Origin of the sequence: Hanstruepera flava (assembly GCF_023634025.1) — a bacterium.
GTDB classification, from domain to species: Bacteria; Bacteroidota; Bacteroidia; order Flavobacteriales; family Flavobacteriaceae; genus Hanstruepera; species Hanstruepera flava.
Genome location: NZ_JALJCW010000001.1, coordinates 829,046 through 886,716, shown reverse-complemented (window position 1 = coordinate 886,716; position 57,671 = coordinate 829,046). Strand labels below are relative to the sequence as shown.

Annotated in this window: 54 protein-coding genes and 2 tRNA genes (2 of these 56 running past the window's edge); 40 read left to right on the top strand and 16 right to left on the bottom strand. The window is 34.1% G+C overall.

Going from position 1 to position 57,671, the window contains the following annotated elements; genetic code table 11:
- Together MTX13_RS04235 and MTX13_RS04230 are read left to right on the top strand one after the other, a co-directional pair.
- Positions 1-264: the 3' portion of a DUF6691 family protein gene (locus MTX13_RS04235; protein WP_250433135.1), read on the top strand. The gene continues 150 nt to the left of window position 1, outside the view; only the last 264 of its 414 coding nucleotides appear in the window; the start codon falls outside the window, past its left edge; its stop codon occupies positions 262-264.
- A 53-nt stretch (positions 265-317) separates the two neighbouring features.
- A complete protein-coding gene (locus MTX13_RS04230; RefSeq protein ID WP_250433134.1) occupies positions 318-917 on the top strand; it encodes a peroxiredoxin-like family protein in 600 nt (199 codons plus the stop codon).
- A gap of 8 nt (positions 918-925) precedes the next feature.
- On the opposite strand, the gene MTX13_RS04225 is transcribed toward MTX13_RS04230, so the two are convergent.
- A complete protein-coding gene (locus MTX13_RS04225; RefSeq protein ID WP_250433133.1) occupies positions 926-1,660 on the bottom strand; it encodes a porin family protein in 735 nt (244 codons plus the stop codon).
- 32 nt (positions 1,661-1,692) lie between these two features.
- The gene (locus MTX13_RS04220) at positions 1,693-2,790 is read right to left on the bottom strand and encodes a hypothetical protein (RefSeq protein ID WP_250433132.1); all 1,098 of its coding nucleotides are present in this window, start codon (positions 2,788-2,790) and stop codon (positions 1,693-1,695) included.
- Between the two features lie 146 nt (positions 2,791-2,936).
- Between MTX13_RS04220 and MTX13_RS04215 the strand changes: the two genes are divergently transcribed.
- On the top strand, positions 2,937-3,119 hold the full coding sequence (locus MTX13_RS04215; protein ID WP_250433131.1) for a hypothetical protein: 183 nt from the start codon (positions 2,937-2,939) through the stop codon (positions 3,117-3,119).
- 8 nt (positions 3,120-3,127) lie between these two features.
- On the opposite strand, the gene MTX13_RS04210 is transcribed toward MTX13_RS04215, so the two are convergent.
- Genes MTX13_RS04210 through MTX13_RS04200 form a run of 3 tightly spaced genes read right to left on the bottom strand, consistent with a single transcriptional unit; the run spans position 3,128 to position 7,104 of the window.
- Positions 3,128-5,635 carry a carboxypeptidase-like regulatory domain-containing protein gene (locus tag MTX13_RS04210; protein ID WP_250433130.1) on the bottom strand — a complete coding sequence of 836 codons (2,508 nt, stop codon included), beginning with the start codon at positions 5,633-5,635 and terminating at the stop codon, positions 3,128-3,130.
- Positions 5,619-6,530: a FecR family protein gene (locus MTX13_RS04205; RefSeq protein WP_250433129.1), complete on the bottom strand. Its 912-nt coding sequence runs from the start codon at positions 6,528-6,530 to the stop codon at positions 5,619-5,621. Before MTX13_RS04205 ends, MTX13_RS04210 begins: the two co-directional genes overlap by 17 nt.
- Positions 6,531-6,579: 49 nt before the next feature.
- Positions 6,580-7,104 (bottom strand): RNA polymerase sigma factor, encoded by a 525-nt coding sequence (locus tag MTX13_RS04200; RefSeq protein ID WP_250433128.1) that lies wholly within the window; start codon positions 7,102-7,104, stop codon positions 6,580-6,582.
- Positions 7,105-7,254: 150 nt separating this feature from the next.
- Between MTX13_RS04200 and MTX13_RS04195 the strand changes: the two genes are divergently transcribed.
- The 7 genes from MTX13_RS04195 to MTX13_RS04165 all read left to right on the top strand — a co-directional run bounded on the left by MTX13_RS04195 (position 7,255) and on the right by MTX13_RS04165 (position 11,764).
- Positions 7,255-8,325: a hypothetical protein gene (locus MTX13_RS04195; protein WP_250433127.1), complete on the top strand. Its 1,071-nt coding sequence runs from the start codon at positions 7,255-7,257 to the stop codon at positions 8,323-8,325.
- A gap of 29 nt (positions 8,326-8,354) precedes the next feature.
- Positions 8,355-8,834 (top strand): hypothetical protein, encoded by a 480-nt coding sequence (locus MTX13_RS04190; RefSeq protein ID WP_250433126.1) that lies wholly within the window; start codon positions 8,355-8,357, stop codon positions 8,832-8,834.
- Between the two features lie 109 nt (positions 8,835-8,943).
- Entirely contained in the window at positions 8,944-9,327 is a 384-nt protein-coding gene (locus MTX13_RS04185) for an OB-fold protein (RefSeq protein WP_250433125.1), read from the top strand.
- Between the two features lie 15 nt (positions 9,328-9,342).
- A complete protein-coding gene (locus MTX13_RS04180; RefSeq protein WP_250433124.1) occupies positions 9,343-9,936 on the top strand; it encodes a T9SS type A sorting domain-containing protein in 594 nt (197 codons plus the stop codon).
- A gap of 28 nt (positions 9,937-9,964) precedes the next feature.
- On the top strand, positions 9,965-10,819 hold the full coding sequence (locus tag MTX13_RS04175) for a DUF5777 family beta-barrel protein (protein WP_317238871.1): 855 nt from the start codon (positions 9,965-9,967) through the stop codon (positions 10,817-10,819).
- An 8-nt stretch (positions 10,820-10,827) separates the two neighbouring features.
- The gene (locus tag MTX13_RS04170; protein WP_250433123.1) at positions 10,828-11,193 is read left to right on the top strand and encodes a hypothetical protein; all 366 of its coding nucleotides are present in this window, start codon (positions 10,828-10,830) and stop codon (positions 11,191-11,193) included.
- A gap of 19 nt (positions 11,194-11,212) precedes the next feature.
- Positions 11,213-11,764 carry a YceI family protein gene (locus MTX13_RS04165; protein WP_250433122.1) on the top strand — a complete coding sequence of 184 codons (552 nt, stop codon included), beginning with the start codon at positions 11,213-11,215 and terminating at the stop codon, positions 11,762-11,764.
- Positions 11,765-11,836: 72 nt separating this feature from the next.
- On the opposite strand, the gene MTX13_RS04160 is transcribed toward MTX13_RS04165, so the two are convergent.
- A tRNA-Phe gene (locus tag MTX13_RS04160) sits at positions 11,837-11,912 on the bottom strand.
- A 101-nt stretch (positions 11,913-12,013) separates the two neighbouring features.
- On the opposite strand from MTX13_RS04160, the gene MTX13_RS04155 reads away from it, so the two are divergent.
- The 7 genes from MTX13_RS04155 to MTX13_RS04125 all read left to right on the top strand — a co-directional run bounded on the left by MTX13_RS04155 (position 12,014) and on the right by MTX13_RS04125 (position 19,785).
- Complete coding sequence (locus MTX13_RS04155) at positions 12,014-12,745, top strand: type III pantothenate kinase (RefSeq protein ID WP_250433121.1); 732 nt, start codon at positions 12,014-12,016, stop codon at positions 12,743-12,745.
- The gene (locus MTX13_RS04150; protein ID WP_250433120.1) at positions 12,742-14,055 is read left to right on the top strand and encodes a hypothetical protein; all 1,314 of its coding nucleotides are present in this window, start codon (positions 12,742-12,744) and stop codon (positions 14,053-14,055) included. The genes MTX13_RS04155 and MTX13_RS04150 overlap by 4 nt, the downstream gene beginning before the upstream one ends.
- Before the next feature lie 21 nt (positions 14,056-14,076).
- On the top strand, positions 14,077-15,459 hold the full coding sequence (locus tag MTX13_RS04145; RefSeq protein ID WP_250433119.1) for a tetratricopeptide repeat protein: 1,383 nt from the start codon (positions 14,077-14,079) through the stop codon (positions 15,457-15,459).
- Positions 15,459-16,013 carry an LPS export ABC transporter periplasmic protein LptC gene (gene lptC / locus MTX13_RS04140; RefSeq protein WP_262920443.1) on the top strand — a complete coding sequence of 185 codons (555 nt, stop codon included), beginning with the start codon at positions 15,459-15,461 and terminating at the stop codon, positions 16,011-16,013. The genes MTX13_RS04145 and lptC overlap by 1 nt, the downstream gene beginning before the upstream one ends.
- Positions 16,014-16,077: 64 nt before the next feature.
- On the top strand, positions 16,078-16,263 hold the full coding sequence (locus tag MTX13_RS04135; protein ID WP_250433117.1) for a hypothetical protein: 186 nt from the start codon (positions 16,078-16,080) through the stop codon (positions 16,261-16,263).
- Between the two features lie 9 nt (positions 16,264-16,272).
- Positions 16,273-17,562, top strand: a complete 1,290-nt coding sequence (locus MTX13_RS04130; RefSeq protein WP_250433116.1) for a hemolysin family protein — start codon at positions 16,273-16,275, stop codon at positions 17,560-17,562.
- 99 nt (positions 17,563-17,661) lie between these two features.
- Positions 17,662-19,785: a peptidylprolyl isomerase gene (locus MTX13_RS04125; RefSeq protein WP_250433115.1), complete on the top strand. Its 2,124-nt coding sequence runs from the start codon at positions 17,662-17,664 to the stop codon at positions 19,783-19,785.
- 51 nt (positions 19,786-19,836) lie between these two features.
- Here the strand turns inward: MTX13_RS04125 and MTX13_RS04120 are convergent, their stop codons facing one another.
- Together MTX13_RS04120 and MTX13_RS04115 are read right to left on the bottom strand one after the other, a co-directional pair.
- Complete coding sequence (locus MTX13_RS04120) at positions 19,837-20,745, bottom strand: GYDIA family GHMP kinase (RefSeq protein ID WP_250433114.1); 909 nt, start codon at positions 20,743-20,745, stop codon at positions 19,837-19,839.
- The gene (locus MTX13_RS04115; RefSeq protein ID WP_250433113.1) at positions 20,738-22,057 is read right to left on the bottom strand and encodes a hydroxymethylglutaryl-CoA reductase, degradative; all 1,320 of its coding nucleotides are present in this window, start codon (positions 22,055-22,057) and stop codon (positions 20,738-20,740) included. Before MTX13_RS04115 ends, MTX13_RS04120 begins: the two co-directional genes overlap by 8 nt.
- 138 nt (positions 22,058-22,195) lie before the next feature.
- Between MTX13_RS04115 and MTX13_RS04110 the strand changes: the two genes are divergently transcribed.
- From MTX13_RS04110 to MTX13_RS04095, 4 genes are all read left to right on the top strand, one after another.
- On the top strand, positions 22,196-24,427 hold the full coding sequence (locus tag MTX13_RS04110) for a S9 family peptidase (RefSeq protein ID WP_250433112.1): 2,232 nt from the start codon (positions 22,196-22,198) through the stop codon (positions 24,425-24,427).
- Between the two features lie 18 nt (positions 24,428-24,445).
- Positions 24,446-25,981 (top strand): peptide MFS transporter, encoded by a 1,536-nt coding sequence (locus tag MTX13_RS04105; RefSeq protein WP_250433111.1) that lies wholly within the window; start codon positions 24,446-24,448, stop codon positions 25,979-25,981.
- A 25-nt stretch (positions 25,982-26,006) separates the two neighbouring features.
- Positions 26,007-27,788 carry a peptide MFS transporter gene (locus MTX13_RS04100; protein WP_250433110.1) on the top strand — a complete coding sequence of 594 codons (1,782 nt, stop codon included), beginning with the start codon at positions 26,007-26,009 and terminating at the stop codon, positions 27,786-27,788.
- 118 nt (positions 27,789-27,906) lie between these two features.
- Positions 27,907-28,452, top strand: a complete 546-nt coding sequence (locus MTX13_RS04095; RefSeq protein WP_250433109.1) for a thioredoxin family protein — start codon at positions 27,907-27,909, stop codon at positions 28,450-28,452.
- Positions 28,453-28,460: 8 nt separating this feature from the next.
- Here the strand turns inward: MTX13_RS04095 and MTX13_RS04090 are convergent, their stop codons facing one another.
- Complete coding sequence (locus MTX13_RS04090) at positions 28,461-30,500, bottom strand: ComEC/Rec2 family competence protein (protein ID WP_250433108.1); 2,040 nt, start codon at positions 30,498-30,500, stop codon at positions 28,461-28,463.
- A gap of 21 nt (positions 30,501-30,521) precedes the next feature.
- Positions 30,522-31,028: a C40 family peptidase gene (locus tag MTX13_RS04085; protein ID WP_250433107.1), complete on the bottom strand. Its 507-nt coding sequence runs from the start codon at positions 31,026-31,028 to the stop codon at positions 30,522-30,524.
- 108 nt (positions 31,029-31,136) lie between these two features.
- Here MTX13_RS04085 and MTX13_RS04080 point away from each other — a divergent pair, with 108 nt between their 5' ends.
- Positions 31,137-32,297: a DNA cytosine methyltransferase gene (locus MTX13_RS04080; protein WP_250433106.1), complete on the top strand. Its 1,161-nt coding sequence runs from the start codon at positions 31,137-31,139 to the stop codon at positions 32,295-32,297.
- A gap of 47 nt (positions 32,298-32,344) precedes the next feature.
- Complete coding sequence (locus MTX13_RS04075) at positions 32,345-32,701, top strand: hypothetical protein (protein WP_250433105.1); 357 nt, start codon at positions 32,345-32,347, stop codon at positions 32,699-32,701.
- Here the strand turns inward: MTX13_RS04075 and lpxB are convergent.
- Genes lpxB through surE form a run of 3 tightly spaced genes read right to left on the bottom strand, consistent with a single transcriptional unit; the run spans position 32,698 to position 34,890 of the window.
- Positions 32,698-33,813 (bottom strand): lipid-A-disaccharide synthase, encoded by a 1,116-nt coding sequence (gene lpxB / locus MTX13_RS04070; RefSeq protein WP_250433104.1) that lies wholly within the window; start codon positions 33,811-33,813, stop codon positions 32,698-32,700. The genes MTX13_RS04075 and lpxB overlap by 4 nt on opposite strands.
- A 2-nt stretch (positions 33,814-33,815) precedes the next feature.
- The gene (locus MTX13_RS04065) at positions 33,816-34,097 is read right to left on the bottom strand and encodes a hypothetical protein (RefSeq protein ID WP_250433103.1); all 282 of its coding nucleotides are present in this window, start codon (positions 34,095-34,097) and stop codon (positions 33,816-33,818) included.
- Between the two features lie 7 nt (positions 34,098-34,104).
- On the bottom strand, positions 34,105-34,890 hold the full coding sequence (gene surE, locus MTX13_RS04060; protein ID WP_250433102.1) for a 5'/3'-nucleotidase SurE: 786 nt from the start codon (positions 34,888-34,890) through the stop codon (positions 34,105-34,107).
- A 153-nt stretch (positions 34,891-35,043) separates the two neighbouring features.
- Here surE and MTX13_RS04055 point away from each other — a divergent pair, with 153 nt between their 5' ends.
- Both MTX13_RS04055 and MTX13_RS04050 read left to right on the top strand, forming a co-directional pair.
- Entirely contained in the window at positions 35,044-37,221 is a 2,178-nt protein-coding gene (locus MTX13_RS04055) for a carboxy terminal-processing peptidase (protein WP_250433101.1), read from the top strand.
- Positions 37,222-37,227: 6 nt separating this feature from the next.
- Complete coding sequence (locus MTX13_RS04050) at positions 37,228-38,313, top strand: ABC transporter permease (protein ID WP_250433100.1); 1,086 nt, start codon at positions 37,228-37,230, stop codon at positions 38,311-38,313.
- 16 nt (positions 38,314-38,329) lie between these two features.
- Here MTX13_RS04050 and yihA read toward each other — a convergent pair whose 3' ends face one another.
- The gene (gene yihA, locus MTX13_RS04045; RefSeq protein WP_250433099.1) at positions 38,330-38,932 is read right to left on the bottom strand and encodes a ribosome biogenesis GTP-binding protein YihA/YsxC; all 603 of its coding nucleotides are present in this window, start codon (positions 38,930-38,932) and stop codon (positions 38,330-38,332) included.
- A 13-nt stretch (positions 38,933-38,945) separates the two neighbouring features.
- Positions 38,946-39,710: an alpha/beta fold hydrolase gene (locus MTX13_RS04040; RefSeq protein ID WP_250433098.1), complete on the bottom strand. Its 765-nt coding sequence runs from the start codon at positions 39,708-39,710 to the stop codon at positions 38,946-38,948.
- Between the two features lie 295 nt (positions 39,711-40,005).
- On the opposite strand from MTX13_RS04040, the gene mraZ reads away from it, so the two are divergent.
- From mraZ to MTX13_RS03965, 15 genes are all read left to right on the top strand, one after another.
- The gene (mraZ, locus tag MTX13_RS04035) at positions 40,006-40,476 is read left to right on the top strand and encodes a division/cell wall cluster transcriptional repressor MraZ (protein ID WP_250433097.1); all 471 of its coding nucleotides are present in this window, start codon (positions 40,006-40,008) and stop codon (positions 40,474-40,476) included.
- Positions 40,463-41,359, top strand: coding sequence for a 16S rRNA (cytosine(1402)-N(4))-methyltransferase RsmH (gene rsmH, locus MTX13_RS04030; RefSeq protein ID WP_250433096.1), 897 nt, complete (start codon positions 40,463-40,465; stop codon positions 41,357-41,359). Before mraZ ends, rsmH begins: the two co-directional genes overlap by 14 nt.
- On the top strand, positions 41,360-41,677 hold the full coding sequence (locus MTX13_RS04025; RefSeq protein ID WP_250433095.1) for an FtsL-like putative cell division protein: 318 nt from the start codon (positions 41,360-41,362) through the stop codon (positions 41,675-41,677).
- Between the two features lie 60 nt (positions 41,678-41,737).
- Positions 41,738-43,690, top strand: coding sequence for a penicillin-binding protein (locus MTX13_RS04020; protein WP_250433861.1), 1,953 nt, complete (start codon positions 41,738-41,740; stop codon positions 43,688-43,690).
- Positions 43,687-45,150: a UDP-N-acetylmuramoyl-L-alanyl-D-glutamate--2,6-diaminopimelate ligase gene (locus MTX13_RS04015; RefSeq protein WP_250433094.1), complete on the top strand. Its 1,464-nt coding sequence runs from the start codon at positions 43,687-43,689 to the stop codon at positions 45,148-45,150. The genes MTX13_RS04020 and MTX13_RS04015 overlap by 4 nt, the downstream gene beginning before the upstream one ends.
- Position 45,151: 1 nt before the next feature.
- Positions 45,152-46,393, top strand: coding sequence for a phospho-N-acetylmuramoyl-pentapeptide-transferase (gene mraY, locus MTX13_RS04010; protein ID WP_250433093.1), 1,242 nt, complete (start codon positions 45,152-45,154; stop codon positions 46,391-46,393).
- A gap of 1 nt (position 46,394) precedes the next feature.
- Complete coding sequence (gene murD, locus MTX13_RS04005; protein ID WP_250433092.1) at positions 46,395-47,726, top strand: UDP-N-acetylmuramoyl-L-alanine--D-glutamate ligase; 1,332 nt, start codon at positions 46,395-46,397, stop codon at positions 47,724-47,726.
- 13 nt (positions 47,727-47,739) lie between these two features.
- Positions 47,740-48,933, top strand: coding sequence for an FtsW/RodA/SpoVE family cell cycle protein (locus MTX13_RS04000; protein ID WP_250433091.1), 1,194 nt, complete (start codon positions 47,740-47,742; stop codon positions 48,931-48,933).
- A complete protein-coding gene (gene murG / locus MTX13_RS03995; RefSeq protein ID WP_250433090.1) occupies positions 48,933-50,030 on the top strand; it encodes an undecaprenyldiphospho-muramoylpentapeptide beta-N-acetylglucosaminyltransferase in 1,098 nt (365 codons plus the stop codon). The genes MTX13_RS04000 and murG overlap by 1 nt, the downstream gene beginning before the upstream one ends.
- 1 nt (position 50,031) lies before the next feature.
- Positions 50,032-51,384 carry a UDP-N-acetylmuramate--L-alanine ligase gene (gene murC / locus MTX13_RS03990; RefSeq protein WP_250433089.1) on the top strand — a complete coding sequence of 451 codons (1,353 nt, stop codon included), beginning with the start codon at positions 50,032-50,034 and terminating at the stop codon, positions 51,382-51,384.
- A 46-nt stretch (positions 51,385-51,430) separates the two neighbouring features.
- A complete protein-coding gene (locus tag MTX13_RS03985; RefSeq protein ID WP_317238870.1) occupies positions 51,431-52,093 on the top strand; it encodes a cell division protein FtsQ/DivIB in 663 nt (220 codons plus the stop codon).
- Between the two features lie 3 nt (positions 52,094-52,096).
- Complete coding sequence (gene ftsA, locus MTX13_RS03980; RefSeq protein WP_250433087.1) at positions 52,097-53,413, top strand: cell division protein FtsA; 1,317 nt, start codon at positions 52,097-52,099, stop codon at positions 53,411-53,413.
- A 33-nt stretch (positions 53,414-53,446) separates the two neighbouring features.
- Positions 53,447-55,390 (top strand): cell division protein FtsZ, encoded by a 1,944-nt coding sequence (gene ftsZ / locus MTX13_RS03975; RefSeq protein WP_250433086.1) that lies wholly within the window; start codon positions 53,447-53,449, stop codon positions 55,388-55,390.
- 155 nt (positions 55,391-55,545) lie between these two features.
- On the top strand, positions 55,546-55,998 hold the full coding sequence (locus tag MTX13_RS03970; protein ID WP_250433085.1) for a GatB/YqeY domain-containing protein: 453 nt from the start codon (positions 55,546-55,548) through the stop codon (positions 55,996-55,998).
- A gap of 13 nt (positions 55,999-56,011) precedes the next feature.
- A tRNA-Arg gene (locus tag MTX13_RS03965) sits at positions 56,012-56,085 on the top strand.
- 85 nt (positions 56,086-56,170) lie between these two features.
- Here MTX13_RS03965 and MTX13_RS03960 read toward each other — a convergent pair.
- Positions 56,171-57,671: the 3' portion of a glycosyltransferase family 9 protein gene (locus MTX13_RS03960; protein WP_250433084.1), read on the bottom strand. 563 nt of this gene lie beyond the right edge of the window; the window shows 1,501 of its 2,064 coding nt (coding positions 564-2,064); its start codon lies beyond the right edge, outside the window; its stop codon occupies positions 56,171-56,173.

The following is a 57,671-nucleotide window of genomic DNA, read 5'->3' as shown; positions in this document are numbered from 1 at the left end:
GTTTTAATGACGTACTCCATAAAGCGTTTTAAAATTAAATCGTTTTATAAAAACGAAATTCATATTGAAGCCAAAGAAAAAAGTTTCTATAGGTATTTAATTGGAGGTGTACTTTTTGGGTTAGGTTGGGCTTTGGCAGGCGCGTGTCCTGGGCCTATGTATACACTTGTTGGTGCCGGATACGGCTCAATGGTTATAGTGGTTCTGGCCGCAATTTTAGGCACCTATGTTTATGGGGTATTAAAAGATAAACTACCACATTAAATAATTTTGTAAGGAGTTAAACAAACTAAAGACTTAACCTAAAAATTATACTTATGAAGTCTTTACCCCTATTGTTTGCTCTATTTTTATCATTTACTTTATTTGCTCAAGTTCCAGAAAAAGCGGAAGATATTAGCCCACTTCTTATAGGTGAGCAATTGCCGGATGCTACACTGTTAAATGTAGATGGTGGCGAGGTTAGCTTACAGCATGTTTTGAAACAAAAACCATCAGTAGTTGTGTTTTATCGTGGTGGCTGGTGTCCATATTGTAATCAGCAATTAGGTGCGTTAGCTGAAGTTGAATCCCAAATTATTGAGTTGGGCTATCAAATAATTGCCATTAGTCCAGACCATTTTGAAATGTTAAATCCAACAGCTGAAAAAGAAGGTATAAACTATCAGATTTATGCAGACCCTCAAGCCAAATTTATTCAGCAAGTAGGAATTGGATTCAAAACTCCGGGTATGGCAAAAATGTATATTGCCAAGAAGACTAAAATGGAGGCTACAGAGATATTGCCTGTTCCAACTGTTTTTGTTGTAAATACTTCAGGAGATATTCTGTATGAATATATTAATCCTAACTATAAAGTAAGGTTAAGTCCAGAATTATTGATAGCTAATTTAAAGGCATTAAAAAAAGAACTATAGAAAAGGAGTTATAAGTTTTCATTTAAGTTTTTTTGGGCTAACTCGTCCGTTATAAAGGGGAGTGTTAGATGTAAGGCTAAATAACTAGAGTTGTTATTTTTTGTACTAATACGATCGGTAATAATATCTGTGAAGCCATGATAGTAGCGTAAATGAATAATTATTCCCTTTCCTTTGTGTGCCTTTCCAAGCACATAAGCAAAATCGGCTAGCATACCAAAATCTACTTCTTCAGTATAACCATCAAAATTTTGAGTGAAATCACCTTCTGGTCTTTTAAAAACTGCCCTAGATTTTTGAAGTAGAGATATTTGTGGTGCAATACCAAAACGATATTTTTTATTAGAAGTCTGGTAGGTTATGAATACTGGAATATCAATATAATTGAGAGAGACTTCCGTGGGGACATTAGCAAACTGAGAGTCTAAATTTGAGTTGCCACTCATTAATGAAAACGTATTGAATTGTATATTACGTCGAGCTAAAAAATAAACGTTTGGACTTAAGAACCAATTTTCTGATAATTTTAGATTTCCTCCAATACCAAAATTAACACCAAGTTTAGAACGTTTGGTGTTTTCGATATTAGCGTAAAACGGTTGATTTACACCGAATTCTAAACTAATATTAAATTTTTCGGAAGCTACTTTGTCCCCAAATAATAAAGCGAACAATGCAGCTTGAGCCTGCAATGTTGATAGAGATAAAAAAAAGACTATACAGAAAACGAATGATTTTTTCATGAACCAGATTTTAAAAGTTATGAGTGTATTATTTATAAGCCAAATCGATATTGCAATCCGCCAAAAAATTGTTCTCTACCTGAAGAATACCCATATTCAGCTCGAATCATCCAATGCTTGTTAAGTTGAAATTGTGTTCCAACAATAAAGTTCCACATCGTTTCTTGTTCTTTATCTAATGTGTATTGTAGGGTTGAACTATCTGCGGTATTCAAAGCATTTTCGGCACCATTTAAAACAGCAGATGCTGCATTGAGCTTTAATTGATTTCCTTCACGCTTAGCAATATTGACAGGATTTGCTTGTTGAACAGGAGATAAACTATTCCACCAATCATCCAACTCCATTTGAGCTTCTCCAACTTTTATTTGCCCATTCATTACTTTTTGCTCCCATTGATCAATAGGTAATACTTCATCCAGAGCTAAATGTCCTTTTGTGTCCCTGTTAACTTTAACTCTGAATCCTCCAACCCAAATAGATATGTTTCGTTGAGGTTTTTTAAAGTTGAATGTTTTACCAATGCGAGGGTCAAAAACAAAAGCATATACGGGTTTTTCTTGAGCATCAACATCAGTCCAAGTAAAGTTCATGTCCAGGGCAATCCATCCTCCAAAAAAACCAACCGTGGGTGTTAGGCCAAATCCCACAGTAGTGGTGTTAAAATTAGGGCTTGTCTGTATTCTAAATAATTCTTCAGAACTATTTATTCTTGGTATCACTACACTAACATCAACATTGGTGGATGTATTAGCCGTGGCAAATATACCATAGACATTAAGGAATGGGAATACCCATATATCAGGCCTAATATTCACACCATTAGAAGTAGCAGTCGTTTTGTTAAATCGTATTAGGTCGTCAACGTTATATAATTCACTGTTATTGAATCCAACACTAACATTTGAAATAATAATATTTGATTTCTGTGTAAGGTAATTAACACTTAAGCCAGCCGAGTAAGGTAAGTCAAATCCTAAAGCATGCGTTTTTTTTCCAAAAATGGGCAGTAAATAGTTATATTCAGTGGTGTCGTTTTTCTTATTATTGAGTTCGGAATACACTTGAGCGGTTATTTCTCCTATAAAAACAAAAAGTAGTAATAGAAAGCACCATTTTTTCTTAATCATTATTTCTTAAATTATAAATATTAGTATATCTAAAATGACTATGTTTCATAAAACGTAAAGATATATAATTTTAAGTAGTAGCCTGAATAGATACTGAATAGGTTTGTTATTGCTTTATGTGTACCTCATTAATCTTTGCATTTGATATGACAAAAGGATTTTTTTTCAAAAAAAGTAAGGGCATTAGCGATATTCTGCCAGTACCAACCGTTTTAATTGTAGATGAAAAGGGAACGATTTATTTTGAATACATTAATCCCGATTATTCAACAAGAATTAGTGAGGAGATACTTTTGGCCAATTTAAAGGTGCTAAAAGATAAGATTTAGATTCTTAATTAGTTAAAAATAAATCGAGCTGATAAGTTTGGTGTAAAGTTTAATGATAATTCGTTGATTTCAACAATAGCATCATTTCTTATCGTGTAGTAAGTGTTCAATACATTTTCGTTTCCAAGAATATTCCAAAGTGATGCCCCAAACACTCCTTTAACTTTGTTGCTAATGTTAACATTGTATACGGCTGATGCATCAACTCTAAAATAAGATTCCAAGCGTGAGGAGTTTATGGGCTCGTAATTTATAGTGTTGTTTACTATTTCATTACCTTCTATAGGTTTGGTATAAGGTTTTCCGGAATGCCAATTAACACCTAATGAGAATTTGAAGTTCTTTTTTGTATAGGAAGAACCAAAAGTAATAGCGTTTGTAATATCGTAGTTGCTAGGAAATTGATAGGAACTAATAGAATCAAACGAATACTTATTGTTCATATAAGAATAACTTACCCAAAGATTATAATTGGGGAAAGACTTTCTAAACAGTAAATCAATTCCATAGACATTATTTTCACCGCTAGATTTAAGTTCTTGATATTGATTAATAAATCCTTGGCTTTGTGTGGTTATGCCTCTAATTGCTTTGTAGTAGAATTCGGAACTAATTAAAAAATTGTTTTTGGAATAGTTAATGCCAAAAGCAGCCTGTTTACTTTTAATAATTGGGATAGTAGAATTGTTAGACAATTGCCAGCGTCTTTTTTCAACACCTAAAAAATCATTTTGCAGGTTTATTATTTGGGATGTATTTTGGTTTTTAAATTCCCCTAAGATTTCTATTGAAAAGTTTTGCCAGAATTTATGGGTGAAACTCAATCGAGGTTCAAAAAGACTTGTGTTAAATTCCCCTATGTAATTATAGCGGATACCTAAATTTAGACGTGTTTTTTTACTGTTGCTATTGTAGGTCAATTCGGAAAAAACACCATTTGTTCTTAAAACTTCTGAAACTAATAGCCTATATCGAGGCATATCGACATCATCTAGATTGGTTATTTCGGTTTCAACAAAATGATAGCCCAATTGGAGTTTTAAGTTGTTGTTAATAGTATAATCCCCAAAAAATTTAATACTGGATTCAGAAATTTGGTTCTCTTGTAAAAACCTTTGGTCTTCTAGTATATTTGAGTTTGTGGCTTGTAATTTATAATCCGATTCATAAAACTCAAAAGTTGTATTAAATCGCTCATTCCATGCGCGGTTATAAAATATTGATCCAGCTATACTATTTTGTGTTAGTTTACTTTCTCGAGAACGTTGAATGTTGTTTACAACTGTACTTTCATCAAATACAAGCTTGTTGGACGCATTAATGAAATTAACTCTTAATTTGTCTTTTTCGCTGATTTCGTATAACCATCTCAAAGAAAAATCATAAAAGTCAAAGTCTTCATTTGAGTTTGTTATTTCAGACGTGTTATTTTCAAATCCGGGATTTTGAGTAATTCTTTCAAAATACCTATTAAATGTAGGGGTTGTTGTTACATCGTTCAGTGATTTTCTGGCTGCTATTTCAAGAGAAGATTTGTCACTTATTTTTAAGTCAAGATACCCGTTAAAGTCAATTAAATTAAACCCTAAACTCCAATTTGTTTTTTTGTTGAGTTGGTTGCTGGTATTCATTATTATAGTGCCAGATACACCATCTGTATATCGTGCATTGGTTCCATTTTTTATAAGTACAACATCATTTGTAATTTGAGGATTGTATAAAGATATTAACCCGAAAAAATGACCTGACTGATACATTTTTATACCATCCCATAATATTAAGTTTTGGTCATTAGATCCACCTCTTATGTTAATGTTTGAAACTGTTTCGTCTACACTCAAAACACCAGGGAAGGCTTGTACGGATTGTAAAACATCAGTATCAATTAAACCCGGTAGAATGTCAAACTTTGAAAAATCTATCTCATAAGAAGCCGATTTGGTTTTTGTTATACCATTTGTAATGTAATTGGTTAAATACACTTCAGATAAGGATTGAATCTCCGGCTTTAGAAAAATATCTTTACAATCGGCATTTAAAAACTCATTAGCCTTTAACTCTAAAGTCGTAAAGCCTAATGAGCGAATGGTTAGTGTGCTTTCAGAATTATTAACATCAAGTTCAAAAAAACCATTTTTATCAGTTACAGTACCATAATTATCAACTTGAATAGAAACATGTTCTATGGGTTTGCTGTCTTGATAATTTTTAATGTTTCCACATATGGTTTTATATGTGTATTTGGTAAGAATTATTATACCATTTTCAGATAGACTGGCTTTTAAGTTGGTTTCTTTTTCTAAATAATTTAAGGTTTCATCAATAGTGAATTCTATGCTGGGAGATACAATAAAAACATTATTAATGTTGTCTGGAGCATAATTGAATTGCACATCATATCTGTTTTCAATGTCCTTTAAAATAGTTGCTAATGAGGTTTTGTCTTGAGCAAATAAGTGTAATGCATTGCAAAAGAATAGGCAGATTAACCAATTGATTTTAGTTGTTTGCCTCATATATAAGAACACTATTGTTAGTACTAAACGTATACAATAAATTCAGGGGTTTTGTGATAGACAAAAGGGCGTTATCTAAATCATTGTGAATAAACATACCTGTAAACAGTCGGGTTAAATCTATGTTATCGGTTTTGATTGTAATGTTGTATTGGCGTTCTAATTCAGCAATTACATCTTGAAATGCTATGTTTTCAAAACTACTTTTGTTATGAAGCCAGTTAGGACTTTCTTGGTTTATATTGCTTTGGCTGAATTGATTGTTATATATTTTAAAAGTGTTTCCAGCAAGAAGTCTTTTGTTCAACGTATCTGATTTTACTTGTACAATACCTTCAAAACATTGTACTTCGAAATAATGTGCTCTATTTTTTACATTAAATTCTGTACCAACTACGGTAACAGTGCCTGAACTTGTTACCACATCAAACTTTTTTCCCTTTGCAACTTTAAAAAATGCTTCGCCTTCAAGATTCAATGTTCTATTCTCTTCCCAGTTTTTTTCTTTGTAGGTTAAAGACGATAAGGCATTAAGTGTGACTTTTGAATTGTCTGGAAGCATGACAGTAGCGCTTTCGCCTATTTGAGTATCTACGTTGGTTGTTTGTTTAAAAATAAAAGAAAAGTATACGCCCAAACCAACCACTAGAATAGCAGCAATACGTAAAAAGGGCTTGTGCCAAGATATTTTTGATTTGTTAGGGACTTGTTTCTGGAATTGGTGTTTGAAATCTTCAAAATCAGCTATGGTAATATGGTCTGAAGCTTTAAATTTTTTAGCGCTATCAATAATTTGTTTATTAAATGCAAAGTCCTCCTGATTCTGAAAAATTTCTTTTTCTTCTTCAGTTAATTCGTTATTTAACCACTTTTTTAATAAGTATTCTTCTTCCATCTAATACATTATCTTTATTATATAACAACTCACTTTTAAAAAATCCTGATTATTTAATAGAAAAGTTTTTTAATTCAGATTTTAAAATTTTAAAAGCACTGTAAATTCTATACTCCACAACTTTTTTCGTTACGCCTAACATTTCAGCTATTTCAATATGTTTTTTGCCATCAACTTTATTAAGTAGAAATGCAACGCGCTGTTCTTCAGTCAATTTTTCAAGAACCTTTTTGTAGCATTCATAATATTCATCCTGTTCTAAAATAAATTCGGGTGTCTCATAATCTTCTTTAACCTGATGTGTTTTTTGGTACTTTAAAACCACTTTTTGGTGCTTAATTTCATTAAGCATTAAATTGTTGGCCACTTTAAAAAGAAACGATTTGGTTTTATCTAGTGTTACTTTCTTACAATTATTCCACAATTGTATAAAGGCATCTTGAGCTTTATCGCTAGGGCTGTGTTGACCTCCATATTTATAGTACAAAAAAGCGGTAAGGTCTTTAGCATATTTATTGTAAATATGTTTAAAGACTGATTCATCGCAAATGTTTTCTTGTAAATCTTTCTTCAAGGTTACTTTTTGATTACTAAATATATAAATTAAAGTGTAAAAAGAACATTTAAAAAGAGGAGTTAGAAAATCTTGCAAAAAAAAATCATCTTTTTTTCAGGACTTTTTTAAAGTTAGTTGTTTTAGTATTAGAAAGCGAAACCTAAAACAATGAAACTATTAAAATTACTATATCTATTTGTATTGACAGCCTTATTCTTATTTGGTTGTAGAACTGAAGAAAGAGAATATATTGAAGCGCCAACAGATGAAACCATTCAACCAAATTCTGTAATAGCCAATCTAATGAAATGGACGGCTTCTAATGATGGTTCCATAGATAATATTATTGACTATGCGAATTGTTTTACGATACAATTGCCAGTTTCGGTCACAGCTAATGGTGTGCAAATTACTATAAATACCATTGACGATTACAACACAATTGAAGCCATTTTTGACGAGCTTGACGATGATACAGATACCATTGTAATTAGCTACCCTATAACAATAATTTTAGACGATTTTACTGAAGTTTCAATTACTAATTATACAGAATTATTAGGTTTTGCCAATACCTGTAATGGAGAAAATGAAAGTGATGATGATATTGAGTGTATAGACTTTATTTATCCAATAAGCGCTTCTGTTTTTAACGTAAATAATGAATTAATTGACACACTTTATTTTAATGATGATAGTGAACTGTATAGTTTTTTAGATGAAATAGAATCAAGCGATATAGTTAGTCTAAATTTTCCAATAACTGTAATCCTTTATGATGACACCCAATTAATTGTCAATAGCCAATCAGAATTGGAATTGACTATACAAGACTTTGCCAATTCCTGCGATGAGGATGATGATTACGATTTTAATGATGACGATTGTAACAATTGTACACCTTCGCAATTGGAATCGGTTTTAACTGATTGCTCAAATTGGATTGTAGATAAGTTGGAGCGATTTGGTAATGATTATGATGATTTTTATGATGGTTATGTCTTTAACTTCTTTACCGATGGGTCTATTGTGGTGGAATATGGTAGCAATACACATTATGGAACTTGGTCTACCTCAGGAACAGGCAATAATATTGTTGTTGAAATAGATATACCAGACTTGTCTTATTGCAACAATAATTGGAACCTACATGAAATACAACAAAATGCCGGAGAAACTAAAGTCGATTTTAGAGTAGGAGACGATGATCGCCTTCGCTATGAAAGTACTTGTAATTAAAATAAATAATCAATTAAAAAACTAGAACTATGAAATCAGAAATTTTTAAAGCTTTAATGCTAATGTTGAGCTTAACATTGCTATCTACAACATGTTCTCATGACGATGATGATGTTTTTCAAAACAATAACAGTGACCAGATACAACAAATTGAAGACCAAGTAGAGGCTGGCACATGGAGGATAACCAGTTTTATAGATTCTGGACAAGATGAAACTCATGATTTTACAGGATATGGCTTTTTGTTCCGTTCCAATGGCGAGTTGATTGCCACTCATAGTTCAGGTTCCAGTTTAACAGGTTCATGGTTTATTTCAAATAGCAATAGCAATGATGACAGTAATAGTGATATTGACTTTAATATTTTCTTTAATGTATCAGACTCAAGCAATTTTGAAGATCTAAATGATGACTGGGACATTGTGTCGCATTCTGATAATATGATAAAATTACGAGATGTTAGTGGTGGAAACGGAGGTGTTGACACACTGACATTTGAAAGAAATTAAACTGAAAAAGAAGAATTGAATACACCCTAAATCTTTTGCCCTAAAGCATGTTAGTAGCTAAACTGCTTCAATTAGGATACTCTTTGAAGCAGTTTTAAAAAAAAAGTTTATGCGCAAAAAGATTATTATAATAGCATTATTACTTATTGTTTTAGCAATTTTTGGATATAACTACGTCTTTCAGAATCATAGAAATATCCAATTAGAGCCTGCCAGCTATGTAACTTCTGCTTTAGTATTAGCAAGAGAATTTCAAGAAAACTCTAGTGGTTCTGAATTGAAATATCTAGACAAAACCATTCAAGTATCGGGTAAGATTTCAGAATTAAATAATCTGTCAATTACATTAGAAGAAGCCGTTTATTGCCAGTTTATAGATACTCTAAACTTGAAACTCAAACTAAAAGAAAACCTACAGATTAAAGGACGCTTTATTGGCTATGATGATTTATTGGAGCAAATCAAACTAGACCAATGCCATATTATTAATTAATTAAAATTTTAAAACATGAAAACAAAATTACTAGTGCTTGTATTTTTAATTACAATAGGATTACAAGCCCAAACAACACACGACCTTATTTGGGAGAGAGGTTTTGAAAGCCCAGAAGCAGATTTAACCATTGATGTGGGCGATACCGTAAGATGGACTTGGACAGACGATTTACCACATACGGTGGAAAACAATACAGGTAGCACAGAAACTTTTAATAGTGGTGTGTTAACTGGGTTGGGGCAAACATATTCGTATACATTTACAGTTGAGGGTACAAATCCATATTTCTGTGGAATTCATGGAGCAAATAACATGTCTGGTGTTATAACCGTTCAGCAAGGCTTAAGTGTTGACGAGTTTAATGATGTGTCTGTTAAATTAACTCCAAATCCTGTGCATTCTAAGTTAACGATCAAGCTGCCACAAAGTTTAACCAATGGAAGTTTAAAAGTAATTGATTTAACAGGTAAAGTAGTATTGAACAATACCATTGTTAATTCAGGAAATGCTATAGATATTAATGTTTCAGATATTAAGTCAGGTATGTATTTGGTTAGGTTAGAGTTTAACGATAATGCCATAACTAAAAGATTGATAATTCAATAAATACCAAGCGTGTCAAATCTATTTCTATATGATTATGAAGAAACTATGGATTACATTATTCTTTTTGCCAATAGGACTATTTGCCCAAGAGGATTTGCTTGATGAAATTGATACAGATTCAACTAATAACAGTTATGCAGAGGCGACCTTTAAGGCGCTAAAGATTGTTAATTTTGAGTCTACTAAACTTGTGGCAAAAAAAGATTTCACTCTTGTGGTGGCGCATAGGTTTGGAAGTATTGAAAATGGATTTGACACGTTTTTTGGACTAGATGATGCTGTAACAAGATTAAACTTTATATACGGTATATCTGATGGATTCAATATTGGTATATCAAGAAGTTCTTATCAAAAAACGTATCAAGGATCTATTAAATATAGGTTGTTAAGACAACAAGAAAACGGATTTCCGTTTACTTTGGTAGGTTTCAATGCTATTTTAATAAACACTGGCTTGAGCGAAGATAACTTGCCAAAACTGGAGTTTGTAAATAGACTAGGTTATACGGTACAGTTTTTACTAGCCAGAAAGATAAATACGAAGCTCTCTCTTGAATTGGCGCCAACTTTTTTTCATGATAATTACGTAATGGTTGACAGCCAAGATAACTCGCAATTTGCAATTGGTTTCGGTGGACGATATAAAATCGCCAAACGATGGTCTATAAATGCAGATTATGGGTGGCATCTCAATAGAGCATCAGACTCACCATTTCGCAATCCGTTATCAATAGGTGTGGATTTAGAAACTGGAGGACATGTTTTTCAAATGCATTTTACAAATGCCCAACCTATGAATACAAATTATTTTTTGGGTCAATCTACAGGTGATTGGAGCGAAGGAGATATTTATTTCGGATTTAATTTAAGTCGAACATTTTAAAAATTGCTATGAAAACGTTTCAATATATAGTCATTATTTTTTTGCTAGTAAATTATAGTTGTACTTCTGTAAGCGAGGAAGATTTAATAGATGATGCTCCGCCTGAAGACACATTTGTAACTTACAACCAGCATGTAAAATCTATTATAGATAATAACTGCATAAGTTGCCATAGTATGCCGCCAGAAAATGGTGCGCCAATGTCTTTAACAAATTACAATGATGTTAAAGATGCGATGCTTAACAGAGGCTTGATTGAAAGAATTTCATCAGATAATTTAGGGTTTTTAATGCCATTTGGAGGGCCAAGATTACCGCAGAATCTTATAGACACTGTTGTACAATGGGAAGAAGATGGCTTGTTGGAAGACTAACTTATTAATTACAATTATTATGAAAAAAATATGGATTCTCGCTGTGTTTTTAATGTCGTACATGGTGAATGGGCAAGACAAATTCTTAACTAAATCGGGTTCGCTTGTTTTTGAAGCTTCTGTACCGTCGTTTGAAGAGGTTAAAGCCAAAAATGAATCTACAACAGCAATACTAAACTTAGAAAACGGTGAAATAGCTGCTTTAGCTTTAGTAAAAGGGTTTAGGTTTAAAAATGCACTTATGGAAGAGCATTTTAATGAAAATTATGCCGAATCAGAATTATTTCCAAAGGCTACATTTAAAGGGGTCATAAAGAATTTTTCTGAAATTGACATTGATGATGCTGAAAAAAGCAAAATTCATATCGAAGGAGTATTAGAATTCCACGGCCAAGAAAAGAAAATCCTTATTAAAGACTCTAGTATTTCCAAAGACGAAGATGTTATTCTAGTTCAAGGCGAGTTTTATGTTCAGGCTTCAGATTTTAAAATTGAAATTCCAAAGATTGTAAGCAACAAACTGTCTAATGATGTTTTAGTTAGCTTTACTTTTAACCTTACTAAAAAATAAGGCTATGGCTTTTAAGGCTAAAAAGACTGGTGTTTTAAACCAAAAAACCCTGACATTTGTCAGGGTTTTTTCTGGTGGTGCCTCCAGGAATCGAACCAGGGACACAAGGATTTTCAGTCCTTTGCTCTACCAACTGAGCTAAGGCACCAGTCGCTTAATTGCGGATGCAAATATAAAGTTGTTTTTATTATTCACCAAAAGAAAATTTATAAAAAATGGTTTTGTAAATTTACAGCTTTTATTTGGCGTATGAATTTAATAATCGATGTTGGTAATACATTTGTGAAATTTGCCGTTTTTAATGAGAATTCCATTCTAGAAAAAAGCAGATTTGAAATGCCTGATTTTCCTACTGAATTTGAAGCGGTTTGTAAAAATTACAGGAGCCTGGAAAATTGTATTGTTTCGTTAGTTGGAAATTTTGATTCTAAATATTTAGAACAAATAAGTGATAAGTTAAACGTTGTTTTTTTGAATTCCAGCACACCAATGCCTTTTAAAAATTTATACCGAACGCCAACTACTTTAGGTGTAGACAGGTTGGCTTTAGTGAGTGCTTCGGCTGCTCAATATCCAGAAAAGAATGTGCTTATTATAGATGCCGGTACCTGTATTACTTACGATTTCATTAATGACCAAAACGAATATTTGGGAGGTGCGATTTCTCCTGGTATTCAAATGCGCTATATAGGGTTACATAATTTAACAGCTAACCTTCCGTTATTGGATATAAAAATGCCAGAACAATTAATAGGAGATTCATCTGAAGAAGCTATACACTCTGGTGTGATTTTTGGCGTCATAAGCGAAATTGATGGCGCAATTGAAGCCTATAGGCTAAAATATGCAGATTTAACAGTTATTTTAACAGGAGGAAACGCTAATTTCTTGTCAAAACAATTAAAAAGTAGCATATTTGCCAACTCTAATTTCCTTTTAGAGGGCTTAAACTATATTTTGCAATTTAATTTAAACGCATGATTAAAAAACTTGTAATAGTTTTTATTTTGGCTTTTGCACTTAAAAGTGTTGCGCAATCAGGAACAACGGCATCTCCATATTCATTTTATGGTATTGGAAGTCTTAAATTTAAAGGTACTGTGGAGAACCGTAGTATGGGAGGTTTAAGTATTTATTCAGATAGTATCCATATTAATTTAAGAAATCCAGCTGCTTATGGTGGTGAGAATTTAGCAGTTTACAGAAATGAGAACAGACCAGTTACTTTTTCATTGGCTGCTTCTCATACTCAAGTTAAATTGAAAAGTGATTCAGGGAAAGATAATTTAAAAAATTCGTCGCTAGATTATTTCGCTTTGGCAATTCCAATTGGTAAACTAGGTGTAGGTGTCGGATTAATTCCATATACATCTGTAGGATTTAAATTGGAAACCTTAAATGATGATGGTACCCTTAACGAACGTTTTGATGGCGATGGTGGTTTAAATAGAACCTACCTTTCTTTGGGTTATCCAATTACCAAAAACTTAAGTGCTGGTATAGATTTTAGCTTTTATTTTGGGAACATAAAAAACAGCACTATTAAGTATTTGTATAATACTGATGGTGACCTCGTTCAATATCAAACCAAAGAGAGCAATAGGTCTGATATGAGCGGATTAAGTGTTAATATAGGTCTACTTTACAAAGCCAAGATAAGTGATAAGTTGGATCTTCATTCTGGATTAACCTTCCAGCCAGAAACAACTTTAAATTCTAATAATGAAAGGGCTTTTAGTACTATTGTAACCAATTCGTCTACAGGCCAAGAATTTGTTATCAATACTATAGATGCTGGTTTAGAAGCGAGAGGTTTAGATAAAACGAAAGCTAATATACCTTACAAGTTATCATTAGGAGCTGGTATTGGTCAAGAACGTATTTGGTTTGTAGGTATGGAATACACTTACTTTAATATGAAAAACTTTTCCAATGAGCTGTACGTTGATAATGGAACGGATTATGAGAATAGTACATCCTTATCTATTGGAGGCTTTATAATTCCTAAGTACAATGCTTTTGATAGCTATTTTAAGCGTACTGTTTATCGAGCCGGAGTTCGGTTTGGAAGTACAGGATTAAATATTAATAATACATCAATAGATGAGTTTGGCATATCTTTTGGAGTAGGATTACCTGTAGGAACAGATTTCTTTTCAAATGCCAACATCGGGTTTGAATTTGGAAGTCGCGGAACTGTAGAAAACAATTTAGTTAAAGAGAACTATTTTAAATTTCAGTTAGGCTTATCGTTAAACGATTGGTGGTTCAAAAAGAATAGGTTAAATTAAAAAAATAATAAACTAGATATTATGAAAACGAAGATTACATTATTAGCACTTATGCTGTTTTTAGGCTTTAATGTCGTCAATGCACAGCAAAACCAAGAGTGTATGACTAAACTGTCTATATTCTCTGAATATGCAAAAGCAAAAAACTATAACGCGGCTTATGAGCCTTGGATGTTTGTTAGACAAACTTGCCCAAAGTTACATTTGGCAATTTATAGTCAAGGAGAAGATATTTTGGAGTACAAAATAGAGAATTCTACTGGTGCTGATAAAATGAATTACATAAACGATTTGATTAAGCTTTGGGATGAACGCCAAGTAAACTATGGTAGCAAAACCAAAAAAGGCGAATATGCAGCTAAATCGTGCCAATTAATGTATGATAACAGAGAGATGTTAAATAAGACCGACGAGGAATTATACAATTGTTTTGATGAAGCTTTTAAAGCCGATCGTGAAAACTTTAAAAATCCAAAGTCGTTATATACTTACTTTTCTTTAATGGTTGATTTATTTGATGCTGGTAAGAAAACAGATGCTGAATTGTTTAATAAGTATGATGATGTAGTTGAAAAAGTTCAAGAAGAAATTTCTAATTATTCTGAAGATTTAAACAAATTGGCAGCTAAAGAAGAAGCTGGACAATCATTAACAAGTAAAGAAAAAAGCTATAAGAAATACTATGAAAGCTATCTTAATGCTTACGACCAGATTTCTACAAGTATTGATAAGAAATTAGGAGATCGTGCAAACTGCGAAAACTTGATACCTTTATATACTAAAGATTTTGAAGCTAATAAGACTAATGCGGTTTGGTTACAGCGTGCAGCTGGAAAAATGTCTGAAAAAGAATGTACAGACGATCCATTATTCTTTAAGTTGGTTAACGCATACCATGCGTTAAGTCCTTCGGCAAATTCGGCTTACTATTTAGGAATATTAAAGGATAAAGAAGGAAAGTCTAATGAAGCTCTTAAGTTTTATGAGCAAGCCGTTAGTTTAGAAACTGATAATTTCAAAAAAGCCAAGCTTAATGAAAAAATTGGTGACAAATTGCGTAAGAAAGGTAGTTATGGTAGTGCAAGAACTTATTATGGTAAAGCTTTACAGTTAAACCCTTCTAATGGTCGTCCACATTTAAAGATTGCCGATATGTACAACCGTAGTGCCAATAACTGTGGAGAGGATAATTTTTCTAAACGTGCTGTATTCTGGTTAGCAGAAGCTGAAGCTTTAAAAGCTGGTCGTGTAGATCCAACATTAAAAAGTGCTGCTGCTCAATCGGCAGCAAGTTATAAAGCTAAAGCACCAGATAAAACCCTTATTTTTAATAAAGGGAATCAAGGTGAAACCATTAAAATTGGTTGTTGGATACAACGTTCGGTAACTGTACCAAGTATCTAATGATAAGAACTTGCAAACATATAATTTGGAACATAGTCACGGTTTTTACCGTGACTATGTTTTTTTCATGTAAAAGCAACTTGGACGAGGTGAGCAAAATAGGTGTTTCAGAAAATGAGCCTATTGGTGTTGCCGAGAATATCAATTTAAAACGCACCGATTCTGGTCGTGTAATCGCCAATTTAGTTAGTCCAAAAATGTTGGATTTTTCCAATAGAGACTTTGCTTATAATGAGTTTCCCGATGGTGTGCATTTAGATTTATATGATGAAAACAATCAAAAAAGCACGGTAATTGCAGATTACGCCATTGTTTACGATAAAACGAATCTCATTGATATGCAAGGCAATGTTATTTTGGCTTCGCATAAAAAGGACACTTTGTTTGCAGAACAACTGTTTTACGACCAAGAACGCGAATGGCTATTTACCAATCAACCCGTAACATTTATTTCAGCCAATAATGTGATTAATGGTGGTGGTTTCGATTCAGACATTGAGTTTAATCAAGCTCAAGTATTGGCTGTTGACGGTGAAATTACACTAGATGAATAGTGTAACCTAATTTTATTTCCTCCCATATTTTTAATTATCTTTACTTAACTAATTACTATACCTAATGAAAATCTTTAAGTTTTTTCAGTATGCCTATTTGGTGTTTGCCATTTTGTTTATTTATGTGGCCATCGAAAAATATGTAAAGTCTCAAACAATAGATTATATTTCTATTTTATTAGCGGCAACTGCAGTTTTTATGTTCTTTTTTAGAAAGAAGTTTAACAAGCGTTTTGAAAACAAAGACTAATAACCGCTTATGAATCCAGATGTTATTATCATAATTACATCACTTATTTTATCTGCTTTTTTTTCAGGAATGGAGATAGCTTATGTCTCGTCCAATAAAATTCATATTGAAATTGAAAAAAAGCAAAAAGGCTATTTGGCTAAAGTTCTTTCCAAATTAACCGATAAGCCTTCAAAATTTATTGCTACCATGCTTATTGGTAACAATATTGCATTGGTAGTCTATGGGTTTTTTATGGGAGACCTTTTGGTTAATTGGTTTCAGTCTATGTTGCCTTCAAATTCTTCAGTTGTTAATTATCTTTTTGTCGATTTAAGTCTATTAACCCAAACGGTTATATCAACTTTAATCATACTTATTACGGCCGAATTCCTGCCAAAAGTATTCTTTCAGGTATATGCCAATACATTTCTTAAAATTCTGGCTTTTCCAGCTTATGTGTTTTATGTTTTGTTCTCCTGGATTTCAAGTTTTGTTATTTGGATATCAGATTTTGTCCTCAAGAAATTCTTTAAAACCGATGGCGATCAGGTGCAGCTGGCTTTTACCAAAGTAGAGCTTGGTCACTATATAAGCGAGCAAATGGAATCGGTAGAAGAGCATGACGATGTAGATACCGAAATACAAATCTTTCAAAATGCTCTTGAATTTTCTGAAGTTAAGGCCAGGGAAGTCATGGTGCCAAGAACCGAAATTATTGCTGTAGACTCCAAAGAATCCTTAAAGAATTTAAACGGATTATTTACAGAAACAGGTATTTCAAAAATTATCATTTTTAATGAAAATATAGATGATATTTTAGGCTATGTACACTCGTTTGAGTTATTTAAAAAACCTAAAAGCATAAAGGCCATTACCATGCCTGTTGAGTTTGTTCCCGAAACGATGCTTATAAAAGATGTGCTTAATGTTCTTATAAAAAAGCGCAAAAGTATAGCTGTAGTGTTAGATGAATATGGCGGAACGTCTGGTATTATGACTGTTGAGGATATTGTTGAAGAATTATTTGGCGAAATTGAAGACGAGCACGATTCGGTAGTTTTAACTGAAGAGAAATTAGATAACGATTCGTATATTTTTTCTGCTCGTCTGGAAGTCGATTATTTAAATGAGACTTACAAATTAGAGCTGCCCGAAAGCGAAAATTATGAAACATTAGGAGGCTTAATTGTAGACCATACCGAAGGTATTCCAGAACAAGACGAAATTGTAATTACAGACGACTTTCAATTCACCATTTTAGAAGTTTCTAACACAAAAATAGACCTCGTTAAACTTAAAATACTGCAAGAGGACTAAAAACCACGTTATTATTCCAATTAAAGCAAAATTCTACTTTTATTATTAAATAGAAAATGGTATTTTCGCGCACTGTATTGTAAAAAATTTAAATGACAGATGGCAGTTTTAAATAAAATTAGACAACGCTCACTTTTTTTGATATTAATTATCGCTTTAGCGTTATTTTCATTCGTTCTTTCTGACTTGTTTAGAAATAGCGATGCGCTTTCAGCCAAATCTCAAAATGTTGTGGCAACTATAAACGGGAAAGAAATTACACGCGAAGATTTCATGCAGAAAGTGGAATTGGCACAAAGACAGTTAGGGCCTAACGGAACTGCTACTCAAGCCATGAACCGTGTTTGGGATCAGGAAGTGCGTACGGCAGTTTTAGAAACTGAATTCGAAAAATTGGGTATTTCAGTCGAAAAAGATCAAATGCGTGATTTGTTAAAAACAAATTTGGCCAATAACCCAGATTTCCAAAACGAAGCAGGTATTTTTGATGAAAACAAACTAACCGAATATATTGCCAATTTAAAGGAGACTTCTGCAATTGCTTATCAGCAATGGGTAGATTACGAAAAGTCTATCGCAACAAATGCCTTACAACAAAACTACTTTAACATGGTTAAAGCAGGAATGATTGGCACACTTGAAGAAGGTAAACTTGAGCATAAACTAGAAGGCGATAAAATTGATATTAAGTTTGTTCAAATTCCTTACAGTTCTATACCAGATAGTACGGTAACTGTTTCTACATCCGAAATTTCAGCTTACATTAAAGAGCATACCAGCCAATACGAAGTTGAGGCATCAAGGAATTTACAATATGTTCAGTTTAAAGAAGTAGCATCTGTTGAGGATGAAGCAGAAATTGAAAAGGAAGTTTCAGCTTTTAAAGATGGAAAGGTAGAATATATAAATGGTAGAACAGATACCATTATGCCTTTTGCTCAAGTAAAGAATCATGCCAACTACATTAATTTTGTAGCGAATTCAGATGTAAAATTTAACGATACATTCATTAAGAAAACAGCTTTGCCAGAAGCTGTTGCCGATACTATTTTTAACATGAACGCTGGAGATGTTTATGGCCCTTATAAGGATAATGGGTTTATTAAATTAACCAAGGTTGTAGCAGTTACACAGTTACCAGATTCTGTAAAGGCCAGACATATTTTAATTCCTTTTGTAGGGTCGCGTTCTCAAACCGAAACTACAACACAAACTGAAGCTGAAGCCAAGAAAACAGCAGATAGTTTAATGGATGTTATTAAGGCCGATAACAGCAAGTTTGTATCCTTATTGGATTTCTCTGCTGATACGGCAAGTAATGAAAAAGAAGGTGTTTTAGATTGGTATACTTACAATGCCATGGTGCCAGCATTTAGAGATTATACATTTGAAAACAATACTGGTGATATAGGCGTTGTAAAATCTCAATTCGGTTTCCACGTTATTGAAATTTTAGGACAGAAAAATCCGCAACGCGCCATTAAAATTGGAACTATTGCTAGAAAGATTGAACCTTCAGAAGCCACAATAAACCAAGTGTTTAGAGATGCTTCTAATTTTGAAATTGCTTTAGAGAAAGGCGATTTCCAAGCTATAGCTGAAGAAAAAGATTATGTTGTTCGTCCTGTTAATACGGTTAAGGAACTCGATGAAACCATACCTGGTTTAGGCAATCAAAGAGCCATTGTAAGATGGGCATTTGATGAGGAAACGGAAATAGGCGAGTACAAGCGTTTTAATGTGCCTGGTGGTTACGCCATTGTACAGTTAACAGCTAAAAACAAAGCGGGCTTAATGAGCACTGAAGATGCGTCTATTACAGCATTGCCTGCAATACGTAAGGAGAAAAAAGCAGCTATGATTAAAGAGCGCATTTCTGCAACAACTGTTGAAGATGTTGCTTCAGCAGAGGGTGTTGCTACACGATCGGCTTTGGCAATTAACATGAAAAACCCAACGATATCTGGTGCAGGAAGAGAGCCTCTAGTGGTTGGTACTGCGTTTGCGATAGGAGAAGGAGAGACTTCAGGTTTAATAGCGGGCGAAACAGGTGTGTTTATGGTGCGTGTTGAGAAATTTACACCTGCAGCTGAATTAGATAATTACCAAGCCTATGCCAATCAAGTGCAAACGGCTAAAGTAAATACAGTTAATACGAGACTATACAATGCTTTAAAAGAAGCAGCAGATATTGAAGATAATCGCGCTAAAACGGTACAATAGTTTTTAGCTTAAACTTAATTAAAAAAGCCTTTCTGAAAAGAAGGGCTTTTTTTATAAAATTATTTTTGAATACGAAATAACCGTTTCAAACCCTTTGGCTTTAAAATAAGTTGAAGGGTTTTCTTTTGCGGTTACCAAAACAAAATCGCCACCCCAAGCACCTAGGCTTTTAACAGTGCCTGAAAAGTCTGGGAATAAGCGGTCTTTAACGGGTTGTGTTTTAAGCACAGCACTCATGATAGTTTCATGCTTATTGATTAAAGTCTCAAATTCAGAAAGATTATGGCAATCCATAATGCTTTGTGTAATTGAACTTATTGCCTGTATGTCTTGAGTTAGATTTTTTGAATGGTCACGGTAGGCTTTTATAGCATCTCTACTATTTTGCTTTTGGTTGAGGTAGACAAAAAACAGGTTGTCTTTAAATTCAGGGTTGAAATCAACAGTATTTATAAGTCGTTCGGTTTCAGTTAAACGATAGCTTATAGCCGAATTATGTTGCGCGCAGGCAATATCATAGCCACTACCACCAAATGTAAGTTTAAGTAACTCATAAGGATCTACTTGTGCCCATTGGGCTATGTTGTTTATAAGTGTTGAAGATGTACCAAGCCCCCAGTTTCTTGGGAATGTGAGATGGGTTTCAACGGCTAAATGGGTTAAGTTAAAATCTGGATTTAACTGTTTGGCAATATGCAAAATATCCAGAAGCGTTTGTGATGTGCTGTTATGCTTATGCTTTTTAGGGTTGTCAATATCCTCCTTAAAAAAAGTATCTTTAAACCAAACCTCATGATTTTCGTCATAACTTTTCCAGTCTATAAAATCGGTGCTGTTTGGACTAACCACTAAAGATTGGCCATGTTTAGTGGGTAGAGCCAAAGCTAAAGCGCCATCTAATACAAGGTATTCTCCGGTAATCAATAGCTTGCCATTGCTGTAAAAGTTTGAATTAGGCACGACGTAATGAATTTAAAGCTTCAACAACAGCGCTATGCGTTACAACATGTGTTTTAAAATGCTCAATAAGCTTGGTTTTTTCAGTGTCAGTCGCTTCAAACTGATTGAGAATGTTCATTAAATGCATTTTCATGTGGCCCTCTTGAATACCTGTAGTCGTCAATGACCGTAATGCTGCAAAGTTTTGAGCCAACCCAGCAACCGCAACAATTTGCATAAGCTCTTTAGCAGTTGGATGGTGCAGGAGTTCTAACGACAATTTTACTAAAGGGTGTAAGCCTGTTAGGCCGCCAATAGTTCCTAGTGCCAAAGGAATTTCAATCCAAAAATAAAAGATTCCATTTTCAATTTTAGCATGAGTTAAACTTCGGTATTTTCCGGTTCTACTGGCATAAGCATGAACACCAGCTTCAACAGCCCTAAAATCATTTCCCGTTGCTAAAACTACGGCATCTATACCGTTCATAATGCCTTTGTTATGCGTTACGGCACGAAAAGGTTCTACTTCCGCTATATTAACTGCTTGAATAAATTTTTTGGCAAATGCTTCAGGATTTATCGAATTATCATCACTTAATTCAGAAACAGGACAAGATACTTCAGCCTTAACCAAGCATTCAGGAACATAATTGGAGAGAATACTCATAACAATTTCAATATTCTTTTCTTCGCCAGAAAATGCTTCGAAGGTTAATGCAGCATTTTTAAAGGTTTTGGCAAATTGCTCTAAACAGGAGTTTATAAAATTAGCTCCCATGGCATCTTTGGTTTCAAAAGTGGCATGAAGCTGATAATAATTTTGAAGGTCTTCGGTTTTATCTCGTAATTCAATATCCAAAATTCCACCACCTCGTTTTTCCATATTTTTGGTAATAGGCTTGGACTCTTCAATAAGCTTCGGTTTAATACTATTGAAGAAATCTTGGAGTTTTTCAAATTGGCCGTCAAACAGAAAATGTACCTGCCCTACTTTTGTTGTAGAAAGTACGGTGGCTTTAAATCCGCCTCTTTCTAACCAGAATTTAGCCGATTTACTGGCAGCAGCAACCACAGAGCTTTCTTCAATAGCCATTGGTATAGTGTGCAGTTTATTGTTGATTAGAAAATTTGGAGCTACACCTAATGGTAGGTAATAATTGGTTATCGTGTTTTCAATAAACTCATCATGAAGTTGTTGCAATTTTTCATTGGAATTCCAGTATTGTTTTATAATGCTTTTTGCACTTTTATTTTTTGCAAAATAGGTGTCTACAATCCAATCTATTTTTTTGGATTTAGATAATTTTGAAAAGCCAGAAATTGGTTTGCCCATTAACTTTATATTGAAAATGCAAAGATAGTATTATTGTGTGAGTTACCTTCCAATTGCCTATTTAACTGTTAATAAATACGGTTTTTTGCTTATTTTTTAGTAAACTTGACATTAATTTAAAATTACTATTCCTAATAGATGAAACGCTTTAAATATGCCTTTGTGGTTTGTTTTCTTTTAACCACAATTTTACCTGCTCAAAACCATACCATTACATTAGAAGAAATTTGGGGAGGTGCTTTTCGCACAGAACGAATGGATGCCTTACATTCCATGAAAAATGGTCAGCAATATTCGGTATTGAATTTTGATAGAGCTACTAGGTCTACATCTATCGATGTATATGACTATAAAACTTTAAGTAAGATAAAGACTTTGGTGAGTTCTAGCGATATTAATGAAATTAATTATTTTACAGATTACACCTTTAGTGATGATGAAAACCAAATTCTTTTGGCTACAGAAGTAGAATCTATATTTAGACGTTCAACTCTAGGGAAATATTATGTTTTCAATGCCAATTCGAAAACCATAACATTGGTTGCTGAAGAGAAAATTCAAGAGCCTACTTTCTCGCCTGATGGCCAAAAAATAGCTTATGGGTATAACAATAATATTTTTGTTAAAGATTTAAACAATGGACAGACTACCCAAATTACTTTTGATGGTGAGAAAAATAAAATCATTAATGGTATTACGGATTGGGTTTATGAAGAGGAATTTGGTTTTGTTCGTGCTTTTGAATGGAATGCAGACAGCAATCAAATAGCGTTTATTAGGTTTGATGAAACTAATGTGCCTCAATTCTCTATGGATGTTTATGGAGAAGGACTTTACCCAACCGAAAGTGAATTTAAGTACCCTAAAGCAGGTGAGGCCAATTCTGAAGTGTCTTTGCATATTTACAATTTGAATAGTAAAAAACTTTACGAAGTTAAGGTTGATAAGGCTTACAGTGATTTTTATATTCCAAGAATTGAATGGACCAATGCACCTAATATTTTGAGTGCCCAATACATGAACAGACACCAAAACGAATTGGATTTGTGGTTTATTGACACAAAGGAACAGCGCTCTAATTTAGTGTTGGAAGAGCGTGATGCAGCCTATGTTGATATAACGGATAATCTTACCTTTTTAAACGATAATAGTTTTATTTGGACCAGTGAGAAGGATGGGTTCAATCACATCTATCATTATGATGAGGATGGAAAGCTTATTAATCAAGTAACCAAGGGTAATTGGGAAGTGACAAATTATTACGGATTAGATGAAAAATCTAAACGTATTTTTTACCAGTCTACAGAAAATGGTTCTATAAATCGCGATGTGTATTCCATTAAATTAAATGGTCGCGATAAAGAACGTCTTACAAAAAGTACAGGAACTAACAGTGCAGCCTTTAGTGCAGATTTTTCGTATTTCATAAATACGTTTAGCAGCGCTACAACACCACCTGAATACACTTTAAATAGTGCTGAAAATGGCAACCTTATTAAGAGTATAAAAGATAACGACAAACTAGCCCAAAAACTATTAGACTACAAAACATCTAAAAAAGAGTTTAGTACGATAAATGTGAATGGAAACGATCTCAATATGTGGATGATTAAACCAGCAAATTTTGATGAGACCAAACAATATCCGCTATTTATGTACCAATATTCAGGTCCAGGTTCACAAAGTGTGTCAAACAGTTGGAATAGTAGTAATGATTATTGGTATCAGTATTTAGCTCAGAAAGGGTATGTAGTTGTTTGTATTGATGGTCGTGGAACAGGATATAAAGGTGCTGCATTTAAGAAAGTGACTCAAAAAGAGTTGGGTAAGTATGAGTTGGAAGACCAAATTCAAGCTGCTAAACAATTAGGAGAATTGCCTTATATTGATGCCTCCAGAATTGGAATTTGGGGTTGGAGTTTTGGTGGTTATATGAGCAGTAATGCTTTATTTAAAGGGAATGATGTATTTAAAATGGCCATAGCTGTTGCTCCAGTAACAAGCTGGCGTTTTTATGATACTATTTATACTGAACGTTACATGACAACACCTCAAGAAAATCCTTCAGGTTATGATGATAACTCACCATTAAGCCATGTTGATAAATTAAAAGGAGATTTTTTATTAATTCACGGAAGTGCAGATGATAACGTACATTTACAGAATACCATGCGTATGGTTGAAGCTTTAATTCAAGCCGATAAACAATTTGAATGGATGATTTATCCAGACGATAATCATGGGATATATGGTGGAAACACACGATTGCATTTGTATAAAAAGATGTCAAATTTTATCGATAAAACACTAGGAGATAAACGTCCTAAAGTTGAAGAAAAAGACATAGAAAGATCAAATATTAAAGGATAACTAACTAACAAATTATATATGGCAGATCAATTAGACCATTTTAAAGAAGAACCAGAATTATTTGGACACCCAAAAGGGCTGTTTTATTTATTCTTTGCTGAGTTATGGGAGCGTTTTAGTTTCTATGGTATGCGAGCATTGTTAATGCTTTACATGGTAAACGAAATCTTCAAAGCTCTAGCAGAAAAAGATGCTGCTTCGGCAGCTGTGTATGCATCCTATGGATCTTTGGTTTATGCTTCAACAGTAATTGGAGGGCGTATATCTGATAAGATTTTAGGTATGCGTAGTTCAATATTTTTAGGAGGAGTGCTTATGGCTATAGGTCACTTTGTATTAGCTATTGAAAATGACATAGCATTCTTTTTGGCGTTAGCATTTATTGTGGTTGGTAATGGATTTTTCAAACCAAACATATCTACTTTTGTAGGCTCATTATATAAAGATGGTGACGAGCGTAAAGATTCAGGTTTTACCATTTTTTATATGGGAATTAACATTGGAGCATTTGCATCACCTTTACTTTGTGGTTGGCTAGGTGAGACTTATGGTTGGCATTACGGATTTGGATTAGCCGGAATTGGAATGGTAACTGGATTGTTGTTTTTTTGGAGCGGAATCAAAAAAAATGTTTTTGGGAATAGAGGTTTGCCTCCTAATCCTGAATTATACGAAAAGAAGATACTAGGTATTCCACAAAAAACATTTGTTCCTATTGTTGCTTTTTTGGCAGCCCCATTAATTGCTTATTTGCTTTCAGCTTATAAAGCTGTGGGTAATGGAGAAACTTTATTTGGAGACAAAAATATTGTCAATATTCTTTTTGTTTTAATAGGCATAAGTGTTTTGATATATATGCTGTTCATAATTGTTAAGTCTAATTCAGATGAGCGTAAAAAACTAATTATGGCTGTATTGATAACCTTTTTCATGACATTGTTTTGGGGTTTTCATGAACTTTCAGGTAGTATAATTACACTTTTTGCTGATAGGAATGTTGATTTGACATTTTTGAATGCTGCTCAAACAAACTCATTAAACCCAATATTTATAATTGTTCTTTCCATTCCTGTTTCTTTCTTGTGGGCTTACTTATCAAAACGTAATTTAAATCCTCGTACACCTTATAAATTTGGTTTGGGACTAGTGCTTGCAGGTGTTAGCTTTTATATTTTAGGTTTAAGCGGCGCCAGTGCCAATGAAAATGGAATGGTTCCAATGGTCTATTTGTTGGTTATGTATTTCATTTTGTCTATTGGAGAGTTATTTATGTCGCCAGTTGGACTATCAAAAATTACAGATTTATCACCAAAACGAATTGTGGCATTTATGATGGGCGTTTGGTTCCTGTCTTCTGCTTTTGCTTTTCAAATTGTTGGGTTCATTTCTAAACAATTATCTATTGAAAGTACAGATGTAAATGTTGGAGGTATGCAAACCTTGTCAGTTTATACTGAAGGCTTCAGTTTAATAGGGCAGTATGCATTAGGAGCAGGATTAGTTGTCCTTGTGTTTTCACCACTCATGAAAAAACTAATGGGTAACGTTCACTAATTTACATTAACTAAACTAACTATATATGAATACTGATATTGAAAATTTATTTAAAGATAAGGTTATAGGTCATCCAGCAGGATTGTTCGTGTTATTTTTTACCGAAATGTGGGAGCGATTTTCGTTCTACGGTATGCGCATTTTATTAGTTCTGTTCTTAACAGAACCTATTTTAAGCGATAATCCAGGTTGGGAATGGCCACGAGAACATGCTTTGGCATTAATTGGGACTTATGCGTCTTTACTCTATTTAACGCCTATTGTTGGTGGCTGGATTGCTGATAAAATAACCGGTTACCGAATTGCGGTTGTAATAGGCTGTGTGATTATGACTCTTGGTCATGCTGCAATGGCGCTAGAAACAACCATGTCTTTTTATTTAGGATTGGCTTTATTGGTAATAGGAACAGGTTTCTTTAAGCCGAACATAACGTCAATAATTTCAACCATGTATAAGGGTAAGGAATCTAAAAAAGATGGGGCTTATACTATTTTTTATATGGGTGTAAATGCCGGTGCCTTTTTTGGAATGATGCTCTGTGGATATTTGGCTGAAAATTTTGGATGGTCTTGGGGCTTTGGTCTAGCAGGTATTTTTATGTTGTTGGGGATGTTGCAATTTTGGTTGGCAGGTAGTCTTTTTGGAAGTATTGGTGCCAAGCCTACTATAATACATGAAGTAGAATTGCCACAAAACATAAATGAAGAAGCTCCTAAAGAACATAATGCTGAATCTGAAGAAAAGCTGAATCCGTTTACTATGTTTGATAAAGTACTTATCGTGCTTTCATCAATCGGTGGATTATTATATCTGTTTAATGATCCTATGGAAAAGATTGGTGATATTAATATGTTACCATTTGAAGTAGGTGGTTTAAGTGGTTCTAATGTAGTTGTTTTAGCGGCTTTGGCATTATTTCTTATTTTGCTTGTTACACGAATTGCGCGATATATTCCTGTGGTTAGAGACCGAATAATTGCTGTATCTATTTTTGGAGTTTTTACTGTGTTTTTCTTTGCATTTTTTGAGCAATCTTTGGGCTCTATGACCTTGTTTGCACGCGACTATACTAATAGAGAATTAGTAGGAAATGCAGCAATGGTTTTTAAAGTAATAGACGCATTGTTAACCACAGTACCTTTAATTATTATTACGTGGGTATTGTTTTTATTGGCGAAAAAGACTTTTTCTCGAATAGGTTTATCCAACATTATTTTGGCTATTGCATTTGCAGGATTATGGTTTTTAGTTTTATACAGATTGAATGATAAGTTTTCGCAAGAGGGTAATGAAGTTGAAGCGACTTGGTTTGGAATTTTAAACTCGTTCTTTATTATAACATTGGCACCATTGTTTTCACGTTGGTGGGAGAGCAAATACAATCCCAGTGCTGCTATGAAATATGGTATTGGTTTAATTCTATTAGGGTTGGGCTTTGCATTTTTATCCTATGGAGCAGGAGAGATTCCATCGGGAGCTAAAACGGCTTCGGTAAGTATGATTTTCTTGATTATGGCCTATTTATTTCATACTATGGGAGAGTTGTGTATCTCTCCTGTTGGGTTATCCTATTTAAGTAAGTTGGTGCCAGCACGTATGATTGGTTTTATGTTTGGTATCTGGTATTTGGCCATTGCAGTTGGTCAAAAAGCCGCTGGAACAATGGGAGGTATGATTGATAAAATTTCTGAAGAATACTCAATGAGTACGTTCTTTTTAATATTTACGCTTGTGCCAATTGGTGCCGGATTAGTTTCAATAGTATTGAATCCACTGCTTAAAAGATTGATGCACGGTGTTCGTTAATCGAAAAAATCGTTAAAATAAACGCAAAACACGTCATTCTTGGCGTGTTTTTTATATTTTAGGTACGGTTATTGAAATGATTTTAACCTCAAATCGACAGAATAGAAAATTAAAAAACATGAAAAAAGTCTTATTTATAGCTATAGCATTGATTTTTGCGATACCACTACAAGCGCAAGAAATTAATTGGGTTTCGTTAGAAGAAGCTGTTAAACTCCAAAAGAAAAAGCCAAAAAAAATCATGATGGATGTTTACACCAACTGGTGTGGGCCTTGTAAAATGCTGGATAAAAATACGTTTCATAATAAAGATGTAGTTGATTATGTAAATAAACATTATTATGCCGTTAAATTTAACGCAGAAGGGAATGAGACTGTAAACTTTAAAGGCAAAACGTATACAAACCCTAATTACGATCCTGCAAAAGCTAATAGAAGAAACTCGGTTCATCAACTAGCACGATATTTTAGCATTCGTTCCTATCCTACCATCGTGTTTTTAGGAGAGGATGGTGAGTTTTTAACACCAGTAATTGGTTACAAAAAACCACAACAATTAGAGTTATATTTAAAGCTCTTTAAAGAAGGTGATTACAAGGACTTTAAAACCCAAGATGATTTTACGGCTTATTATGAGGCGTTTAAACCTGAATTTTCAAATTAGAAAACAGTCTATTTTATTATAAAAGCTCCCTTTTCACCAGTGTAGTGAAAAGGGACGTTTTGTTTTAAACACGTTTGTTGCCAACGTTTAACATACGATGTGTAATTGCTGCCATCGGTTACAACCGTTTTAATCTTTAAACTATCCAATAAACGGTTTAAATTGATTTTAGGTGATTGCCTTAACAAAACATAATCCGGCTGAAAAGAAAGATTACTGTAAACACTTGTGCTATCAACTACTAGAAGCGTTTTATCGTTTAATTGATAGAGGTTTGATATATTATCTTCTCTGGTTGAATCTATAAAATTTCCAACAGTATAATTTTGAATAATATAATCCGAGTGTCTTTTTATAGAATCTAAATCATGGGACAGCAATAATATGTCATCTTGCTTTTTGCCTATTACACTGTGTCTGCTTTTATGGAAAATTACGAGTTCGCTATTGGCTTTATTTGAATAATTGGTGTAAAGGTAAATACCTTGAAAAACCATAATAGAAATTAAAACATAAATTAGCCTTTTGTAATGAAAAGCAACTAATAGTCGTGTTATGCAAATGATTAATAGATAGCAGCTAATTACCATAATGAGCGTAAAACTTATATTCTTAAATATAAAAGTGTCCTGTTGTGATACCCAATTAAAAAACTGATTCATCCACCTAATGAGTGTTTCAAATAGTAATACCAAAAAGTTGTATGGTATATTTAATAATGCTAATACGGTAACAATAAAACCACAACTTAAAATAAACCCTAAAAACGGGATAACAACAACGTTGGAAATAAAGAATAAACCAGGGAATTGATGGAAGTAGAATAAACTTAAAGGCAATACACCTATTTGAGCCGCTATTGACACCGTAAGTAAGATTAAAATTTTGTTTATAAACCAATACTTGGTTTTTATAGCATTAAACAATAGCGGTTGAATACTAACTATGCCAATTACCGCCAAATAACTTAATTGAAATCCTATTTCAAACAACAGCATAGGGTTAAAAAGTAACAACACAAATGCCGAAATGGCTAACGTATTGTAAATGTTATAGGGGCGTTTTAGATTCATGGCGATTGCTACAACACTAAACATGGTTACAGCTCGTAAAACCGAAGGTGACAATCCAGCAATAATAGCAAATGCCCAAAGCAAAAAGAGAATGAGTATGGTTTTTAAAACATACCCTTTTTTAAAACGTTTTAAAAAACCAAAAATGTGGTTTAGGATAATTAGAATAATTCCAATGTGTAAACCAGAAATAGCTAAAATGTGTATGGCACCAGCATCAACATATTGCTGACGGAGTTCATTGCTGATATCTTGACGTTGACCTAAAAACAAAGCTTTTATAACGGCCATTTCATTCGGCTCAAAATGATAGTTATCGAGTTTAGAAATTACTTTTCTTCTAACATAATCTGCATAACCAAAAACCGAATGCATTTCTGTATGCTCAACTATAACCGAGGCAGAATCACTATACATTTGAGCGTAAATATCATGATTGTTTAAATACGCTTTATAATCAAATTGATGCGGATTTAAAGGCGGATAAAGTTCTTGTAACCGTCCTTTTAAAACCAATTGTGTGTCAATATTAAATAGTGTATGTGTTGAATCTCTTTTAAAATTCAACAATATTTTGCCAATAACATTTACCGAATCAACTTTGGTTATTTTAGCAACATATCTATTAAATGTTTGGTTGGGTTTTAGGTTTTCAGCTATCGTTATTTTAATAAGATGCAAATCGTTATTGTTTAGCTTCAATACCTTTGAATAGTAGTTGTTAAAGTTCTGTTGGTTGTGAAGGTTCTTAATAGAAATTCCAACAGATATCAAGGTGAAATAGGCTAGTATTGCAAAATCAGTATGTCTTTTAAGGGAATGTCTTGAAATAAAATAGCTAACAAAAAGAATAAGCAAAAGACAAACAGAAATAATCAGGCTAAAATTTAAGGAAATATCACAATATGTGCCTAATATTATACCAATAACTAGACATAGGGTTAGTTTGACTATGGGGAAATCAATTGCTTTCACATAAGTAAGTTAATAAAAAACTTACAAAATGCGTCTAGCTTGCACAAAAGCGAAATACCAATATTTTTCCGATAATAACGAGGTTATTACACCTCTGCTAGTAGTGGAGTGAATAAATTCAACATAATTTGGTCTGGCAGAAACTACAATACCAACATGGTTGACCTTTCGGCTGTTTTTTTTAGTGGCAAAAAATAATAAATCGCCTTTCTGCACTTCTTTTAAGTCAATCCAATCACCAGTAATGGCTAATTGCGATGTTGTTCTAGGTAATACAATATCTTCTTTTTTAAATGCGGTAGTTACTAAACCCGAACAATCCATGCCTTTTTTGGTTGTGCCACCATACTTGTATTTTACACCATCGAAAGTTTTGGCATAATCAATAATAGCATCTGCTTTTGCATTGGGTTTAGAGTAAGTTGAAGTTGTTTTTTGTGTTTTTCTAGCTGATGAGGTAGTCGTCTTTTTAGATTTACAAGACGTAATTAAAATTAAACAACAAAAAATTAGGGCTACTTTTCGCATGCACCGAAAATAAACAATTTTGTTATTAAAAAAATAATAACCTTTCAAAAAATGTTCTTGCTCGAACTACAAATTCTATTATTTTTAGCTTTAAAATCAAATAACTTTATGACAGTAGTAGATTTGTTTTCAGGATGTGGTGGCTTGGCTTTGGGATTTAAATGGGCTGGATTCAAAACGCTTTTGGCTAGTGATTTAGATGAAAACTGCGAGAAAACATATACTTATAACTTTCCGGAAACACCATTTATTAAGAATGATTTACGACATATTTCCACAAAGGAAATACGAGAACATATTTCTGAAAATGTAGATGTTGTTATTGGTGGGCCACCTTGTCAAGGGTTTTCCCTTGCCAATAAAAATCGTAATAAAGTTAAAGACGATCCAAGAAATGAATTATTCTACGAATTCGTTCGAGTGGTTACAGATTTACAGCCCAAAGCTTTTGTAATGGAAAATGTAAGGGGCTTATTGTCTATGCAAAAGGGAAAGGTTATTCAACTCATGAAAGAAGAGTTTGAAAATGCAGGTTTAGGTTACCAAGTTAATTATGAGGTACTTTTAGCTTCTGATTATGGTGTGCCCCAAAACAGGCAACGTGTTATCATGATAGGTGTCCGTAAAGATTTGGATAAAAAGCCTGTTTTCCCAAAAAAAACCTATGCTAATCCAGTTACGGTTTGGGAAGCCATTTCAGATTTACCTCAAATACAAGCGTCGGAAGGTGAAGAAAAAATGACATATGAATCTAAACCTCAAAATGCGTTTCAGGAATTTGTTCGCCATAACAGCCAAATTGTTTACAATCATGTGGCCATGCGCCATACCAAAAGATTAATTGATAGATTCAAGGTTATACAAGCGGGTCAATCTTTAGCGCATGTACCAGCAGAACATGCGGCTGTAAAACGTGGTAAGCCAACAGAGAAATCTAAAATAGTCTTTTCGCAAAACAATCAGCGTTTACATGCCAACAAACCAGCGCCAACTATAGCGGCTTCATTTCAAAGTAATTTTATTCATCCGTTTTTACACAGAAATTTTACAGCACGCGAAGGTGCACGATTACAATCGTTTCCAGATGATTTTGTGTTTCAAGGCATGCGCACCAAAATGAGTTGGGAAAAAGGATTGAGTCAGTACCAACAGATAGGAAATGCTGTTCCACCGTTGTTGGGTTATGCCATTGGAAATGCTGTTAAAAGTATTTTACAGGGTGCGATAGATTGTGTAAAAGAACCTAAACTATTTGAGGAATTGATTTAACTTCAAATTTATTATCTTTATTAAATACTATTTTATTATAAAAAAAGATGTTTCTAAATGTTTTAGGCGGATGGCCTTTTGAAAATCCTTATGAACATTTTACTCTAACAGGATTTTCAGTTATGATGCTTGCTGTTATCTTTATTTTTGTAATTAGTTGGTTTTTAAGAAAAGGTAGTTTGTTTATGCCTAACTTAAAAGACCAATTTCTAGATAATTATATTTTTGACTTCAGAAAAGAATCTGAAAATCAAGACTACCGATTGACAGAAAAAGGTGTATCCATTAAAACAAAAGTTGTACTTTGTTTCTTTTCATTAGTCATTGTTTTTGTCCCTTTATTTGTGTTTGTTAGAACTTTGGAACCAGGTAATTATTATTGGTTTAATTTTTGGTTTTATTAAGATAATAGATTTGAATATATTAATCGTGCTGTTTTTTCACTAGCACCTTTACCACCCAATTTTTTTTCTAAATCAAAATAATCTAAAAACAAGCGTTCTCTGTTATCAACATCTAACAATGCATCAAGTTCATTCTTCAATTGTTTTTTAGTAAATGTATCTTGAATAAGTTCGGTTACCACTTCACGATCCATTATAAGGTTTACAAGTGAAATATAATCTAAATTCACAACGCGTTTGCCAATTTGATAGGATATCCAACTGCCTTTATAACAAACCACTTGAGGTACTTTAAACAAAGCAGTTTCTAGAGTTGCTGTTCCAGATGTAACCAAAGCCGCTGTTGAAACACTTAATAGATCGTAAGTTTTATTGGAAATAAAATGAACGTTAGTGGTTTTTATAAATTGTTTGTAAAAATCATACTCTTGACTAGGCGCACCAGCAATTACAAATTGATATTCCCGATAATGGTCTACAATACTTAACATTACCGAAAGCATTTTTTTTATTTCTTGTTTTCGGCTACCTGGTAATAATGCTATAATGGGTTTGTCGCTTAAGCCATGTTCGGCTCTAAACGAGAATTCATCAACCTGTTCGCGATTGGCAATAGCGTCAATTAAAGGATGTCCAACAAACTCAACTGGGTAGTTGTGTTTTTTCTCATAAAAGTCTTTTTCAAATGGCAGGATGACATACATTTTGTCAACATCTCGCTTGATATCATGAATACGGTTTTCTTTCCACGCCCAAATTTGAGGGGAAATGTAATAATGTGTTTTGTAACCTTTTTGTTTAGCCCATTTCGCAATGCGTAAATTAAAACCAGGGTAATCAATAAAAATAATAACATCAGGGTTGTACGCTTCAATATCTGTTTTACAAAAAGCAAGGTTTTTTGTTATGGTTCTTAAATTCATAACAACTTCAACAAAACCCATAAAGGCCAAATCGCGATAATGTTTTACTAAATCATTGCTTACATTGGCCATTAGGTCGCCACCCCAAAACCTAAACGAAGCATTTACGTCTTGCTTAAGCAAGGCTTTCATGAGGTTGGAGCCGTGTAAATCTCCAGAGGCTTCACCAGCAATAATATAGTATTTCATGATTAGATATACTTAAAAACGAAAGTTAAAACAGCAACAATTACAGTTGCCAGTAATACACCACGCGCACGATAATCTTGTTTTTTTCTAATAAACACAAAAAATGCAAGCAAGTTTAGAACAGCTCCTAGGCTAACTAATTTTCCCAGAAAATTTTCGGCAGCTGCCGCTTTAATTACGGTAGTGAAATCATCACCATTTCCTAAAAAAGTTGCTGCTAAATATAAACCAATAGCATTGGCAATCAACCCAATTAAAAATCCTATTAATATTTCTTTTTTCATGTTTGTATTATTGTGTTTTAGTTTCGATATCCCAAGTATTCAATTGCTGAATAGCTTGATATGCTGTTAAATCGAATTGAACAGGAACAACCGATACATAACCATTTTCTAAAGCCCATTCATCTGTATCTTCCCCTTTATCTAAATTAACAAATTTGCCTGTAAGCCAATAATAATCTTTGCCTTGAGGTGTTTTGCGTTTGTCAAATTCTTCTTCCCAATTGGCTTTTGCCTGTCGGCAAATTTTTACACCTTTTATTTTGTCTTCGGGTAGATTTGGAAAATTTACATTGAGTACAACATCTTTTGGTATGCCATGTTCCAGAGCATTTTCTACAATTGACTTTACAATTTTCTTTGTGCCTTCAAAATTGGCATTATAATTATAGTCCAATAATGAAAATCCAATTGCAGGAATACCTTCAATACCAGCCTCAAGGGCGGCGCTCATGGTTCCTGAATAAATAACATTTATTGAAGAATTGGATCCATGGTTAATGCCTGAAACACAAATATCTGGACGTCTATCTAAAATCTCGTTAACAGCTAGTTTTACACAGTCGGCAGGAGTTCCGGAACAACTGTATTCGGCTTGTTCGCCATCATCAATAACTACTTTTTCTAAATGTAAGGTAGAATTTATGGTTATGGCATGACCCATACCGCTTTGCGGACTATCTGGAGCCACTACAACAACCTCTCCAATTTCTTTCATTACATCAATAAGTGCGCGAACTCCTGGGGCCGAAATACCATCGTCGTTAGTTACTAAAATTAAAGGCTTTTTTGCCATGTTTTGGGCGAATTATTTTAGGGCTAAAATACACAAATTAGCTTGGATTCTCTTTATATTTATGCTTTAACAAAAAATTAGTACCAATTGATTATATTGGCATGGTTTTTTCGTTAATTTAGTAATAATTAAATGATGCTTATTTTAAGAATTATGAAAAGGAATTATAATATTTTGGTATTGGTGCTCTTGTTGGCCTTTGCATCATGCAGTTTTACTACAAAAACATTTAGCGACCCTAATAAAGACAAGTTGCTGTTACAGGTCATTACTTATGTTCTGGAGCGTGGTCATTTTAATCCACAGGATATGAATGATGAATTCTCAATGGAAGTGTATTCTGATTATTTAGACAATTTAGATCCATTAAAACGCTATTTCTATCAGTCTGATATTGATGAATTTGAAAAGTATAAAACTGAAATTGATGATCAGATTAAGGCCTATGACCTCTCGTTTTTCAATTTAACGCATGAACGTCTGTTGCAGCGTATTGAAGAAGCAAAAGTCATTTATAAAGAGGTGCTTTCTAAACCATTCGATTATACAATTGATGAAGAGTTTAGTTCCGATTATGACAAATCTCCTTATGTTAAAACGAAAAAGGAAATGAAGGAACGTTGGAGAAAGCAATTGAAGTTTTCAAACATTTCTAATTACGATGAACTTATAATTGAGCAAGAGAATCTTGGAAAAAACGCAGATTCTCAAGAGGAAGCCTTTAGTGAAGGTTCTGAAAAAGAATCAAAAACAGTTACGCCTAAAACGCCTGAAGAAATTGAGAAAGAAGCTCGTGAGGCTACTTTAAAATCTATTGATACTTATTATACGGACTACATTGATGACATGCAACGAAAGGATTGGTTTTCAATTTACATTAATGCTATAGTTGCTGAATTCGATCCGCATACAACCTACTTTGCGCCAGAAGACAAAGATGTATTTAACCAACAAATGTCTGGTAAGTTAGAAGGTATTGGTGCACGTTTACAAAAACGTATGGATAACATTAAAATAGTCGAGCTGATTTCAGGAGGTCCAGCATGGAGAGGTAAAGAACTTGAGGTTGGAGATATAATTATGAAAGTGCGACAAGAAGATGAGGAAGAGCCAGTGAATGTTGTTGGCATGCGTATTGACGATGCAATAAAACTCATTAAAGGACCCAAAGGAACAAATGTGTACTTGACCATTAAAAAAGTAGATGGAACTATTGAAGTTATTAAAATAACACGTGACATAGTAGAATTGGAAGAAACCTATGCTAAATCTTCTATTGTTGAAAAGGATAATAAGAAATTTGGCGTTATTGATTTGCCAAAGTTTTATGTAGACTTTGAAGATTATAAAAAGCGTAATGCTGCTTCAGATATCAAATTAGAAATAGAACGACTAAAAGCCGAAGGTATGGAAGGTCTTGTTTTAGACTTAAGAAACAATGGAGGAGGTTCTTTGCCAGTAGTGGTGGATATAGCAGGTATGTTTATAAAAGATGGTCCTGTTGTTCAAGTGCGTTCTACTGGAGAGCCTAAAGAAGTTTTAGACGATAAAGATAAATCTATAGTTTGGGATGGTCCTTTGGTAATTTTGGTGAACGAGTTATCGGCTTCTGCTTCGGAAATTTTAGCAGCTGCTATGCAGGATTATAAGCGTGCTATTATTATTGGGAGCAAGCAAACCTATGGTAAGGGAACGGTTCAAAGCTTTTATGATTTGAATAGAATGATTAGAGGTAACAAGGAAGGGGATCTGGGAGCCTTAAAATTAACAACCCAAAAGTATTATAGAATTAATGGTGGTTCTGTACAGTTAGAAGGTGTTAAGAGCGATGTTATAGTTCCAGATCGTTACAGTTTTATCGATATTGGTGAAAAAGATCAAGAAAACCCATTAAGCTGGGACGAAATTGATGCAGCCGATTATGAAAGTTGGGATCGCTATTTCGATTATGATGCTACAATAAAAAATAGTTCAAATCGTATGAAAGATAATGAGCAACTTAAACTTATTGAGGCAAACGCCAAATGGGTTAAAGAGCGCATGGATGAGAAAACACATTCGTTGAATTACGCAACCTATCGCCAACGTTTGGATTTAAATGAAGAGCAAGCCAAACAATTTGATAAGATAGCTGATTACAAAACAAACCTAACGTTTGAATCACTGCCTTATGAAACTAAATTGTTTGAAAATGATACAATTTTAAAAGAAAAACGAGAGCGTTGGCATACAAGCTTGAGTCAAGATGTGTATATTGAGGAAGCTCTAAATGTATTGGAAGATTTAAAAATGTCATACTCTATAAAAAAGGTAGCTACTGTAAAAGACTAGTTTTTTATGAGTAATAAATCAAACTCATTAAGTCAATTAGCGCTCCAGAAGTTTAAAAAGAATTTCTGGGGCGTTTTTAGTTTCGTTTTTATCGCCATAGTGGGATTGGTGTCTATTTTCTCTTATACTTTTGCACCCGACAATTCCCAACATGCCAATCAAATGCATTTGTCTATTCATTCTAAAAAGCCAGGGTTTTCGGTTAAAATGTTAGTCATGCCCGAAGAAGTTACTGTAAAGCAAAATGCATTTAGTAAGTTGTTTTTTGGTCATAAAAATGTCAATACCGAAATACCCGTTTCAGAATATCGCATTGTTAACAATCAATTGCATTACACCGAATATGCTGCTGATGGTTTAAAAGGAATTTCAAAAACTATAAACCTTGATACTTATAAAAACAAGCCTTTTGTAGAAGAGCGAACTTTCTTATTTGGTACTGATAAATATGGAAGGGATTTATTAAGTCGAGTGTTAGTAGGTGCAAGAATATCATTTTTTATAGGTTTTGTAGCCGTTTTTATTTCTTTGGTTGTAGGGATTTTATTGGGCAGTATTGCTGGTTATTACGGTGGTAAAGTTGATGCCATGATTATGTGGTTAATAAATGTATCGTGGTCTATACCAACATTGTTATTGGTTATAGCCATTACCCTTGCGTTAGGTAAAGGGTTTTGGCAAGTATTTATTGCTGTAGGTTTAACTATGTGGGTTGAGGTAGCTAGAGTTGTTCGAGGCCAGGTTATTAGCGTAAAAGAAATGCAATATGTAACGGCAGCCAGAGCCTTAGGCTTTACTGATATTCGAATTATCGCCAAGCATATTTTGCCTAATATCATGGCGCCAGTAATTGTGATTTCTGCTGCTAATTTTGCAGCAGCCATTTTAATTGAAAGTGGGTTGAGCTTTTTAGGTATAGGTGCACAACCGCCAATGTCCAGTTGGGGAGCTATGATAAAAGATCACTACAATTATATTATTCTGGGAAAGCCCTATTTAGCTTTAATACCTGGGTTTTGCATTATGAGCTTGGTAATGGCCTTTATGCTAATGGGTAATGCCTTACGTGATGCTTTGGATGTGCGGACTTAATTAAAAATCTATTTTTTTATCCTTTAAAATCAGCGTTAATATTAGCTATATAATCTAAAACTTCATCTTTGCCAATGCTTTTGGATGATGAGGTTACAAAGTAATTGGGCATACCTTCCCAAGTTTCCAGCATTCTTTGCTTATAGGCTTCTACGTGTCGTGTTATGGCGTTAGGTTTTAATTTATCAGCTTTTGTAAAAATTATTGAAAACGGAATGCTGTTCTCGCCAAGCCAAATCATAAAATCAAGGTCAATGGGTTGTGGTTCATGTCGAATATCAACCAATACAAATGCAGAGACCAATTGTTCCCGTAAGCTGAAATATTGGGTTATAAACTTTTGAAATGTTTTTTTTGCACTTTTGGAAACCCGAGCATAGCCATAGCCTGGTAAGTCAACCAAGTACCAATTGCCATTAATTAAAAAGTGGTTTATTAACTGTGTTTTTCCTGGTCTTCCCGAAGTTTTGGCCAAATTTTTTCGGTTGGTAAGCATGTTTATCAACGAAGATTTCCCAACATTACTTCGCCCAATAAAAGCGTATTCTGGTAATAAGTTTTTTGGGCATTTTGAAACATCAGAATTGCTCATTACAAATTCTGCCGATTTAATTTCCATAATAAAGCTGCTTTTAGAAATTACGTTTAGTTAACCAAGTATCAAGAATTTGGTTAAATTCATCTGGATGCTCCATCATAGCTGCGTGGCCACATTTGTCTATCCAAAACAAATCGGAATCTGGAAGTAGTTCATCAAATTCCACTGCGACATCAGGAGGTGTTACCGTATCGTTTTTCCCCCAAATTATGCAGGTTGGTGTGTTCATATTTGGCAAGTCTTTTGCCATGTTGTGACGAATAGCACTTTTAGCAATAGCTAAAGTTTTTATCAGTTTGTTTCTGTCGTTTACAGTTTCATAAACTTCGTCAACAATCTCTTTTGTGGCAACTGCTGGATCGTAAAAAACATCTTCTGCTTTTTTCTTTATTACTTCGTAATCACTGCGCTTCGTGTAGCCACCACCCATAGCACTTTCATATAGTCCAGAACTTCCAGTAATAACAAGTGCTTTTACTTTTTCTGGATATAATTTCGTGTGATATAGTCCAATGTGACCTCCAAGTGAATTTCCTAAAAGAATAACGTCATCAAAACCTTTGAACTCTATAAAATCATGAAGGTATTTAGCAAAGCTTTTAACATTGGTCTTTAAAAGCGACATGGTGTATATTGGTAATTCAGGTATAAGTACACAATACCCTTTCTTGCTAAAATAATCTGTAACCGAATCAAAATTACTCAAACCACCCATAAGGCCATGAAGAACAATAATAGGCGTACCTTCTCCAACTTCAATATAACTGAAACTCTTTTCTTTTTTTAATCGATGCACCATGAATTCTTTACGCTATTCTTTAAAGCAAATATAATTAAATCATTCATAATATATGGGATAATTCCTATGCTCTTAAAATTTAAGACCAATCAAGATATTAACAGCTCTGGTTGTCAATTTTTTCATGTTTCTTAATTGTCTGAATTGTAGAGATTAAGCTTTTTGATACGAAAGTTCTATCGGAATAATCTTGCTGTTAATCGAAAATTTATCAACAATGTGGTAAAATGTGGTAAAATGTGGTATATTTTTCAATATATTTGAAACTTAAACTATATAAACAGCTCGAAAGGCATTGAATTCATTAATAGGAACATACGAGTGTAAGGTAGATTCAAAAGGTCGCCTCATGTTGCCAGCTGCATTAAAAAAGCAGCTGCTTCCTGTTTTGCAAGAAGGTTTTGTTTTAAAACGAGCGGTTTTTCAACCTTGCCTAGAACTTTATCCAATGTCCGAATGGGAGGCTTTGATGCAAAAAGTAAACAAGCTGAATAGGTTTAAGAAAAAGAATAATGATTTCATTCGCAGGTTTACGGCAGGTGTAAAAATGATTGAAGTGGATGCTACGGGTCGTTTGTTGATTCCAAAAGACCTCGTTGGTTTTGCTGGCATTTCAAAAGAAATAGTTGTGTCGTCAGCAATCAATATAGTGGAGATTTGGGATAAACAACGCTATGAGAAGGCTATTGATGATGCCACAGGAGATTTTGCGGATTTAGCTGAAGAAGTAATGGGTCAAGACGATGATGATTATGGAATATCATAATCCGGTACTGTTAAAAGAAACGGTTGATGGTTTGAACATCATTAAAGATGGTGTGTATGTGGATGTCACATTTGGAGGTGGTGGACATAGTAAAGAAATATTAAGTAGGCTTGGTGAGAACGGCAAATTGTATGCCTTTGATCAAGATCCTGACGCTCTTGAAAATAAAATTGATGACGAAAGGTTTACGCTTATCCATGAAAATTTTAGATACCTCAAGCGGTTTTTAAGGTTTTATGGTGTAAAGCAGGTTGATGGTGTTTTGGCAGATTTTGGTGTGTCTTCCCATCAGTTTGATGTAGCTGAACGTGGTTTTTCAATCCGGTTTGAAGCCGATTTGGATATGCGAATGAACCAACAAAGTGAGTTGTCGGCCTATCATGTAGTGAACGAGTATGATGAAGAGCAATTACGACAAGTGTTTTGGCAATATGGTGAATTGCGTCAAGCGCCAGCAATGGCACGGATAATTGTGGCAGCAAGAAATTTAGAGCCTATAAAAACCAGTGAGCAATTAAAAACAGTATTGAAACAGTTTTTAAACCACAAAAAAGAGAATAAAGTATTGGCTCAAATATTTCAGGCTATCAGAATAGAGGTGAATCAAGAGATAGAAGTTTTAAAAGCGTTTTTGTTGCAATCACAAGAAGTTATAAAGCCTGGTGGTAGATTGAGTGTTATTTCGTATCACTCATTGGAAGATAGATTGGTGAAGCGCTTTATAAGAAATGGTTTGTTCGAAGGAGAGCCTGAACGTGATGTCTTTGGAAATTTTGAGGTGCCATTTAAAAAAGTTGGAGGGTTAATTGTCCCAACTTCAGAAGAAATTAAACAAAATAATAGGGCTAGAAGTGCAAAGCTTCGAATAGCAGAAAAGTTATAGGTGAAAAAAAGAATCTACAGCATATTAAAAGGAACATTTTTAGTTAGCGATGATGCTTTTAAAAATTGGCGCATGATTCTTTTTATATCAGTTTTGGCCATTATCATGATTGCAAGTTCGCATAGTGCCGATAAAAAAGTGCACGAAATAGCACGATTAAATAATGAAGTAAAAGAGCTACGGTCAGAAATGATTGATGCCAGAGGAAAGCTCATGGATTTGAAAAAAGAAACGAGCGTCGAAATAAAAATGAAGGACAAGGGGTTGGCTATATCAGAGATACCGCCAACCAAAATTAAAGTTAAATCTCAAAAATAGTTCAACTTGGCAGTAAGCGAGAAGAACATATTAAACCGATTGTATTTTGTAGCAGGATGTATGTTCATCTTCGCTCTAGCGGTAGTGTTCAAACTGTTGAGTATTCAATTCGTCCAAGGCGATAAGTATCGTGGCTTGGCAGAGACAAGAACAATAAAAAATGTTGTTATTCCGGCAAATAGAGGCAATGTGTATTCAGCTAATGGTAATTTGTTGGCGACATCAGTTCCTAAATACGATATTCGAATTGATGCCATTACGCCTTCGTCTGCAACTTTTGAAAAGTATTTAAAACCGCTTTGTGATTCGTTGTCTAAATTTTCAGGGAAACCATCGTCGTATTATCAGAAAGAAATAAGAAAAGCACGAGCCAATAAAAACCGCTATTACCTTTTGGCGCGCAATATTGGGTATTCAGATTATATACGCGTTAGGAATTTTCCATTGTTGAATCTTGGTGCCTTTAAAGGAGGCTTAATTGTAGAGCAAACTACAAAACGAGAGCATCCTATGGGTGGTATTGCGCAACGGTCTATTGGTTATGAGCGTTTTGATGAAGATGGAAATGTAACTCGAGCTGGTATTGATGGTGCCTTTGGAGCGAAATATTTACGTGGAAAAGATGGTCAGCGATTAAAGCAAAAAATAGGGAAAGGCCAATGGAAGCCCATAGTCGATTATAATCAAATTGAGCCTCAAGATGGATACGACGTATATACAACGATTAGCGTAAACATTCAGGATATTGCACATCATGCCTTATTGCAGCAATTAGAATATTATGAGGCTGAACATGGTTGTGTTGTGGTTATGGAAGTTGAAACTGGTGAGATTCGCGCGATTTCAAATTTAGGAAGAACATCAAAGGGTACTTATTATGAAAAGCTCAACTATGCAGTTGGCGAAGCACATGAGCCAGGTTCTACATTTAAAGTAATGGCGTTAATGGCGGCTTTAGAAGATAAGGTTATTGATACTTCAACGGTTATAGATACCAAAAGCGGAAGAAAAATGTTTTATGGCCGACCAATTACAGATTCTCATCATGGTGGTTATGGCAAGATTTCTGCAGCTAGAGCTCTAGAAGTGTCTTCAAATATAGGTTTGGCGACAATTGTAGATGAAAATTATTCAGACAATCCTAAAAAATTTATTAATCGTTTAAAAAGCTGGTCGTTAAATAAGCCACTTGGCCTACCAATTATAGGAGAAGGACAGCCTGAAATACCAGAACCAGGAGATGAAATTTGGAGTAAGAATGCCTTGCCATCTATGGCCTATGGCTATAATATGGAGTTAACACCTTTGCAAACCTTAACATTTTATAATGCTATTGCAAATAATGGCGTTATGGTTAAACCGCGTTTTATAAAGGAGGTTCGCGAATTGAACAAGCAAATTGAGGTGTTTGATCGTGAAATTATTAACAACAAGATTTGCTCGGATAAAACATTAAACGAAATTCAGGAAATTCTAAAAAATGCTGTAGTTCGTGGTACAGGAAGACGTCTGTATTCACCATACTTCTCTATGGCGGGAAAAACAGGAACAGCTAAAACGGAGTATTGGATGGAAGATTATGAAGATAATCCGCGATATGTATCTTCATTTGCTGGTTACTTTCCTGCTGAAAACCCTAAATACTCTTGTATAGTTGTAATACATAAACCCAGTACTAAAAAAGGATACTATGGCGCAGATGTTTCTGGCCCCGTTTTTAAAAGAATAGCCCAAAAAATATTTACCGATACACCTATCGTTGATGAGGTGAGGTCTCTACATGTGAAAGATGCTGATGTTGAAAAAGAATTCGACACGTATTATGGTATATCTGAAAAGTATAAAACCATCATGCCAAGTGTTGTTGGTCTGCCTGTAATGGATGCTATTCCAATTTTAGAGAACATGGGTTTAAAAGTACAGATTAACGGTGTAGGTGAGGTGGTTTCACAATCCATATCAAAAGGAGAAAAAATTAAAAAGAATCAAACCGTAATTATACAGGCGTCATGAAGTTGTTAAAAGACATATTGTATAAAGTGGCTTTAGATGCTGTTGCAGGGAGCACAAATATTTCTGTGAATACCATTGCGTTTGATTCTAGAAATGTTAAGAGCAATGATGTGTTTGTTGCTATACGAGGAACAGTTACAGATGGGCATAATTTTATAGATACCGCAATTAAAAAAGGAGCAGTGGCCATTATTTGTGAGCAGTTGCCAAAGTCGTTGGTTGATAATATAACTTACATAGAAGTCGATAATGCATCAAAAGCATTGGCTATAATGGCTGCCAATTATTACGATATGCCTTCTGAAAATTTAAAATTAGTTGGTGTAACAGGAACTAATGGAAAAACTACAATTGCAACGTTATTGTTTCAGTTATTCAAAAATGCGGGTTATAAAGTAGGCTTATTATCTACTGTTAAAGTAATGGTTGATAATGCAACATATCAAGCAACGCATACAACACCTGATTCATTAACTATTAATAGGTATTTAAAGGAGATGAATGATGTAGGGGTTGAATTCTGTTTTATGGAAGTAAGCTCGCATGGTATTCATCAAAAGCGTACTGAAGGGCTTCATTTTGCAGGTGGAATTTTTACAAACATTACCCATGATCATTTAGATTACCATAACACTTTTGCGGAGTATAGAGACGTTAAGAAACAGTTCTTTGATCAATTGCCAAAAGATGCTTTTGCATTGACCAATGTTGATGATAAGAATGGTCTTTTTATGCTTCAAAACACAGAGGCTAGAAAGTTTACTTATGCCTTAAAAGGTTATGCAGATTATAAAGCACAAATTTTAGAAAACCAGTTTAGTGGCTTGTTGCTTAAAGTGAATGATAGTGAAGTCTGGACACGATTAATTGGCAACTTTAACGCTTATAATGTCTTGGCAATCTATGCTACTGCAGAATTGTTAGGTTTAGAAAGGGTTGAGATATTAAGGCTGATAAGCGATTTAGAAAGTGTTTCTGGCCGTTTTCAATATCTCATTTCTGATGATAAGATTACAGCTATTGTAGATTATGCGCACACACCTGATGCCTTAAAAAATGTTCTTGAAACGATAAATAGTATCCGAACAAAAAATGAAGAGCTTATTACAGTTGTTGGTTGCGGTGGCGATCGCGATAAAACTAAAAGACCCAAAATGGGACATATTGCCTCGACTTTAAGCACCAAGGTCATTTTTACTAGTGATAACCCAAGAACCGAAAACCCAGAAACCATATTATCTGAAATAGAAGCTGGTGTAGAGCCGCAAAATTATAAGAAAACAGTTTCCATTTCAGATAGAAAACAAGCTATCAAAACAGCTTGCCAAATGGCAAATTCAAACGATATCATATTAATAGCTGGTAAAGGTCATGAAGCCTATCAAGAGATTGATGGTGAACGCTTTGATTTTGACGATTTTAAAATAGTACAAGAACTTTTAAAGCAGTTGCAAAAATAATATGTTGTATTACTTATTTGAATATTTAGAAACACATTTTCAAATTCCAGGAGCTTCACTTTTTGGTTATATAACCTTTAGAGGCGCTATGGCAATTATACTATCGTTGTTAATTTCTACAATATTTGGTAAACGCATAATTAAATTTCTACAGAAGCAACAAGTAGGCGAGACCATTCGTGATTTAGGGTTAGAAGGTCAAGTTGAAAAAGCGGGAACTCCAACTATGGGAGGTATAATAATAATTTTAGCGACGCTTATTCCAGTGTTGCTTTTAGCAAAACTAGAAAACATTTATATCATTTTACTCATTGTAACCACCTTATGGATGGGAACAATCGGTTTTATAGATGATTACATTAAAAAGTTTAAAAACGATAAAGAAGGTTTAAAAGGGCGATTTAAAGTCCTAGGTCAAGTAGGTTTAGGTATAATTGTTGGCACGACTTTGTTTTTTCATCCAGATGTAACTGTAAAAGAAAAACTACCTATAGAACAACAACAAATAATTCTTGCTGAAAATCCAGATGCAAAACCATCTGATCTGTTTGAAGAAGAAGAGCGTTCAACTAAAACAACTATTCCTTTTGTTAAGTCAAATGAATTTGATTATGCAGAAATCATTACATGGGTGAATTCAGATTGGTCCAAATACGCTTGGATTATTTTTATTCCAATAGTCATATTTATTATAACAGCTGTTTCAAATGGCGCCAATCTAACCGATGGTATTGATGGTTTAGCAGCAGGTACATCAGCTATCATAGTTCTCACTTTAGGAATTTTTGCATGGGTATCAGGTAATATCATTTTTTCAGAATACCTGAACATAATGTATATCCCTAGGGTTGAAGAAATTACCATTTACATTGCTGCTTTTGTTGGTGCGCTAATAGGATTTTTATGGTATAACACGTATCCGGCTCAAGTGTTTATGGGAGATACGGGCAGTTTAACCATAGGCGGAATAATTGCTGTAATTGCTATTGCTGTAAGAAAAGAGTGGCTTATTCCAGTACTGTGTGGCATTTTCTTGGCAGAGAATCTGTCGGTAGTCATGCAGGTGAGTTGGTTTAAGTATACTAGAAAAAAATATGGAGAGGGTAGGCGCATTTTTAAAATGTCTCCGCTTCATCATCACTATCAAAAGTCAGGATATCACGAAAGTAAAATTGTAACCAGATTCTGGATTGTCGGAATACTTTTGGCAATTATTTCTATTGTGACATTGAAAATTAGATAGTATGAAACGGCTTGTGATTTTAGGTGGAGGAGAAAGCGGTGTAGGTACCGCATTGTTGGGAAAAGCCAAAGGATATGATGTTTTTGTGTCTGATAAAGGAAGAATAAAAACAAAATATAGAGACGTTCTTATAAATAATGAGATTGATTGGGAAGATGAACAGCATACAGAATCAAAAATTCTAAATGCAGATATTATAATGAAAAGCCCTGGCATTCCACATAAAGTGGAAATTGTTCAGAGATTAATAGCAGCCAAAATTCCCGTGATTTCCGAAATCGAATTTGCCTCAAAATTTACCGATGCAACTATAGTGGGAATCACTGGGAGTAATGGCAAAACCACAACAGCTTCATTAACATATCACATTTTAAAGCAAGAGCTACATGTTGGTTTGTCGGGCAATATAGGAGACAGTTTTGCTAAACAGGTTCTAAATGAAGACTTTAATAACTATGTCTTGGAAATTAGTAGTTTTCAATTAGACGATTGCAAGCACTTTAAGCCCCAAATTGCCATAATAACCAATATAACCCCAGACCATTTGGATCGTTATGAGTATGATTTCGAAAAATACATAGCAGCGAAATTCAGAATAGCTATGAATCAAGATTCTAACGATTACCTGATTTATGATAGTGATGATGATGTCATTACCAATTGGTTGGAAAAACATCCCGTACAGTCCACATTATTGCCATTTTCATTGAAAAGACAGGTTGAAAATGGAGCGTGCTTAGATAAAGACAATATAAAAATAACAATAGATAACAATCAAATAATTATGCCTACAAAGGATTTAGCATTAGAAGGAAAGCACAACATTAAAAACGCCATGGCAGCTTCAACGGTTGCCCACTTATTAAAAATTAGAAAACAAACTATCCGTGAAAGTTTAGAGAACTTTCATGGTGTTGAGCATCGTTTAGAACAAGTTTTAAAGATTAATAAAGTTCAATATATAAACGATTCAAAAGCCACAAATGTAAATGCTACTTACTATGCTTTAGAAAGTATGGATGCTCCAACCGTTTGGATTGTAGGTGGTCAAGATAAAGGCAATGATTATACGGAGCTATTTCCTTTTGTAAATGAGAAAGTAAAAGCAATAATATGTCTTGGTGTTGATAATGAAAAACTAATGAAAAATTTTAGTTCGATGGTTGATGTTATTGTTGAAACACAATATATGGCAGAAGCTGTTAAAATAGCTTATAAAATAGCAGAAACAGGTGATAATGTATTGTTGTCTCCAGCATGTGCAAGTTTTGATTTGTTTGAAAATTACGAAGACAGAGGAAGACAATTTAAGGAAGCCGTAAGAAACTTATAATACTATATAGTTGGTGCAAACCGTATTTAAAAACATAAAAGGTGATCGACTTATCTGGGCAATAGCTGCTCTGTTGGCTATTTTCTCGTTTTTGCCTGTTTACAGTGCGGCTAGTAATTTAGCTTATGTAGGCGGTAATGGTAATACCTTTGCATATTTTGTAAAACATTTTATGCACTTGTTTTTGGGGTTTGCTATTATCTATGGAGTGCATAAAATACCATATCGATATTTTAAAGGCCTATCTATTGTTATGATGCCTGTTGTTGTAGTATTGTTGGTGCTGACCATGCTGCAAGGAACAACAATCGAAGGTGCCAATGCGAGTAGATGGATTCAAATACCAATAGTAAATATGTCCTTTCAGACATCAACATTTGCATTTGTTGTACTTATGGTTTACGTCGCACGTTATATGTCCAAGATTAAAGATGTTCACGTAAGTTTTAAAGAGTCAATACTACCATTATGGATTCCTGTATTCTTGGTTTTGGGTTTGATTCTGCCAGCTAATTTTTCAACAGCAGCAATCATGTTCTTAATGGTCGTGGTATTGGTTTTTCTTGGTGGATATCCAGTTAAATATTTGGCCATAATAATCGGTTCGGGCATATTGGGATTAGTGTTCTTTGTCTTGGTAGCCAAATCATTTCCAGATGTTATGCCAAATCGTGTTGATACATGGATGAGCAGAATTGAAAGTTTTGCAAACGACGAGGAAACCGAAGCTGATTATCAAATTGAAAAAGCTAAAATAGCTATTGCATCGGGCGGTATACAAGGTGTTGGTCCTGGCAAGAGTATTCAAAAGAATTTTTTACCGCAATCATCATCAGATTTCATATTTGCAATTATAGTAGAGGAATATGGTCTTTTGGGTGGATTTACATTAATGGTTTTCTATTTGTGGTTGCTGTTCAGAATTGTTATTGTTTCACAAAAATCAGACACCATTTTTGGAAAATTATTGGTTTTGGGTGTTGGTTTGCCAATAGTGTTCCAGGCATTAATTAATATGGCGGTTGCTGTAGAGTTATTTCCAGTTACAGGCCAAACCTTACCACTAATTAGTAGTGGAGGAACATCAATTTGGATGACATGCTTGGCGGTAGGAATTATTTTAAGCGTAAGTGCAAAACGTGAAGAGATTAAGCAGAAAGAAGAAGCGGAAGATAATCCTTTAGAAATTTTATCAGAAACTATTTAATGAGTCATTATAAAATCATATTGTCAGGCGGTGGAACAGGAGGTCACATATATCCTGCAATTGCTATTGCCAACGAATTAAAGTCGCGTTTTCCAGAATCTGAATTTTTATTTGTAGGAGCAAAAGACCGTATGGAAATGGAAAAGGTGCCACAGGCTGGATATGAAATAATTGGTCTATGGATTTCTGGTATACAAAGACAGCTAACGTTAAAAAATCTGATGTTTCCTTTAAAGCTATTGAGTAGTTTAATAAAATCAAGGGGAATAATAAAACGCTTTAAGCCCGATGTAGTAATAGGGACTGGTGGTTTTGCTAGTGGACCATTATTACAAGTAGCGACATCCAATGGTATCCCTTCGTTAATACAAGAGCAAAATTCGTATCCTGGAATCACTAATAAATTATTGTCAAAAAAAGCGAATAAAATATGTGTGGCTTATGATGGGCTTGAGCGATTTTTTCCAGCCGATAAAATTGTGAAAACTGGAAATCCTGTTAGGCAAGATTTATTGAACATCAATGAAAAACGTAATGAAGCCCAAGAACTATTTCAGCTTGAAAAAGAAAAGAAAACCCTTTTGGTTCTCGGAGGGAGTTTAGGTTCTAGGCGTATAAACGAACTGATAGAAAAAGAATTAGACTACTTACATACTCATAATGTACAAGTTGTTTGGCAATGTGGTAAACTGTATTACGATAAGTACAAGATTTATGGAAACACTAAAAACATACAGGTGCATGCATTTATAAATAATATGGCCTGTGCATATGCATCAGCAGATATAATAATTTCCCGAGCAGGAGCAAGTTCGGTATCAGAACTATGTATAGTAGGTAAGCCCGTAATTTTTATTCCATCTCCAAATGTTGCCGAAGACCACCAGGCCAAAAATGCACAAGCTATAGTTGATGAAGATGCTGGAATATTAATTCGGGAAAGCGATTTAGAGGTAGATTTTCAAAATAAGTTCACGCAATTAATGGTATCGCCAGAACGGCAAAAACAATTAAGTGAAAATATAAAAAAATTAGCGTTGGTTAATGCTACAAGTGATATTGTAGATCAAGTGATACAATTATTAAAACAAGATTAAAGTGAATCTAGAAACTATAGATAACGTTTATTTTATTGGAATAGGAGGTATTGGTATGAGTGCTCTTGCCAGGTATTTCCATGCCAATAGAAAGCAAGTTTCTGGTTATGATAAAACTCAAACGGAAATAACAGATGCTTTGAGCGATTTGGGTATTTCCATTCATTTTGAAGATACTGTTGCAAACCTCGACTCAAGCTTGTTGAATGCTAACAATACATTGATAGTTTATACGCCTGCAATACCTAATGATCATAAGCAATTAGCTTATTTTAATAATAACAATTATAAAGTCATGAAACGTGCCGCAGTTTTGGGACTCATTACCGAAAACACGTTTTGTTTAGCAGTAGCAGGTACTCATGGAAAAACAACAACAACAAGCATTCTGGGGCACTTGTTAAATACTTGCAATGTTCCAGTAACAGCATTTTTAGGTGGAATTAGTGAAAACTATAACTCGAATTTAATTCTAAACGGAACCGATGTTACAGTAGTTGAAGCCGATGAATTCGATAGGTCGTTTTTAACCTTATCGCCAGATTTAGCTTGTGTAACATCAATGGATGCTGACCATTTGGATATTTATGGAGATGCTGAAGCACTTAAGAATTCTTTTGAAGACTTTGCTAAAAAAATAAAACAATCGGGAAAGCTTTTTGTCAAAGAAGGACTGTCTTTACAAGGTATAACTTATGGAATAGATACTAAATCCGATTATACCGCTTACAATATTAGAATAGAAAACGGAACTTATGTTTTTGATGTAAAAACACCAAAAACAACTATTGAAAATATACAATTTAACCTACCTGGTAGACATAATCTGTCGAATGCATTAATAGCCTTGGCGATGGCTGTAGAGTATGGTTGCCCTCACCAGCAGCTCGCCAAAGCTTTAGCATCCTATAAAGGCGTAAAGCGTAGATTTTCATATCATATTAAAACAGATAGTTTAGTTTATATAGACGATTATGCACATCATCCAGAAGAAATAAATGCCGTGCATCAAGCCGTTCGCGAAATGTATCCAAATCAAAGGGTTTTGGCAATTTTTCAGCCACATTTGTTCAGTAGAACACAAGATTTTGCTGACGACTTTGCCAAAAGTTTATCGCAATTTGATGAGGTTGTGTTGTTGGATATTTACCCAGCAAGAGAGCTGCCTATAGAAGGAGTTAATTCAGGTTGGCTGTTAAGTAAAATTGAAAATGAAAACAAACAGCTTATTTCAAAGGCTGAAATCATTTCTAAAATAAATGAAAGCCATGCTACAGTTATATTAACTATTGGAGCAGGCGATATAGGAGAAGAAGTTAAACATATAAAGCAAAGTTTACAATATGCGAGTTAATTGGAACTTCATAAAAATGTTTGTTTTACTGGTATTGGTTATCGGTTTGTTTGCCTTTTCAAATGAAAAAAATAATGAAAGAAAAATAACAAACATTGAAATATTTTTTGAAGGTGAAGACAACCTTTTTATAACACATGAGACTGTTAGTAAATTGTTAATACAAAATCAAGGCACTGTTAAAAATAAGCCTAAAGAAACTTTAGATTTGAATTTATTGGAATCTGCCCTGAATTCTAATCCAATGATTAAATCTGCTCAAGTATTTGTCAGTGTTGACGGCGATTTGACCGCAGAGATAAAACAAAAAAAACCAATAGCTCGAGTACGAAGCTCAGAGTCTTTTTACATAGATGAAGAAGGAGGTTACATGCCTTTATCAACAAATTATACGGCTAGAGTGCCAATAGTTACTGGTAAAGTCACTAAAGACAACTTGAAAACAGTTTTTAAAATGGCTCAGAAAATCACAAATGATGATTTTCTTTTAAAGCATGTAACACAAATTCATCAAAATGATGATAATCGAATTTCTTTAAGATTGAGACAAGTAGGTTTTGAAGTCTTTGTTGGAGATTTGAATAATTTGGATAGAAAAATAAACAATTTAAAAGCTTTTTATAAAAAAGCTACAAAAGACAAAATTTTAAACAATTACAGTAAAGTGAATCTGCAATTTGATAGCCAGGTAGTTTGCACTAAATCTTAAACTATGGGAGAAAATATAGCAATAGGGTTAGATATTGGAACCACAAAAATTGTGGCCATGGTTGGTCGTAAAAACGAGTATGGAAAAGTAGATATTTTAGGTATAGGACGCTCTAAAAGTCTTGGTGTTCATAGAGGTGTGGTAAATAATATTACCCAAACTATTCAATCTATACAGTTGGCAGTTCAGGAAGCCGAAGCAGCTTCTGATATAAAAATTGAAAATGTAACCGTTGGTATAGCCGGACAGCACATTCGTAGTTTACAACATAGCGATTATATTACCCGATCCAACTCTGAACTGGTAATAGACGAAGATGATATAGAGCGTTTAATCAATCAGGTGCACAAATTGGTAATGCTACCTGGGGAAGAAATAATTCATGTGTTACCACAAGAATTTAAAGTTGATGGGCAGGCTGAAATAAAAGAACCCATTGGTATGTATGGTGGACGATTGGAAGCTAACTTCCATGTGGTGGTTGGTCAGGTGTCATCTATCAGGAATATTGGTAGATGTGTAAAAAGTGCAGGATTAAACCTTGAAGGTATAACATTGGAACCTTTGGCTTCTTCTAATGCCGTTTTAAGCCAGGAAGAAAAAGAAGCTGGAGTAGCATTAATCGATATTGGAGGTGGTACAACAGATTTGGCCATTTTTAGGGATGGGATAATTCGTCATACAGCAGTAATTCCTTTTGGTGGAAATGTCATAACAGAAGACATTAAGGAAGGTTGCTCCATTATAGAAAAGCAAGCTGAATTATTAAAAATCAAATTCGGGTCAGCTTGGCCAGGAGAAAATAAGGATAACGAAATTGTTTCCATACCTGGATTAAGAGGTCGTGAGCCTAAAGAAATTACACTTAAAAACTTGTCTAAAATAATCCACGCACGGGTAGTTGAGATTATTGAACAGGTATATGTAGAGATTAAAAATTATGGCCACGAAGAACAAAAAAAGAAATTAATAGCAGGTATAGTTCTAACTGGTGGTGGAAGCCAATTAAAGCACTTAAAGCAATTAGTGGAGTATATTACAGGAATGGATACTAGAATAGGTTTTCCTAACGAGCATTTAGCTGGAGACAGTGATGATGAAATTACCAGTCCGTTATATGCAACAGCAGTTGGGCTTGTAATGGATGGTTTAAAACGCCAAGAACGTAAAAAGGTAGAGATGGAGTATCAAGCTTCAATTCAAGAACAGGAATCTAACGACGATGTGCATGAAGATATTGAAGTTCCGAAGCCTGTAAGACGCTCCTTTTTAGACAAGTTAACCGACAAGGTTAAAGATTTTTTAGATAACGCAGAATAAATTAATTAATAAAGCACAAATAAAACGTAATTCATGAGCAGCAACAAAGAATTCGAAACTAGTATTTCATTTGATTTACCGAAAAATCAATCAAATGTAATTAAGGTCATTGGTGTAGGTGGTGGTGGTAGCAATGCCATAAATCACATGTTCCAACAAGGTATTAAAGGTGTCGATTTTGTCATCTGTAATACAGACGCTCAAGCCCTACAAAATAGTGGTGTTCCAAACAAAATTCAATTGGGTGTTAACTTAACCGAAGGGTTAGGTGCTGGCGCTAACCCAGATATTGGTGAGAAATCGGCAGTAGAAAGTGTTGAAGATATTCAAAACATGCTAGACACCAATACTAAAATGGTTTTCATTACCGCAGGAATGGGTGGTGGAACAGGTACAGGTGCAGCACCAATTATCGCCAAAATGGCTAAAGATTTAGATATTTTAACGGTTGGAATCGTTACCATGCCTTTCCAATTCGAAGGTAAAATGCGTAATCAACAAGCTCAAATAGGGATTGAAAAATTACGAAACGTAGTTGATTCGTTGGTGGTTATCAATAACAACAAACTGCGTGAGGTTTATGGTAATTTAGGATTTAAAGCTGGTTTTTCTAAAGCCGATGAAGTATTATCTACTGCAGCACGTGGAATAGCAGAAGTTATTACACATCACTATACGCAAAACATCGATTTACGCGATGCCAAAACCGTATTAAGTAATAGTGGAACAGCTATTATGGGATCGGCAACTGCTTCAGGCCAAGACCGTGCCAAAGAAGCTATTCGAAAAGCATTGGATTCTCCGTTGTTAAATGATAATAAAATTACAGGTGCTAAAAATGTATTGCTGCTTATAGTATCTGGATCGCAGGAAATCACTATTGATGAAATAGGAGAAATCAATGACCATATTCAAGATGAAGCCGGTCATGGTGCCAACATTATTATGGGTGTTGGTGAAGACGACGCATTAGAAGAATCTATAGCAGTAACCATTATAGCTACAGGCTTTGATGTGGATCAACAAGCTGAAATTTCTAATACTGAAGTTAAAAAAGTTATCCATGCCCTTGAGGACGACCAATCTATGGAACAAGATTTAACGCGTCAAACCCGAGAGCCAGCAATTATTACACCTAATATTGAACTGGAAGAAAAAACAGAAGCTCCAGTGGTTAAGCATACTCTAGATTTAGATGAGTTAGAAGACATTGAAAAGCCTTCACAACCTAAACAAGAAATGGATAATTTAATAGCAACAACCCATGAGATTAAAAACATGGAAGTTGTTTATGAAGAAATATTATCACTAGTAAATGAGGATGAATTTGAGATTACAACAGCGGCTCCAACTATAGAGATTGAGGATGAAGAAGAACAGCAAATTACTTTAAGCTTCGACCTACCTTTAAGTGAAACCAAGATAGAAGAGCAGCCGATTGAGAATAAAGGGGAAGATATGGTGGTTCATGAATTGGATGAAAATATCAAAAAAATGCCCGTAAAGGATTATATCGAACTCATTACAGTTACAGAAACTAATGAAGAAGGTGAAATTCGCTATGCTTTGGACGATTATATAGAACTAGAATCTACAATGAACAAAACAGCTATTGAATCTAAAGTGAAAGAGAAGGTTGTTGAAGAAGAGGAAGTAGTTTTTGAAAAGAAAGTTGTTGAGCCTATAGCGAAAGAAGTAGCTGAAGAAATAGACCCTATGAACAGCCCTATTTCAGAGCTTTTAAAAGAGCGTGCTGAAGAACGTAGGCGTAAAATGAAAGATTTCAACTATAAATTCAATAATGCAAAAATTGATGATATAGAGAAAATACCAGCATATAAGCGTCAAGGTGTGGATCTAGACGATTCAAAACCATCATCAGAATCTAACCGTTCGAGTACCAGTTTAAGTGTTGATGATAATGATGATATTCAATTACGCAATAATAATTCGTTTTTACACGACAACGTAGATTAGATTAATAGCAACTAAGTTTAGTGTTTAAACTTCAGGAAAGCCCGAAAAACATCCTTCGATTTTTCGGGTTTTCTATTTAAGAAAACTTTGTAAGGATTAGCAAATGCTAAAAGCGTATTTCTTTTTATCTTCGCAAAACTAAAATGGTTAGAATTATGAGTTTACAGCAAGAGGTAATGACGGCTTTAAAAGATGCCATGAAAGCAAAAGACCAAACCGCTTTAACAGCATTAAGAGCCGTTAAATCGGCTATTTTGTTAGCCCAGACAGAAAGTGGTGCACAAGCTGATTTAAGTGAAGAACAGGAACTAAAAATATTGCAAAAGCAAGTTAAGCAACGTAAGGACAGTGCAGCTGTGTATATTGAACAAGGGCGTGAGGATTTAGCGGCACCTGAATTGGCTGAGGCTGAAATTATCAGTCAGTTTTTACCAGAAGCTTTGAGTGAGGAAGAAATTGAAAAAGTTGTAGTGACAACTATAGATAGAATTGGAGCAGACGGTATGAAAGATATGGGTAAAGTCATGGGAATGGTCAGTAAAGAGTTGGCTGGACAAGCTGACGGAAAGACTATTTCAAATATTGTGAAACAAAAATTGTCACAATAAATTTATAAGAATTGGCCTTGTAGCTCAACTGAATAGAGCACTGGATTTCGGCTCCAGCGGTTGGGGGTTTGAATCCCTCCAGGGTCACAAATAAACACTTCAAAAAGAAAAAATGCCAAGTTTACTTGAGCATTTTTTTGTTTTTTAACAATTTTAAAAATTATGGTTGTGTTCAAAATCTTGGAATTTCAAAAAAGATATTACGCTCCTTTAAAATATTAAAGACTGAAATAAAGCTATCTTCCTGATTATTTTTAGGCATGGTTTCGTTTAGTAGACTATTGACATTCTGTTTCATTTTATTATCATGAAACTCTAATAATAGTTCTTCGTCTTTTAATGTTAAAAGACAATCGTTTATACCTTTTTCTATAACTAGTTCTGGATTAACCTTTAATAGGGTCTTACTGAAATTAGGGTAAGCTTTTTGCAACACTTTGTATAATGCCTCTAAAACTCTATTCACAGTAATAGAGGTCAAGCAAACTCTATGATTACAATTTAGTATTACATCATAATTACATTTTAAATCACAGACGCCTTTTTTGCCCCAAATTAATTCGTTAAATTCAGAGAAAATTCCCCAACTTCCTGGGCCAGTAGGGCCATAAATCCCTACGCTGGGTACGTTGAAGGCCCCAGCAACGTGTGTAATGCCAGCATCGTTACCAATATGAAAAAGTGCTTTAGACATTGCCTTACCAACATCTGTCATTCCACCTGTAATATATTCTACATTAGGCATTGGTTTTTTGAAATACTTATCTATTTCTGGATCGTTAGGTCCTTTAATTATTTTACATTTTAGCTTTGGATAAAGCTCATAAATGCTTTCAATTAATTTAGCATATTGATCAGTAGGCCATATCTTTAATAAAAATCCAGCGCCATGATGTAAGACAAAGTATGGTTCTTGTAAATTTTTTTTAGTTTGAAAATAGGGATAGCCATAATGAGAATTGTCGATATTTATGTGCAGTTTGGAAACCGTATCAATATAGTGCTGTATGGCATGTTGCTTAACTTTTTTATGTGTTGGGTATTTTAAGGCATGAGGTAAGTTATAACCTCTGAATGCAGGGTAATTTCCTAATTCATAAATACCGTCGTATAGGTGTTCTTGGTTTTTAGCGACTTTCTCACTAATAATGGTAATGGTTTTTAAGTGTGTTTTAAAAAAGTCAACTAATCTTGATGATACGGCAAAGTGAACGTTTTCTGATACATCTACTAATCTTTTAATTGCTGGTAATGCAAAAAATATATCACCTAAACCACCATAGCTTTTATATACCAGTACTTTGCCTAAATTATTGCTTTCATTTTGAAATTCATTATTAATAATCCTTTCAATAAAAACCCAAAAATCCACTAAAGCCTGTTTCATATCTTTGATTGCTTTCTCTTTATTTCCTGGGTAAAAATCAAATGAAAACGTGCCTATGAGATCATTTGCAATAATATTACAACCTGATAAAAAAGCCTCTGCGGCCAGTCTACCTGAGGGTTCTGGCCAGACAGGTTGACAAATAAATGTTTTTGTTTTTCCTAATATTTCAAGTACCTTTTTGTTAGAAATTGGTTTGTAAAAAGTTACATTTTTAGGTATTTCTTGGCTTAATCGATTCCTGCCATAAACAGGAAATTCAATTTCAGGATGCTCTTCAGCATAA

Coding starts and splice junctions, on each gene's coding strand:
- MTX13_RS04150 (WP_250433120.1), top strand. CDS start 12,742: ATGATTAAAAAACTTGTAATAGTTTTTATTTTGGCTTTTGCACTTAAA.
- surE (WP_250433102.1), bottom strand. CDS start 34,890: ATGGCAAAAAAGCCTTTAATTTTAGTAACTAACGACGATGGTATTTCG.
- MTX13_RS04115 (WP_250433113.1), bottom strand. CDS start 22,057: ATGGGCAAACCAATTTCTGGCTTTTCAAAATTATCTAAATCCAAAAAA.
- MTX13_RS03970 (WP_250433085.1), top strand. CDS start 55,546: ATGAGTTTACAGCAAGAGGTAATGACGGCTTTAAAAGATGCCATGAAA.
- MTX13_RS04050 (WP_250433100.1), top strand. CDS start 37,228: ATGAGTAATAAATCAAACTCATTAAGTCAATTAGCGCTCCAGAAGTTT.
- lpxB (WP_250433104.1), bottom strand. CDS start 33,813: ATGAAATACTATATTATTGCTGGTGAAGCCTCTGGAGATTTACACGGC.
- rsmH (WP_250433096.1), top strand. CDS start 40,463: ATGGAATATCATAATCCGGTACTGTTAAAAGAAACGGTTGATGGTTTG.
- MTX13_RS04205 (WP_250433129.1), bottom strand. CDS start 6,530: ATGGAAGAAGAATACTTATTAAAAAAGTGGTTAAATAACGAATTAACT.
- MTX13_RS04175 (WP_317238871.1), top strand. CDS start 9,965: ATGATTATGAAGAAACTATGGATTACATTATTCTTTTTGCCAATAGGA.
- MTX13_RS04075 (WP_250433105.1), top strand. CDS start 32,345: ATGTTTCTAAATGTTTTAGGCGGATGGCCTTTTGAAAATCCTTATGAA.
- MTX13_RS04105 (WP_250433111.1), top strand. CDS start 24,446: ATGGCAGATCAATTAGACCATTTTAAAGAAGAACCAGAATTATTTGGA.
- ftsA (WP_250433087.1), top strand. CDS start 52,097: ATGGGAGAAAATATAGCAATAGGGTTAGATATTGGAACCACAAAAATT.
- MTX13_RS04210 (WP_250433130.1), bottom strand. CDS start 5,635: ATGAGGCAAACAACTAAAATCAATTGGTTAATCTGCCTATTCTTTTGC.
- mraY (WP_250433093.1), top strand. CDS start 45,152: ATGTTGTATTACTTATTTGAATATTTAGAAACACATTTTCAAATTCCA.
- MTX13_RS04125 (WP_250433115.1), top strand. CDS start 17,662: ATGGCAGTTTTAAATAAAATTAGACAACGCTCACTTTTTTTGATATTA.
- MTX13_RS04080 (WP_250433106.1), top strand. CDS start 31,137: ATGACAGTAGTAGATTTGTTTTCAGGATGTGGTGGCTTGGCTTTGGGA.
- MTX13_RS04015 (WP_250433094.1), top strand. CDS start 43,687: ATGAAGTTGTTAAAAGACATATTGTATAAAGTGGCTTTAGATGCTGTT.
- MTX13_RS04220 (WP_250433132.1), bottom strand. CDS start 2,790: ATGATTAAGAAAAAATGGTGCTTTCTATTACTACTTTTTGTTTTTATA.
- MTX13_RS04170 (WP_250433123.1), top strand. CDS start 10,828: ATGAAAACGTTTCAATATATAGTCATTATTTTTTTGCTAGTAAATTAT.
- MTX13_RS04195 (WP_250433127.1), top strand. CDS start 7,255: ATGAAACTATTAAAATTACTATATCTATTTGTATTGACAGCCTTATTC.
- MTX13_RS04190 (WP_250433126.1), top strand. CDS start 8,355: ATGAAATCAGAAATTTTTAAAGCTTTAATGCTAATGTTGAGCTTAACA.
- yihA (WP_250433099.1), bottom strand. CDS start 38,932: ATGGAAATTAAATCGGCAGAATTTGTAATGAGCAATTCTGATGTTTCA.
- MTX13_RS04110 (WP_250433112.1), top strand. CDS start 22,196: ATGAAACGCTTTAAATATGCCTTTGTGGTTTGTTTTCTTTTAACCACA.
- ftsZ (WP_250433086.1), top strand. CDS start 53,447: ATGAGCAGCAACAAAGAATTCGAAACTAGTATTTCATTTGATTTACCG.
- MTX13_RS04155 (WP_250433121.1), top strand. CDS start 12,014: ATGAATTTAATAATCGATGTTGGTAATACATTTGTGAAATTTGCCGTT.
- lptC (WP_262920443.1), top strand. CDS start 15,459: ATGATAAGAACTTGCAAACATATAATTTGGAACATAGTCACGGTTTTT.
- MTX13_RS04165 (WP_250433122.1), top strand. CDS start 11,213: ATGAAAAAAATATGGATTCTCGCTGTGTTTTTAATGTCGTACATGGTG.
- MTX13_RS04020 (WP_250433861.1), top strand. CDS start 41,738: ATGTTCATCTTCGCTCTAGCGGTAGTGTTCAAACTGTTGAGTATTCAA.
- MTX13_RS04040 (WP_250433098.1), bottom strand. CDS start 39,710: ATGGTGCATCGATTAAAAAAAGAAAAGAGTTTCAGTTATATTGAAGTT.
- MTX13_RS04215 (WP_250433131.1), top strand. CDS start 2,937: ATGACAAAAGGATTTTTTTTCAAAAAAAGTAAGGGCATTAGCGATATT.
- MTX13_RS04095 (WP_250433109.1), top strand. CDS start 27,907: ATGAAAAAAGTCTTATTTATAGCTATAGCATTGATTTTTGCGATACCA.
- MTX13_RS04065 (WP_250433103.1), bottom strand. CDS start 34,097: ATGAAAAAAGAAATATTAATAGGATTTTTAATTGGGTTGATTGCCAAT.
- MTX13_RS04225 (WP_250433133.1), bottom strand. CDS start 1,660: ATGAAAAAATCATTCGTTTTCTGTATAGTCTTTTTTTTATCTCTATCA.
- MTX13_RS04145 (WP_250433119.1), top strand. CDS start 14,077: ATGAAAACGAAGATTACATTATTAGCACTTATGCTGTTTTTAGGCTTT.
- murG (WP_250433090.1), top strand. CDS start 48,933: ATGAGTCATTATAAAATCATATTGTCAGGCGGTGGAACAGGAGGTCAC.
- MTX13_RS04180 (WP_250433124.1), top strand. CDS start 9,343: ATGAAAACAAAATTACTAGTGCTTGTATTTTTAATTACAATAGGATTA.
- murD (WP_250433092.1), top strand. CDS start 46,395: ATGAAACGGCTTGTGATTTTAGGTGGAGGAGAAAGCGGTGTAGGTACC.
- MTX13_RS04130 (WP_250433116.1), top strand. CDS start 16,273: ATGAATCCAGATGTTATTATCATAATTACATCACTTATTTTATCTGCT.
- MTX13_RS04100 (WP_250433110.1), top strand. CDS start 26,007: ATGAATACTGATATTGAAAATTTATTTAAAGATAAGGTTATAGGTCAT.
- MTX13_RS04055 (WP_250433101.1), top strand. CDS start 35,044: ATGAAAAGGAATTATAATATTTTGGTATTGGTGCTCTTGTTGGCCTTT.
- MTX13_RS04230 (WP_250433134.1), top strand. CDS start 318: ATGAAGTCTTTACCCCTATTGTTTGCTCTATTTTTATCATTTACTTTA.
- MTX13_RS04085 (WP_250433107.1), bottom strand. CDS start 31,028: ATGCGAAAAGTAGCCCTAATTTTTTGTTGTTTAATTTTAATTACGTCT.
- MTX13_RS04135 (WP_250433117.1), top strand. CDS start 16,078: ATGAAAATCTTTAAGTTTTTTCAGTATGCCTATTTGGTGTTTGCCATT.
- MTX13_RS04185 (WP_250433125.1), top strand. CDS start 8,944: ATGCGCAAAAAGATTATTATAATAGCATTATTACTTATTGTTTTAGCA.